Origin of the sequence: Desulfovibrio sp., assembly GCF_009712225.1 — a bacterium.
Lineage (GTDB): Bacteria > Desulfobacterota > Desulfovibrionia > Desulfovibrionales > Desulfovibrionaceae > Desulfovibrio.
Window position 1 is genome coordinate 389,362 of sequence record NZ_WASP01000003.1, and the last position, 44,328, is coordinate 433,689.

Annotated in this window: 39 protein-coding genes; 16 read left to right on the forward strand and 23 right to left on the reverse strand. The window is 59.3% G+C overall.

Annotated features, from left to right (window positions below):
• Nucleotides 1-121: 121 nt before the first annotated feature.
• Both F8N36_RS02940 and F8N36_RS02945 read left to right on the forward strand, forming a co-directional pair.
• On the forward strand, nt 122-670 hold the full coding sequence (locus F8N36_RS02940; RefSeq protein WP_291331242.1) for a cupin domain-containing protein: 549 nt from the start codon (nt 122-124) through the stop codon (nt 668-670).
• The gene (locus F8N36_RS02945; RefSeq protein ID WP_291331243.1) at nt 667-1,305 is read left to right on the forward strand and encodes a YigZ family protein; all 639 of its coding nucleotides are present in this window, start codon (nt 667-669) and stop codon (nt 1,303-1,305) included. Before F8N36_RS02940 ends, F8N36_RS02945 begins: the two co-directional genes overlap by 4 nt.
• A 165-nt stretch (nt 1,306-1,470) precedes the next feature.
• Here F8N36_RS02945 and F8N36_RS02950 read toward each other — a convergent pair whose 3' ends face one another.
• From F8N36_RS02950 to F8N36_RS02970, 5 genes are all read right to left on the reverse strand, one after another.
• Complete coding sequence (locus F8N36_RS02950) at nt 1,471-2,097, reverse strand: tetratricopeptide repeat protein (RefSeq protein ID WP_291331244.1); 627 nt, start codon at nt 2,095-2,097, stop codon at nt 1,471-1,473.
• A complete protein-coding gene (locus F8N36_RS02955) occupies nt 2,094-2,486 on the reverse strand; it encodes a hypothetical protein (RefSeq protein ID WP_291331245.1) in 393 nt (130 codons plus the stop codon). The genes F8N36_RS02950 and F8N36_RS02955 overlap by 4 nt, the downstream gene beginning before the upstream one ends.
• 22 nt (nt 2,487-2,508) lie before the next feature.
• A complete protein-coding gene (locus tag F8N36_RS02960) occupies nt 2,509-3,180 on the reverse strand; it encodes a YkgJ family cysteine cluster protein (protein ID WP_291331246.1) in 672 nt (223 codons plus the stop codon).
• A gap of 154 nt (nt 3,181-3,334) precedes the next feature.
• Nucleotides 3,335-3,523, reverse strand: a complete 189-nt coding sequence (locus tag F8N36_RS02965; protein ID WP_022658065.1) for a ferredoxin — start codon at nt 3,521-3,523, stop codon at nt 3,335-3,337.
• A gap of 218 nt (nt 3,524-3,741) precedes the next feature.
• The gene (locus F8N36_RS02970) at nt 3,742-5,175 is read right to left on the reverse strand and encodes a trypsin-like peptidase domain-containing protein (protein ID WP_291331247.1); all 1,434 of its coding nucleotides are present in this window, start codon (nt 5,173-5,175) and stop codon (nt 3,742-3,744) included.
• Between the two features lie 132 nt (nt 5,176-5,307).
• Here F8N36_RS02970 and cobT point away from each other — a divergent pair, with 132 nt between their 5' ends.
• Together cobT and F8N36_RS02980 are read left to right on the forward strand one after the other, a co-directional pair.
• On the forward strand, nt 5,308-6,414 hold the full coding sequence (gene cobT, locus F8N36_RS02975; protein ID WP_291331248.1) for a nicotinate-nucleotide--dimethylbenzimidazole phosphoribosyltransferase: 1,107 nt from the start codon (nt 5,308-5,310) through the stop codon (nt 6,412-6,414).
• An 8-nt stretch (nt 6,415-6,422) separates the two neighbouring features.
• Complete coding sequence (locus F8N36_RS02980) at nt 6,423-7,385, forward strand: oligopeptide/dipeptide ABC transporter ATP-binding protein (RefSeq protein ID WP_291331392.1); 963 nt, start codon at nt 6,423-6,425, stop codon at nt 7,383-7,385.
• Between the two features lie 760 nt (nt 7,386-8,145).
• Here F8N36_RS02980 and speA read toward each other — a convergent pair.
• Nucleotides 8,146-10,062, reverse strand: coding sequence for a biosynthetic arginine decarboxylase (gene speA, locus F8N36_RS02985; protein WP_291331249.1), 1,917 nt, complete (start codon nt 10,060-10,062; stop codon nt 8,146-8,148).
• 288 nt (nt 10,063-10,350) lie between these two features.
• Between speA and F8N36_RS02990 the strand changes: the two genes are divergently transcribed.
• Together F8N36_RS02990 and F8N36_RS02995 are read left to right on the forward strand one after the other, a co-directional pair.
• Nucleotides 10,351-11,490: an efflux RND transporter periplasmic adaptor subunit gene (locus F8N36_RS02990; protein ID WP_291331250.1), complete on the forward strand. Its 1,140-nt coding sequence runs from the start codon at nt 10,351-10,353 to the stop codon at nt 11,488-11,490.
• A gap of 147 nt (nt 11,491-11,637) precedes the next feature.
• Complete coding sequence (locus F8N36_RS02995; protein WP_291331251.1) at nt 11,638-11,967, forward strand: pseudouridine synthase; 330 nt, start codon at nt 11,638-11,640, stop codon at nt 11,965-11,967.
• Between the two features lie 102 nt (nt 11,968-12,069).
• Here the strand turns inward: F8N36_RS02995 and F8N36_RS03000 are convergent, their stop codons facing one another.
• The 5 genes from F8N36_RS03000 to F8N36_RS03020 all read right to left on the reverse strand — a co-directional run bounded on the left by F8N36_RS03000 (nt 12,070) and on the right by F8N36_RS03020 (nt 18,115).
• On the reverse strand, nt 12,070-12,762 hold the full coding sequence (locus F8N36_RS03000; RefSeq protein WP_291331252.1) for a molecular chaperone TorD family protein: 693 nt from the start codon (nt 12,760-12,762) through the stop codon (nt 12,070-12,072).
• 45 nt (nt 12,763-12,807) lie between these two features.
• Nucleotides 12,808-13,659 (reverse strand): DmsC/YnfH family molybdoenzyme membrane anchor subunit, encoded by an 852-nt coding sequence (locus F8N36_RS03005; RefSeq protein ID WP_291331253.1) that lies wholly within the window; start codon nt 13,657-13,659, stop codon nt 12,808-12,810.
• Nucleotide 13,660: 1 nt separating this feature from the next.
• Entirely contained in the window at nt 13,661-14,278 is a 618-nt protein-coding gene (locus F8N36_RS03010) for a DMSO/selenate family reductase complex B subunit (RefSeq protein WP_291331254.1), read from the reverse strand.
• A gap of 38 nt (nt 14,279-14,316) precedes the next feature.
• Nucleotides 14,317-16,773, reverse strand: a complete 2,457-nt coding sequence (locus F8N36_RS03015; protein ID WP_291331255.1) for a DMSO/selenate family reductase complex A subunit — start codon at nt 16,771-16,773, stop codon at nt 14,317-14,319.
• Nucleotides 16,774-17,308: 535 nt separating this feature from the next.
• Entirely contained in the window at nt 17,309-18,115 is an 807-nt protein-coding gene (locus F8N36_RS03020) for an exodeoxyribonuclease III (RefSeq protein WP_291331256.1), read from the reverse strand.
• Between the two features lie 162 nt (nt 18,116-18,277).
• Here F8N36_RS03020 and F8N36_RS03025 point away from each other — a divergent pair, with 162 nt between their 5' ends.
• The 3 genes from F8N36_RS03025 to F8N36_RS03035 all read left to right on the forward strand — a co-directional run bounded on the left by F8N36_RS03025 (nt 18,278) and on the right by F8N36_RS03035 (nt 21,336).
• Entirely contained in the window at nt 18,278-18,865 is a 588-nt protein-coding gene (locus F8N36_RS03025) for an IMP cyclohydrolase (protein WP_291331257.1), read from the forward strand.
• Nucleotides 18,866-18,994: 129 nt separating this feature from the next.
• Nucleotides 18,995-20,644, forward strand: coding sequence for a GTPase HflX (gene hflX / locus F8N36_RS03030; RefSeq protein ID WP_291331258.1), 1,650 nt, complete (start codon nt 18,995-18,997; stop codon nt 20,642-20,644).
• 290 nt (nt 20,645-20,934) lie between these two features.
• Complete coding sequence (locus F8N36_RS03035) at nt 20,935-21,336, forward strand: cupin domain-containing protein (RefSeq protein WP_291331259.1); 402 nt, start codon at nt 20,935-20,937, stop codon at nt 21,334-21,336.
• 757 nt (nt 21,337-22,093) lie between these two features.
• Here F8N36_RS03035 and F8N36_RS03040 read toward each other — a convergent pair.
• A complete protein-coding gene (locus F8N36_RS03040) occupies nt 22,094-22,768 on the reverse strand; it encodes a hypothetical protein (RefSeq protein WP_291331260.1) in 675 nt (224 codons plus the stop codon).
• A gap of 198 nt (nt 22,769-22,966) precedes the next feature.
• On the opposite strand from F8N36_RS03040, the gene rfbF reads away from it, so the two are divergent.
• The 4 genes from rfbF to F8N36_RS03060 all read left to right on the forward strand — a co-directional run bounded on the left by rfbF (nt 22,967) and on the right by F8N36_RS03060 (nt 26,450).
• Nucleotides 22,967-23,731, forward strand: a complete 765-nt coding sequence (rfbF, locus tag F8N36_RS03045) for a glucose-1-phosphate cytidylyltransferase (RefSeq protein ID WP_291331261.1) — start codon at nt 22,967-22,969, stop codon at nt 23,729-23,731.
• A 129-nt stretch (nt 23,732-23,860) separates the two neighbouring features.
• Nucleotides 23,861-24,976 (forward strand): CDP-glucose 4,6-dehydratase, encoded by a 1,116-nt coding sequence (gene rfbG / locus F8N36_RS03050; protein ID WP_291331262.1) that lies wholly within the window; start codon nt 23,861-23,863, stop codon nt 24,974-24,976.
• On the forward strand, nt 24,976-25,473 hold the full coding sequence (locus F8N36_RS03055) for a dTDP-4-dehydrorhamnose 3,5-epimerase family protein (RefSeq protein WP_291331263.1): 498 nt from the start codon (nt 24,976-24,978) through the stop codon (nt 25,471-25,473). Before rfbG ends, F8N36_RS03055 begins: the two co-directional genes overlap by 1 nt.
• On the forward strand, nt 25,473-26,450 hold the full coding sequence (locus tag F8N36_RS03060) for a prenyltransferase (protein ID WP_291331264.1): 978 nt from the start codon (nt 25,473-25,475) through the stop codon (nt 26,448-26,450). Before F8N36_RS03055 ends, F8N36_RS03060 begins: the two co-directional genes overlap by 1 nt.
• 147 nt (nt 26,451-26,597) lie before the next feature.
• Here the strand turns inward: F8N36_RS03060 and F8N36_RS03065 are convergent, their stop codons facing one another.
• The 11 genes from F8N36_RS03065 to F8N36_RS03115 all read right to left on the reverse strand — a co-directional run bounded on the left by F8N36_RS03065 (nt 26,598) and on the right by F8N36_RS03115 (nt 37,559).
• On the reverse strand, nt 26,598-27,950 hold the full coding sequence (locus F8N36_RS03065; protein ID WP_291331265.1) for a sodium:alanine symporter family protein: 1,353 nt from the start codon (nt 27,948-27,950) through the stop codon (nt 26,598-26,600).
• 378 nt (nt 27,951-28,328) lie between these two features.
• Entirely contained in the window at nt 28,329-29,246 is a 918-nt protein-coding gene (locus F8N36_RS03070; RefSeq protein WP_291331266.1) for a DMT family transporter, read from the reverse strand.
• Nucleotides 29,247-29,388: 142 nt separating this feature from the next.
• Complete coding sequence (locus tag F8N36_RS03075; protein ID WP_291331267.1) at nt 29,389-30,303, reverse strand: D-alanine--D-alanine ligase; 915 nt, start codon at nt 30,301-30,303, stop codon at nt 29,389-29,391.
• The gene (locus tag F8N36_RS03080) at nt 30,266-30,928 is read right to left on the reverse strand and encodes an HDIG domain-containing metalloprotein (protein WP_291331268.1); all 663 of its coding nucleotides are present in this window, start codon (nt 30,926-30,928) and stop codon (nt 30,266-30,268) included. The genes F8N36_RS03075 and F8N36_RS03080 overlap by 38 nt, the downstream gene beginning before the upstream one ends.
• Before the next feature lie 147 nt (nt 30,929-31,075).
• Nucleotides 31,076-32,362, reverse strand: coding sequence for a lytic murein transglycosylase (locus tag F8N36_RS03085; RefSeq protein ID WP_291331269.1), 1,287 nt, complete (start codon nt 32,360-32,362; stop codon nt 31,076-31,078).
• Nucleotides 32,363-32,446: 84 nt separating this feature from the next.
• Nucleotides 32,447-33,139, reverse strand: a complete 693-nt coding sequence (locus tag F8N36_RS03090) for a helix-turn-helix domain-containing protein (RefSeq protein ID WP_291331270.1) — start codon at nt 33,137-33,139, stop codon at nt 32,447-32,449.
• A 36-nt stretch (nt 33,140-33,175) separates the two neighbouring features.
• Nucleotides 33,176-34,024: a protease modulator HflC gene (locus F8N36_RS03095; protein ID WP_291331271.1), complete on the reverse strand. Its 849-nt coding sequence runs from the start codon at nt 34,022-34,024 to the stop codon at nt 33,176-33,178.
• Nucleotides 34,024-35,187, reverse strand: a complete 1,164-nt coding sequence (gene hflK / locus F8N36_RS03100; protein WP_291331272.1) for an FtsH protease activity modulator HflK — start codon at nt 35,185-35,187, stop codon at nt 34,024-34,026. Before hflK ends, F8N36_RS03095 begins: the two co-directional genes overlap by 1 nt.
• A gap of 441 nt (nt 35,188-35,628) precedes the next feature.
• A complete protein-coding gene (locus F8N36_RS03105) occupies nt 35,629-35,886 on the reverse strand; it encodes a hypothetical protein (protein WP_291331273.1) in 258 nt (85 codons plus the stop codon).
• 72 nt (nt 35,887-35,958) lie between these two features.
• Nucleotides 35,959-36,537 (reverse strand): hypothetical protein, encoded by a 579-nt coding sequence (locus F8N36_RS03110; RefSeq protein WP_291331274.1) that lies wholly within the window; start codon nt 36,535-36,537, stop codon nt 35,959-35,961.
• Nucleotides 36,537-37,559, reverse strand: a complete 1,023-nt coding sequence (locus tag F8N36_RS03115; RefSeq protein ID WP_291331275.1) for a glycosyltransferase — start codon at nt 37,557-37,559, stop codon at nt 36,537-36,539. Before F8N36_RS03115 ends, F8N36_RS03110 begins: the two co-directional genes overlap by 1 nt.
• Before the next feature lie 176 nt (nt 37,560-37,735).
• On the opposite strand from F8N36_RS03115, the gene F8N36_RS03120 reads away from it, so the two are divergent.
• The 3 genes from F8N36_RS03120 (at nt 37,736) to F8N36_RS03130 (ending at nt 44,279) form a co-directional block, all read left to right on the forward strand.
• Nucleotides 37,736-38,818 carry a glycosyltransferase family protein gene (locus F8N36_RS03120; protein ID WP_291331276.1) on the forward strand — a complete coding sequence of 361 codons (1,083 nt, stop codon included), beginning with the start codon at nt 37,736-37,738 and terminating at the stop codon, nt 38,816-38,818.
• Nucleotides 38,819-39,018: 200 nt separating this feature from the next.
• Nucleotides 39,019-40,302, forward strand: a complete 1,284-nt coding sequence (locus F8N36_RS03125; protein WP_291331277.1) for a DNA repair exonuclease — start codon at nt 39,019-39,021, stop codon at nt 40,300-40,302.
• Nucleotides 40,302-44,279 (forward strand): AAA family ATPase, encoded by a 3,978-nt coding sequence (locus F8N36_RS03130; protein ID WP_291331278.1) that lies wholly within the window; start codon nt 40,302-40,304, stop codon nt 44,277-44,279. Before F8N36_RS03125 ends, F8N36_RS03130 begins: the two co-directional genes overlap by 1 nt.
• Nucleotides 44,280-44,328 lie beyond the last annotated feature (49 nt).

Consider the following 44,328-nt stretch of genomic DNA (forward strand, 5'->3'; position numbering starts at 1 on the left):
TTACTAATTAAAGAATTCAGCTGGGCTTGTAAAGCTTTTTTTCAAAAAAATAAAATTAATCGGCATGCCCTCCCCCCTTGTCCCCGTTGCGCAGAAGCGTATGACAAGCTAAAAGGAATCTATGAACGCCCAAGAAATCATATCCCATTTCGGCATGCGTCCCCACCCCGAAGGGGGGTTCTTTTATCGCACCTATGAAGCCCCGCAGATTCTTTCAGCAGAAGAGATGCCCTGCGGGTTTGTTGGGCCACGGCCTGTTTCCACCGCCATTCTTTTTCTGCTTGAGCAGGGGCATTACTCGCGCCTGCACCGCATCCGTCAGGATGAACTGTGGCACTTCTATCTGGGCGGCCCCCTGCGTCTGGCCTGCATAGACACGCACGGTCACCCGCGCGAGGTAACGCTGGGGCACGATATTTTTGCTGGCCAGCACTTGCAGTTTACCGTTCCCGGCGGCTGCTGGTTTGGTGCCACGCCCGCCCCCGGTTCGGCCTTTTCCCTGGTGGGCTGTACGGTTTCGCCCGGCTTTGACATGGACGATCTGCGCATCGGCCAGCCGGAGGAACTGACCCTGCGCTACCCCAAGGCCAAGGACTGCATCCGCGAATTTTGCCCGCCGCTGAGCGATGCCCAGCGCGAGGTATGCAGAAGATGTGGTGACGACGAATGACCCGATATGCCGTGCCGGATGTTGCGCCGCAACAACCGCACTGCACAGAGATTGTCATTCGCCGAAGCCGCTTTTTAGCCCAGTGCGCCCATACGCCAGACCCGGCTGCGGCGCGTGCCTTTGTTGAACAGATCCGCCGGCTGCATGCCGACGCAACACACAACTGCTGGGCCTATGCCGCTGGCGCGCCGGGGGATACGGCGCAAATTGGATCATCTGACGACGGTGAACCGCACGGCACAGCTGGCAGACCCATGCTTCAGATCGTGCTGCACGGCGGCGTTGGCGAACTGTGCGTTGTGGTCAGCCGCTGGTTTGGCGGCGTAAAACTGGGCACGGGCGGTCTTGTACGGGCCTATCAGGACAGTGTGCGCGAAAATCTCGCCACCCTGCCCCTGCGCCAGCGCGTGCCGGAATGCAGCCTGCAGCTGACCCTTGGTTATGCACACCTGGACGCCCTGCGTCGCATGCTGCCCACCTTTGAAGCCCGTATTGAATGCGAAGAATATCAGGCTGATGCCCGCATGCAGCTACGCCTGCCGCTGGAACATGTGGATGCCTTTACGGTGGCGCTGGCTGGCATAAGCAACGGAGCCGCCCAGTGCAGCGTGCTGACAGAAGAAAGCACAGACTGACCATATACGTATTTATGTAAAAATGCACCAAGGCCCTGCGGCACAAATAGCAGGGCCTTTTTTAGTTGTGGGGGCTGCCTTTTGAGCCAGACAGACATCTATCAAAAAAACAGGGCCGCCGGAAAATCCCGGCGGCCCTGAACAGTTTCATTCAGCAAGCGCTGACTAGACGCCCTGCGCCTTGAGCTCTTCAATAAAGCCTTCCGGCACTTCAAAGCCAAGCGCCTGGGCCTTTTTGACAGATTCGGCGGCATCGGTGAACTGGCCCATTTCAAACTGGGCCAGGGCAAGGTTGTTCCACGCCGGGGCAAAGCCGGGCTGCTGCTTGAGCACTTCCTTGCAGGCCGTTTCGCAGGCGGTAAAGTCGCCCTTCATGTAATAGGCAGTAGACAGGGCACTTCTTGCCTGCACAAAGTTGGGGTCCCACTTGAGGGCCTTGTTCAGTGCGGTAATGGCCTTGTCGGGTTCGCCTCGCTGCAGGTGCACAAAGCCAATGTTGCTCCACGGCACGGGAAACTTGGCGCGGCAGTTGGCGGCTTCTTCGTTGTAGCGCAGGCAGCCGTCGAGGTCGCCGCGTTCAAGGCAGATGCCGCCCAGCTGCACGTAGGCTTCGGCCAGGTGGGGCGAATTACGCACGGCGTTGAGCAGGGCTTCTTCTGCCGCCACAAAGTCGCGCTTGGTCAGCAGGGCCAGACCAAGATTGTAGTAGTGGGTAGCGCACTGCTCGTTTTGGGCAATTTCTGCCTTGAGGTCGGCAATGTATTCATCCAGGTCATCGTAGCGAGCTTTCATGCTATGTGCCCCTCTTTTTTCAAAAGATCATAGTACCATCGGCAAAAATCAAAGATGCCCATGTACTTTTCGTCCTTGTTGACCACGCCAAGGGCGCATTCGGTAGCGCCCTTGCTGTAGGCCTTGCCATACGGGCCTTTTTTGGCCGCGTTTCTCAAAAATTCATTTACCAGCTGCTGGGTGGTGCGCTTGGACACATCGGTACGCATATCAAGCGGTTCGTTGGGCTTCTGGAACGGATCCCAGTTGTCATAACCGATGCGATCAACAAATTTGCGACGGCGCGGATTCATGCGGTCATAAATTTCGCGCTTGAGAGCTTCCTGCTCATCCGTAAGCTGTTGCGGCGTTCCATCGCGAAAGACGGTGGCGGGAATGCTGCCGTACATCTCAAACTCCTTTCACGCCCGATCAGGCCTCTTCTTTCTTGGCCGGGCCAATGCCCAGATAAGCCTCATCGTAGCGGGTCAGCAATGCCATGGACAAAGGCACATACACATCGTGCAGTTCCTTGAAACGGGTCTGCACGGTGGTGGCCACTTCCCTGCTCAGGTCTTCAAGCCTGTTCTGGATCTTGTCCAGATGGATGGTGGGATAGGGCTGGCCTTTTTCAAAAGCGGAATAGCCGCACACATGCCCCTGCCCGGCAATGGCCGTGGGCACGCCGTAAACACGGCAGGTAAGAGGCCTGGCGTGGTACATCAGGCAATGGTCGTTTTCGTCCAGCAGGGGGCAGCGCAGTTTGACCTGGGCGGCTTTCTCCATGATGGCTTCGGGGCTTTCGCCGTCTTTTTCTGCCCGGTACAGTTCGCGCTTGATGCGCGTGGCGCGGCGGTCCAGTTCTGAGGCGCGCTCAAGAATGGCGGAACGCTGCGGCCCGTGACCAAAGGTGGATTCAAAAGCCCTGTGGATATACATGGCTTCGACAAGCGAAAGATCAAAAAGTGCGTGACAGCAATCGCTGCAGCCTTCCTTGCAGACTACGCACTGGGGAAAAGCCCCGCGCACCCTGCCAAAAAGGTCGTCAACTTCAGCCCGCAATGCTTCATAGCGGGTAAAAATAGAGCTCAGATCAGGGATCATGGTTATCCTGCGATAGTGCGGAAGACATGGGGAGGAATAGCCGGAAGACGGCTTGTGCCTGTGAAAATGCCGCCTGGCGCGTGCGCGCCGGGCGGCACAATGAAAACTTTGGACAGGTCAGCAATGTGATGCCGCGGGGGCATCCATGCGATCCCTAGTTTTCTTCAACGGTGATGGCGCTGACTTCGCAAACTTCCACACAGGATTCGCAGCCCAGGCATTCTTCGGCGTTCACGGCTTCGGACTTGCCGTCCTTGATTTCGTAAACTTCAACGGGGCACACGTCCACGCATTCGCCACAGCCCACGCACTTGTCGACGTCAACATTAACATTATAACCCATGGTGTCCTCCAAATTTGCATTGACTTGCTTGATTTTTCAAGCGGCTAAATTCCGCTTGTGCAATGGATAGCTTTAGGCTTCCACCCTGTCAAGTGCCGGTTCGGAAATTGCCAACCAGACAAACTTTACAGGGTTTCGAACTGCATTTCCCTGACGCACGAAATTCACATTTTAAAAAAAAGTTGCCACTCCAACACCTTACCCGCTCCGCTCCCTTGTTAAGGAATCAATCGCGCGTAATACCCCTTGCCGTTGCGCACAACCTGAAGCAACACCTGCCCAGACATGCGCTCTCGCCTGAAAACCTGTAAAAAATCTTCCATGGTCTGTATTTCGGCAGCGCCCACGGCGGTTATGCGGTCTCCCTGACGCAGAAAATCTGCGGGGCCACCAGCACGGGCCTGACGCACTACCACACCCTGCGCTGTCTGCGCAACGCTGAATCCCCAGCGGCGTTCCAGCAAGGAGCGCGCATCGGCATCGCTGAAGGGTTCTGGCGTGGCCTCAAGCTTCACCGGGCCACCATCGCGCAACACCTGCAGGCGCAGGGCCGTGCCAGCTGTCTGGTTGCGCAGAATATCAAGATAGTCGCGCCTGTCGCGCACCGGCGAGGCATTGATGCTTTCAACTATATCGCCGGGCGCAATGCCTGCCTTGGCCGCTGGCGAACCGGGAAACACCGCGGTAACCAGCACGCCACCCGCATCCCTGAGCCCGAGCGCCATGGCCGTGCGGCCATCCACATCCTGCAGGTCAAGGCCCAGCCACAGCGGAGCCACCTTGCCCGCGCTCATGAGGTCGTGCATGACCCGGCGGGCCTTGTTGATGGGTATGGCAAAACCTATGCCCTCGGCGCGCGTGTCTACCGCTGTATTGATACCGATAAGCACACCCTCGATATTCAGCAGAGGGCCACCGCTGTTGCCGGGGTTAATGGCGGCATCGGTCTGTACAAGGTCGGTAAATGCGCCGTCCTTGTTGCGTATGGTGCGCCCGAGGGCGGAAACAACACCGGTTGTCACCGTATGGTTAAACCCAAAGGGATTGCCAATGGCAATGACCGTTTCGCCAGGCATGATATCGCCCGAATCGCCCAGCTTTACGGCTGGCAGCCTGGATGCGCCCTTGATCTGCAGCACGGCAATGTCAAAATCGGGGTCTGCTCCCTTGACGGCGGCAGGAAATTCCCTGCCGTCCAGCAGGTGCACCATGACCTCGTCGCCGCCAGAGATAACGTGGGCGTTGGTGAGCACAAGGCCTTTTTCACCGTCCACAATCACCCCGGAGCCGAGGCTGACGCGTTTCTGCTTTACACGGCGGCCCCCCGGCACATCAAAACCGGGCAAGCCCGGAAACCCCGGGCCAAAAAACTGCTCAAGGGGCGAAATTCTCTGCCCTTCAACTATATGCGTGCTTGTTATGTTTACAACCGCCGGGGCCACGGCCTGCACGGCCCGCACCACGGGGGTCAGGCGGGGGCTGTCTGGCGCAATGGCACGTGCCCGCGCGGGCAGACACAAAAGCAGCGCAACCGCCAGCAACACAAACAGCCAGCGCGCGTCAAAACCAGTATCAGCCGCCGCTGCAACTACCCGGGCTCTGACCGGCTGGCTGCGCCTGCAGCGTTGTATATGATTGGATGTGGTTTTCATAAAATATCCTTGCTTGCAACCTCGTCGCAAACATAAGCACGCTGACTGAATCGTAAAGTACCCGGTGCGAGATTAGTTTGCCCCCAGCCGCTCTACCTTGCACACAGAAGCCGTTAAGGATAAACAAACGGCATGAATACCACCCAATCCAACCTGCTGGAACTGATCTTGCCCGGTCTGAGCATCGCGCCCCTGCTTGATAAAGATCTGGACGCTGCCCAGGCCCACCTGGACGACCTCACCAAGCCCCAGGGCAGCCTTGGCCGCCTTGAAGACCTTGCCCAAAAGCTCTACGCCATCAGCGGCGGCCAGACTCCCATCAATGTCAGCCCGGCCATCATGCTTACGGTGGCGGGCGACCACGGTGTGGCCGAGCAGGGCGTTTCGCCCTTTCCCAAGGCCGTAACCCGGCAGATGGTGCAAAACTTTTTTAACAACGGCGCTGGCGTAAATGTTTTGTGCCGCACATCGGGCATGGATTTGCGCGTAGTGGACGCGGGATGCGACGGCGGCCCCTACGAGCCCCACTCCATCCTGATCGAACGCCGCCTTGGCGACGGCACTGCCGACATGAGCCAGGGCCCGGCCATGAGCCGCGAGACCTGCCTCAAAGGTCTGCGCATGGGCGTTGAGCTGGCCCACCAGCTGGCCGACGAAGGCTATCGATGCCTTGGTGTGGGCGAAATGGGCATAGCCAACAGCACTGCGGGCACTGCCCTGTACTGCTCGCTGCTCAACTTTACTCCGGAGCAGATGACCGGCCCCGGCGCAGGCGCCAATGCCGACATGGTGCGCCACAAAACCGAGATTGTGCGCAAGGCTCTTGCCGTAAATGAGCCCATGCTGCGCGACGGCGACCCCATCAACACCCTGGCGGCGGTGGGCGGTTTTGAAATTGTTCTTATGGCTGGCCTGATGCTGGGTGCGGCCTCGCGCCGCCTGCCCGTGCTGGTGGACGGCTTTATCTGCAGCGCGGCCTATGTGGCGGCCCTGCACATCTGCCCCCAGCTGGCCGACTACGCCGTGCTGTCGCACGCCTCGGCAGAGCCGGGTCATGTACGCGCACTGTCCAAGCTGACCGGCGGCGAATCGCGCAACAATCCCCTGCTGCACCTGAGCATGCGCCTTGGTGAGGGCACGGGGGGCGCTGTGGCCTACCACCTGCTGCGTTGCGCTGCCGCAATGTATAACGACATGGCAACCTTCAGCTCTGCCGGAGTGGCGGGCAAGACATGCTAAACCAGCACATGCCGGAACAGACTTCGGATTCAGCCCTGCTGCGGCTGGAGGATGTTTCGCGCGTGTTTGATATCAGACGCGGTCTGTTCGGCGACAGGCGCTCGCTTGTCGCCGTCGACCACGTCAGCCTGAGCCTTGCAAAGGGAGCCAGCATTGGCCTTGTGGGCGAATCCGGCTGCGGCAAGTCCACCCTCGGGCGGCTGGCCTGCGGCCTGCTCACCCCCTCGCAGGGAGAGGTACTGCTTGAAGGCCGCCCCCTGCCACCCGCAGGAGCCGACAGCTGGGCTGCCGGGCGCATCCAGATGATTTTTCAGGATCCTTTTTCATCGCTCAACCCGCGTCTTTCAGTAGGCAGCGCCGTGGCAGAACCGCTGGCCGCGCGCGGGGTCAGCCGCGCCGAGCGCCGCGCGCAGGCCGAGGACATGCTGGCGACCGTGGGTCTTGGGGGCATGGGCAACCGCTATCCGCACGAATTTTCTGGCGGTCAGCGACAGCGCATTGCCGTGGCCAGAGCGCTCATCACCCGGCCCGATGTGGTTGTGTGCGACGAACCGGTTTCGGCCCTTGATGCCTCGGTGCAGGCCCAGACGCTCAACTTGCTGCGCGATGTGCAGGAGCAGTTTGGCCCGGCATACCTCTTTATTTCGCACGATCTTGCCGTGGTGGGCTTTTTGTGCCGCCACATCATGGTGATGTATCTCGGCCAGATTGTGGAAGAAGGCCCCGCCGAAGCCCTCTTTGAAGGCGCTGCCCACCCCTACACCAAGGCGCTTATGGCGGCCATGCCCACGGGCAGTCGTCGGGGCGAGCCCATTGCCGCGCTGGAAGGCGAATTGCCGAGCCCGCTTGCGCCGCCAGCCGGTTGCCGTTTTCATCCGCGTTGCCCAACGGCAAAGGATATCTGCCGGCACGAAGCCCCGCAGTGGAAAGAGCTTGGGGCGGGATGGCGTGCGAGGTGCTGGCTGGCGTAATTTCGCCTGCGCGGCGGGCGGTCTTTTTTTGATTTTGCTGCCCTGCGGGCACGAAGTTTCGCCGTCCGGCGATGTTTTGGACGCCTGTGCGGCGCGCAGCAAGGTGGGACCGGTTATGGGGCTCCGCCCCCTTCTCGGCCCCCCTTGCATCCCCCCGAAGCACCCCCTAAGAAAAGTTTTCAATTTCCGCAGCATGGCGAGGGCACGCGGCTAGTGCTGTGGGAGCTTCCCTCTCTCGCTACGCTCGTTCAGGTGATCTCCCTCCGCGCCGCGTAAATGCCATACCCCGCTTCTGCTTTGGGCAAAGGCCCTTTCAGCCAACAATCATGGCAAAATTGCTACTCAAAAAAGCTTCGCGCATCCGTAATCCCTTCCATCAAACTCTCTCTACCATTGTGCATTTCCCCGCCACAGATCACACCATTTTCGCACTGCACATATTGCCTTTCCTACCTTTCGCACCCGCCATCAAAAGCAGGTTGTCGCGTCGCCTTCCTTAAACTCGCCGCAGCGAAGCGCAGGCGATGGCTGGTGTTGAGCGAATGTGCAAAATACGCGTTTTTCGGCCAAAAAAGGAAGCGCCGGGATTTTGAGCGCAGCGTACTCAATTCAGGGTGGATCAAAATCCCGGCGCAGACGCATTCAGGGCGGAAAAGTCGGTTTTGTGTAAATGCGGCTGACAGGCTCTTACCCCCATCAACACAAAAACTCTCCCCTTCCCCTATGCCGTATCTAAACCATGCAGCCTCGCTACACAGCCCTACCGTTCAAAATAGGTATACCCGCGCAGGCCGTCTTCAAACACCTGCATGATGGCAAAGCGGTCACTGGGCGAAATCCGCCCCTGCCTCACGGCCTGCTCTGCCGTGCTGCGCAGATCTTCAAGAATGCGGCGCGGCTCATATTCCACATAGCTCAGAATATCAGCCACAGAGTCACCCCTGATTTCACGCACGTACTCATAATTGCCGTCATCCCGCACACGTATGGAAACCACGTTGGTGTCGCCCATAAGATTGTGCAGATCGCCCAGAGTCTCCTGATACGCACCCACCAGGAACACACCAAGGTAATATTCCTCGCCGTCGCGCAGCGGATGCAGGTCAAGGGTGGGCTTCATGCCCTGCGGATCGATAAAATGGTCAATACGGCCATCAGAATCGCAGGTAATGTCAGAAATAATGCCCTGCCGCGCGGGAAATTCCTTGAGCCGGTGCACGGGCATAACCGGGAACAGCTGGTCGATGGCCCACGAGTCGGGCAGCGACTGGAACACGCTGAAGTTGCCGTAATAAATATCGGCAAGGCTCACGTCGATATCCGCAAGGTCACGGGGTATTGTCTTGAGCCGCGTTTTTTCCTGGGCAATGCGCATGATGATGGCCCAGAAAAACCGCTCGGCCAGGGTGCGCTGCCGCAGGTTCACGCGGCCAGTCGAAAAGAGCTGGCGCATTTCGTCGCGGTAGTAGATGGCGTCGTTGTAACATTCCTGCAGGTTGCGCAGGGTTATGTTGGCAAGGGTTTCGCGCAGGTTCTGCACCGGCTCGGGCGTGCCCTCTGGCAGGGTGTCAGGCAGCTGCACTTCTTCCACCATGCTTACATCAAGCACGTTGAAGAGCAGTACGGAATAGTAGGCCACCGTAGCGCGGCCAGATTCCGTAATGATGTGGGGATGCGCGATCTTCTGCTCATCAAGAATGCTCATGATGGCTTCGACAATGTCGGCGCTGTATTCGTCGAGCGTATAGTTGCGCGACGAAACATAGTTGGTGTGCGAACCGTCATAGTCCACGGCTAGGCCGCCGCCAAGGTCAAGGTAGCCCATGGGCGCGCCTTCCTGCACCAGGCCCACGTAAAGGCGAGCGCCTTCCATAACGCCGGTACGGATGTCGCGAATGTTGGAAACCTGCGAACCAAGGTGGTAGTGCAGCAGCTTGAAGCAGTCGAGCATATCGTTGGCCTTGAGCGTGTCCACCACGTCCACTATCTGGGCGGGTGAAAGACCAAAGGTCGAGCGCTCGCCGCCAGAATCGGTCCAGTGGCCGCTGGCCTTCACGGCCAGCTTGGCGCGCACGCCAATATTGGGCCGCACGCCCAGAGCCTTGCTGCGCTCGAGCACAACTTCCAGTTCGCTGGGCATTTCAAGAACAAACAGCACGTTAAAACCAAGGCGCAAAGCCTGAAGGCCAAGGTCGATGAATTCTTCGTCCTTGTAGCCGTTGCAGACAATGCAGGCCTCGCGGTCGCGCATGAGCGACACGGCGGCGATGAGCTCGGCCTTGGAGCCGACCTCGAGCCCGTGATGGTAGGTAGAGCCGAACTGGGCTATTTTTTCCACCACCTGCTGTTGCTGGTTAACCTTGATGGGAAAAACACCCCGGTACGAACCGGTGTAGTTCAGGCTTTTGATCGCCTTGCGAAACGACTCATGGATATTGGCAATACGGGAATCCAGAATGTTCTCCACGCGCAACAGCACGGGCATATCGTAGCCGCGCTCTTTAAGCCCGGCGATAACCTCTGGTATCGAAACCTGCGGCCCCTTGGGCCCCTGCGGACAAATCACAACCTCGCCCGCATCCGACACGTCAAAATACCCGGCACCCCAATTACGGATGCCGTAAAGCTCGATGGAATCCTCCACCCGCCACTGCTGCAATGCGCGGTTTTTTGCCAATTCATGCTCCCTGTAGCGCCGCTGGCGCATATATATGGTTGGTTCAGCCCAGAATGCGGGCTGCTGAGGCTGCCGCCGTCAAGAAAAACGGCAACGGATGATTGCCTGAAAAATGCGGCGTAATTATGCCGTGACCGTGCCGAATGTCAATCGTTGCAAAAAGGGGGGCAAACGCAGATTGTTAGATGCATAGCTAACTAATTTCTTGACGCAGATTCAAGCTTGCTTCACCGTTCCACTTGCACCCGGTGACTGCCAAGGGTTGTTTCTATATATTGTGGGGAGCCCATGAACGTATTCCAGACCCCTCTGCCCCATCTGCCGCTGCGCCTTGCCCGGCCGCGCTTTGTCCAGCTGATTCTGGCGCCGCTGGTTCTGCTGCTCGCTATGACGGGCTGTTCGCAGGACGACAGCAAAAAAAATACAACGCCCCCCGCTCCAGTGCGGGTTGAAAGCGTGGCGCGCGCCGATGTGCCTCGCCTGCTGCACGCCGTGGGCAACGTGCGCGCTTCATCCTCTGTGGGCGTAAAGCCGCGCGTTACGGGTGAAATACAGCAGGTCCACTTTACCGAAGGGCAGGACGTACGCGAAGGCGACCCCTTGATCACTATTGATCCGCGCCCCTTTGAGGCAGCCCTGCGCGAAAAGAAAGGCCAGCTTGCCAAATCGCAGGCCCAGCTTGCCAAAGCGCTGGATGACATGGCCCGCTACGGCAAACTGGTGGGCAGCGGCTACGTGAGCCGCGACGCCTACGAAAAAACCGCCACCGAGGCCGCCGCCCTGCGCGCAACCGTGCAGTCAGACAAAGCCAGTGTGGAAAGCGCCGCCCTCGACCTCAGCTACTGCACTGTGGTGGCCCCCATTAGCGGGCGCGTTGGCGCGCTCAGCGTAGACAAGGGCAACATGGTCAAAGCGGCCGACGCCACGGTTATTGTCAGCATCGACACACTTTCGCCCATTTACGTGGGCTTTTCTGTGCCAGAAGTTCACCTGCCTGTCATTCTGGAGCAGATGGCCCAGAGCCGCGTGCAGGTTTCGGCTACTCCTGCGGGCGGCAAGCCGGAAACCGGCCTGCTCACGCTGGTGGATAATACTGTGGACACGCGTACGGGCACAATCCGCCTGCGGGCCACCTTTGCCAACGACCAGCGCCGCCTGTGGCCGGGCCAGTTTGTACAGGTTGAGCTGCCCCTTGGCGTTGCAACCCAGGCCCTCACCGTGCCCACCAGAGCAGTGCAGTCTGGACGCGAAGAATCCTACGTATACGTGGTGGACAAGGACAGTCGGGCCAGCTACCGCAAGGTGCGCCCGCTGTTTGAACACGGCGACCGCACTGTGCTGGATGGCGAAATAGCCGAGGGCGACCACATAGTGGTGGACGGTCAGGTGCGCCTTGCGCCGGGTCTGCTGGTTAAAATACTCGAGTAAACGACAGACCGGCACCCACACGCATTAAACGGCCTGATTTTTGCATAATTCCGGGCATTACCGAAAGGCGGTCAATTTTTCCACATGGCCGCCGCGCGCACAGCGCGAGTGCAATGACGCCCTGCGTCAAGCCTGAGGAGATGCCCAATGGAACTGGAATTCCGTTTTCGTAATAATGATCTGGGGCCGGTTTTTCCCACATTTCAGGAAAGGGTCAACTCGATGCTGCCCGTAAACCGGGCCGAAAGCACCCCGGCAGCCCCCGCTGCCCCCGCAGACGACGAGGCTGGCACCTCTGCTGCGCCAGTGCTGGAACAGACTGTTCCCGGCACCCCGCATATGCTCAATTCTGACGAAATGCGTCAGGCCCTTGCCCAGGTGGAGCAGGAAGCAGTGCAGCACAGTCAGGAGCTTATTCAGGTGCATACCGGCCTGAACGAACAGCGCGTGGCGCGCCTGCTCGGCCTGCTGGATTAAGCCGCATTTTACAGGTGGCAGATTGCCAGATCAAAAGCCGTTCCCCACTTTACGGCAAGGAACGGCTTTTGCTGTTGGTCAAAAAGCACTGCGAGAGCGCACCTATGCTGGCAACCCCGCAATATACCTGCGAACACTGCCAAGCAGCAGACAACAAAGGGCAGACATCTCACGATAAAACACCGTGCTGGCGCATTCCGATGCCTTTTTGAGGCACTCCCCGGCCCAGACCATGATATGCCCGTCCATAAAAGCAGCCAGCACCGCCTGCGGGGATTCTCCCCGACAGGAGACGGCACCAGAGCCCAGGTTCTGCACAAGAAAGAGCACGAAGGCCAGCTCCAGCCCCAGGTGGTCTTCCGGTTCGTGTCCGTCACGTTCTGCGGCTATGCCCCACTCCCTGTAGCAGTCGCGCACTTCCTGCGTGCTGTGTCCAAAAAGCAGGCGGTCTTTCTCACGCCAGACAGATTCCCACGGAGCGGCCAAAGGCTGCGGCCCGGAAAACAGGGCCAGATGGTCCATGTGCAGATCCAGGTAGATGGATCGGCATGAATCCTGCGCAGCTTCCGCCGGGTAGGCCGCCGCAAGTTCTGCGGCACTGGTTTCTGGTGCAAGCGCCCCGCCCCAGAGCTTTGCGGCCTGCTCCGATGGCCGGAAGCATTCCCAGCTGCCCAGACCCTGCAAAAGACCGCCGCCAACAACACCGCGCAGCATTTCTTCGTCTGGCGAATTCTGGAAAATACGGCTGCAAAACTGCAAGGCCACAAGATATTGCGTCAACTGTTCCTGATCCATAGTTATGATGCGGGGGCCAGATGGCCCCCGTAAGGTTTGCCGCGCCTACATGCCCAGACGTGAATAGGAAAGATAAAACACAAGTCGCCCAAACACTTCACCCAGAACAATCAGGATAAAGGCGGCAACCGTCAGCGCAGGCTTGAGGCCCTTGCCCTGCATGCCACGGGCAGCGCCCAGCGCCAGCAGCACAACGCCCAGACCAGATACCAGCGCGTGCAGCCCGTGTGACCCGGCAATGCAGGCCGGGGGCAAAAGCCGTGAAACGGGATTAACAAGATAGGACTGCTCCGGCATGGCCAGCGGCAGGCTTACAGCCATGAGCACAAGGCCAAGCACGGCCCAAACAAGGCAGGGGCCCAGAGCGCGCACAGGCGCGCCTTCCTTGCGCATGCTCAGCACAACCGCATGCCAGGAAGCACCCAGCAGACTCATGGATGCCAGAAAGGCGGTAAAGACGCCCCAGTTCTGCCAGCCGGGCATTGTGCCCTGATTGTAAACGCAGCTCATGGTAAACAGCAGCACGATACCGCACAGGCCCGCCAGAACCATGGCCTTTTTCTCGGCTTCTACCGCCTGCTTTTTGCGCCCAACCAGCACCAGCCACAGCAGGGCAAGCCCGACAACACCAACCATGAGGATTTCACGGCTGAGCCACGACTGCGCCACGTGCAGCAGGGTAAAAGGCGCGTGCAGGGGCGTACCCAGATGCACAAAACTGATGCCCCCGGCCACGGCAAACAGAAGCAGCGCGGCCACGTTCTGCCGCCGCACACCTTCGCGCAGGGCGCGGTCGGCCTCATTGCCAAGCACGCACTTGCCAACCAGCACCATGCCCACAGCCATCTGAACCAGCAGGGTAAAGAATACCAGAGGGAATTCCTGAAGATATTCCATGCTACATTTCCTCCGGATTACGGATGCTGCCCATATTGCTGCCCACAGGCTGCGCATTGTGGGGCGGCGTAATCACAAGACAGGGAGAAGTAACGCCCTGCTCCGGCAGCGGAGCCACATGCACTGCGTCACCAAACTGTTTTTTCAGGTCTTCATATTCGCCAAAGTGGATGGCCCGCATGGGGCAGGCTTCCACGCACAGGGGTTTGAGCCCGGCGCCCAGCCTGTCCTTGCAGAAATCGCACTTGGTCATTCTGCCCGCCTGCCTGTTGTACTGGGGGGCGGAGTAAGGGCAGTTCCACTCGCAATAGCGGCAGCCCACGCACTTGTCGGGGTCCACGCTCACAATGCCCTGCTCGTCCTTGTGCATGGCCGTGGTAGGGCACACCTTGACGCACACGGGGTTCTGGCAGTGGTTGCAGCTTACAGACGTGTAGTATGAAAACACGTTCTGGTCATATGTGCCGTTGGCCCGGCGGACCCATTTGCCGCCGGTGTATTCCGCCACACGCCGCCACATGACGCCCTGGGGCAGGTCGTGCCCGTCTATGCAGGCGACCATACATGTCTTGCAGCCCGTACAGGCGGTCATATCTATATAAAAAGCCGGCTGTTTCACAATAAATCTCCTCAATGCAGACAGTTCCGCGCGGCAGGCTAGATTTTAACCACATCCACAAGATTGGTGTGCTGCGGATTGCCCTTGGCCAGGGGGGTCATATGCGTTTTTGTCAGGGTATTGATGCACCCGCCCTGATCGACGCCGTTCTTGTCCGGGGCATACCACGCGCCCTGCGGCAGGCTGAGCACGCCGGGCATGATGCGCGGCGTCACCTTGACCCGCACCACAACGACGCCACGGTCATTGAACACCTTGACCATATCGTTGTGTTTGATTCCGCGCAGCGCGGCATCTGCCTCGTTTATCCAGAGCTGCTGCGGCGCAACCTGCTCAAGCCAGGGAATATTGGCGTAGCTTGAGTGCACGCGCCCCTTGTAGTGGTGGCCGATGAGCTGGAAGGGATGCTTTTTCATTCCCTCGTGGTCGTCCGGGCCTTCCCAGGTTTTTTCGTACACGGGTATGGCGTAGATGGCATCGCCCTTGGGCAGTTCCCATGTCTGGTTCAGATCCCACAGGCGTTTGGAGAATATTTCTATCTTGCCAGAGGGAGTCTTGAGCGGGCTGGCCGCGGGATTTTCATGAAAATCCCTGTAAGCCACCTTTTGCGGCATGGGGAACCACTTGAACAGGCCAACCTTTGAAGCTTCTTCGAATGATTCCGGCAGTTCCGGCTTTTTGGCACGGGCCTGCATGTAAAGATGCTTTACCCACTCAAGCTGGCTGCGGCCTTCGGTGTATTTTTCCGTCAGATCCGGCCGCCCCAGAAGCTTGCCGATTTTTTCGCTCAGCGCAGCGCAGATGTCGTACTGCGAGCGGGCCTCGAACAGAGGCTCGATGGCCTTGCGGGCAATGAGCAGGGAGCTCTGGTCCACCTGATAGCCCTGCTGGATGATGTCGTCCTGTTCCAGCGGGGTTACGGAAGGCAACAGAATATCCGCAAACTTGGCCGAGGCCGTCATGCGGTTTTCCACCACCACAATGCATTCGCACTTGCTTTCATCCTCAAGAATCTTGCGGGTGGCGTTGATGTCCGAATGCTGGTTGATGAGGGCATTGCCCGCGCTGTTCCACAAAAACTTGATGCCGTGATCCAGCTTTTCCTTGTTGCGCAGGCCCATTTTTTTGGCCGTCACCTGGGTGTGGTCATCAATGGCGTTGATCCAGGTGTAGAAAGAAATGCGCGTCTTGACCGGGTTTGTACCCTCGGGCATACGCGGAAAACCAATCTGGCTCACGCTCTCTGCGCTGCCGGAACCACCCCCCGCAATGCCCACGTTGCCCGTAAGAATGGCAAGCATGGCAATGGAACGGGAAATGGTGTCGCCGTTGGCGTGACGTTGCGGCCCCCAGCCCTGGATGACGCAGCACGGCTTGGTAGAACCTATCTCGCGGGCAAGGCGAATAATTTTGTCCGCCGGGTAGCCGGTGATGTTTTCTGCCCACTGCGGGGTCTTGGGCGTCTTGTCCGCCCCTTCGCCCATGATGTACGCGCGGTAGCTGTTGCCAGCGGGCACACCCTCGGGCATGTGCTCCTCGTCAAAACCGAGGCAGTGCGTATCCACAAACTGCTGGTCAACCAGCCCTTCGTTCATGAGCACATAGGCTATGGCCGCGATCAGTGCGCCGTCCGAACCGGGCCGGATGGGCACCCATTCGTCGCCCAGTTTGGCCATGGAGTCGGAATACCGGGGGTCAACCATGATGATGCGGGCGTTGCCCTTTTTTCTGGCTTCAAACAGCTCATACGAAAGGCCGCCGCCGCTCTGGCGGGTTTCAAGAATATTGCAGCCAAACATGACGATGAGCTTTGAGTTCGCCATGTCGTTGACGGTGTTGCCCTCGTTGCTACCGTAAAGATAGGGAATAGCAGCTGCTATCTGGGCGGTGCTGTAGGTTCCGTATTCGTCCAGATGCCCGCCCAGCATGTTTGCCAGACGGAAAAACTCGTTGCGGCGCGTCATGCCGCTCGAAGTGGTACCCGAGCCGTACATGCGGTGCACCGATTCCGGGCCATAGGTATTCAGCACGCGCACCCATTCCTTGGCCACGGTATCCAGGGCTTCGTCCCACGAAATGCGCTCAAACTTGCCCTCGCCGCGTTTTGCGCCGGGCACGCGCCGCATGGGGTATTTGATGCGGTCGGGCGAATAGGTGTACTTACGCATGGAACGCCCGCGCAGGCAGGCGCGGATGGCCCTGTTGTTGGGGCCGTCTTCGGAATTGTCCGTTTCAACGCGCGTGACGCGGCCATCTTTTACAAAGGCGCGAAGCGTGCACTGCGAACCGCAGTTCACCACGCAGCCGGAATAAAAGCACTGCTCGCCCGTGCCATACGGCGGCAGGGAGGCGGCACGGGCCAGACCAAGGGGCAGGCCGCAGCCCATGGGCAAAACGGCTGCTCCGCCAAGCGCAGCACACCATTTGAGAACCTCACGCCGGGTTACTTCCCTGTGCGCGAGCAAAGACGGGGTGGAGTCGGAATCTTTTTTCATCACATTCCTCATTCTGTGCCGCAAAGGCGGCAAGGTAACCTCTCCCTTTTGGAGCAGGGAAGGGAGTACGGAATCGGGGCAAGCCCAGGAACAATGACGCAGAACTGAATCAAAAGGACATACGACGCGTATCGGCAAATCAGGAGTATCGGACAAAACGCGAAAGGCGGGCGATGGTTCCTGGCGGGCGCATTCCGGCAAGCGGAATGACTCAAAATGCTGTGTGGCTAGGGTACGTTAAACCTTGTTCAGCGCTGCCCTGCGGCATAAAAAACGCCGCAGTAGTCACGCTCTTTGCATAATCGATATCATTACCCCCACTTTTAAGGGAAGGCAATGCCATCATTATCTAATTGAAATGCATTGTTAATTCAGAAAAATTTCTGCACAGCCGACAAGTGCTTAAACTGCCGATATAGAAGTTGCGGCATCTCGCAACGGGAAAGAGCGGTTCGCTGGGTCAGGGCAGCTCAGGCTGATGCAGCCGGGCTGGAATCAAACGCTTCCTGCCCGGCTGCATTCACGCCCCAACCAATCAAAATTCCAGACAGAGCCCCACGGGGCAGTGGTCCGAGCCAAATACGTCTTTTTCTATCCAGGCGTCGCGCACTGCTGGCACAAGCTCCTGCGATACAAAAAAGTAGTCTATGCGCCAGCCCACGTTCTTTTCACGTGCGCGGCTCTTGTACGACCACCACGAATAGTTGCCTTCGGCCTCGCCGTGCACGTGGCGAAAGGTGTCCACATAGCCCATGGCCGTAAAGCGGTCGAGAAAAGCGCGCTCTTCGGGCAAAAAGCCAGTATATTTTTCATTCTGCTTGGGCCGCGCAAGATCAATGGGCCGGTGCGCGATATTGAAATCGCCGCACACTACAATGGGCTTGCTTTTGCGGCATTCTTCCGCATAGGCAAGAAAGGCCTCGAAAAATCCCATCTTGTACGGCACGCGCTTGAACCGGCCTGTAGGTTTGCCGTTGTCGTCCAGTTCTTCTGCACCGCCGTTGGGAAAATAGCCGTTGAAAAAGTGAAACTGCGGGTATTCCAAATGCAGCAGACGCCCCTCGCCCTGAAATTCCAGCTGGGGCAGTTCGATACTGGCATTGAGTGAAGGAACCTTGCTGAACACCGCCACACCAGAATAGCCCTTTTTCACCGTGCTCCACGACCAGTGCGATTCCCAGCCTTCCGGCTCGCGCACATCTTCATTCAACTGATCGGGGTGGGCCTTGGTTTCCTGCAGGGCCACAACCTGTGCGTCGGTTTGAGCAAACCACTGCCATTCGGGCTTGCCAGCCACTGCACGCAGGCCATTGACATTCCATGAAACAAGCTTGAGCTGCATAGTTCCTCCTGTCGCAGCATAGCCGCAGCAAGGCTGACGGGCAAGAGCCTGCAACTGTAATCAGACCGCAACGCATTGCCAAAACGGGCTTTTAGCGCTATTAAAAACATGGCGTAAGTATGCCGCCAAACCCTATCCGGGATATTTTTCAAGGAGTCGCTTATGGATATTTTGCCCATTCGTCGCGCCATTTTGAGCGTTACGGACAAGAGCGGCCTTGTGGAGTTTGCCACGTTTCTTACCTCGCGGGGGGTAGAGCTTATCTCTACCGGCGGCACACAGAAGGCCCTTGAGGCGGCCGGTCTGCCCGTCACCGCAGTGAGCACCGTGACTGGATTCCCCGAAATTCTGGGTGGCCGGGTCAAAACCCTGCACCCCAAAATTCACGCGGGTATTCTTGCCAACAAGGACGAACCGCAGCACATGCAGACCCTGGCCGAAAAGGGCATTCGCCCCTTTGACCTTGTCTGCGTCAACCTTTACGACTTTGCGGGCGCGGTGGAACGCCACCTTTCGCTTGAGCAGGCCGTGGAGGAAATCGACATCGGCGGCCCCTGCATGCTGCGTGCAGCTGCCAAAAACTTCCACAGTATTCTGGTGTTGCCCTCGCCGCAGTGGTACACCGCCGCCATGGAAGAGCTGGAAAAAGACACCACCGTGGGTCTTGAGTTCCGGCAGGTTATGGCATCGCGCGCCTTTGAGGCCACCTCGCGCTACGACGCACTGATCACTTCGTATCTGCGCCCCTAGGTCGCGATACCCCGCTGACACAACCGCTAACGCACCCGCAGCCTGCCCCGTCTGGGAAGCACTGGCTGCGGGTGCGGTTCAACATTCAGATTCCCGCAGGAGCATCCTATCCCTAAACCAGAAGGCAACGTGCAAGGGCTCAAACCGAGCCAGATTGCAGCACTTACGCGGTTGTTCAACCGCCGGTTTCCGGCGGCAGAAGTCTACACCGTTGACCAGGCGCGCGAGCTCTCTCTGCTTTCACGCGCTCTGGGCCGGCAGGTGGGTCTGCTCATCGACCGCAAAGGCCGCGTGCAGATGGTTATTGTGGGTGAGGCGGGCAGCATCATGATTCCCGAGCTGCCGCGTGGCCGCAGCGGGCAGGAACGCCTGCGCGGTCTGCGTTTGCTGCACACCCACCTGAATCCTGGCGGTATCAGCCAGGAAGACCTGATGGACATGCTTTTTTTGCGTCTGGATGCCGTGGTTGCCCTTACCGTCAACCCGGTGGGCGAACCCGTGCAGTGGCAGGCGGCGCACCTTTTGCCCTCCCCTTCTGGCGGCCAACCCTACCACCTCGACCCGCCGCAGCCCTGGGACCGCACCGAATCGCAGTTTGTCGCCACCGCTGAAGCGCTGGAAGAAGAACTGGCCCGCAAGGCTGAAGACGCGCACGAGGCGGACGGCACCCCCCGCGCCATGCTGGTTTCCGTAGGCACGCAGCCCCGCATCATTCAGGAGCGCAACCTCGACGAACTGGCCGAACTGGCCCGCACCGCAGGCCTGACCGTGGCCGGACGCATGGTGCAGCGCGTTGCGCAGATCAACCCGCGCCTCATCATGGGCAAAGGCAAGGTTGCCGAACTTGAAGTGCTGGCCCTGCAAGGCCGCGCTGGCATGATGATATTTGACGGAGAGCTTTCGCCCGCACAGCTGCACAACCTTGCCGACATAACCGAACGCAAGGTTATTGACCGCACACAGCTTATTCTTGATATTTTTGCGCAGCATGCGGTGAGCCGCGCTGGCAAGCTGCAGGTTGAGCTGGCCCAACTGCGCTATACACAGCCGCGCCTTGTGGGCAAAAATCGCGCCATGGACCGCCTTATGGGTGGCATTGGGGGCCGTGGCCCCGGCGAAACCAAGCTCGAAACAGACCGCCGCAAAATCCGTGAGCGCATGGCGCGTATCCGCAAGGAACTTGACCAGTTGCGGCGGCAGCGCTCGTTTACCCGTGCGCGCCGGTCACGGCAGGGCATTCCGCTGGCGGCCCTTGTGGGCTACACCAACGCGGGCAAGTCCACCCTGCTCAACACCCTCACCCGCTCCGAAGTGCTGGCCGAAAACAAGCTTTTCGCCACGCTCGACCCCACCACGCGGAGGCTGCGCTTTCCCGCAGAAAAAGAAATTATTCTGGCAGACACCGTGGGCTTTATCCGCAACCTGCCCAAGGAACTCATGGACGCCTTTCGCGCCACCCTTGAGGAACTTGAAGCGGCAGACCTGCTGCTGCACGTTGCCGATGCCTCGCATCCCGACCTGTTGCAACAGATAAGCGCGGTGGAGACCATCCTTGCCGAGATGGAACTGGACCGCATGCCGAGGCTCATGATTCTGAACAAGTGGGATCAGCTGGAAGCCCCGGCCCGCGCGGAACTGGCCGACGCCTTTCCGCATGCGCTGACCATCTCTGCCAAAAAGGGCGACGGCTGCAAGACCCTGCTTGAGGAGCTTGAGTTGTTGCTGCTGCGGCACCCGGCCAGCCTGGTGGCGACAGATACGCCGACCGTATTGAATTAGCGGGGGTTGTGCCTGCGCGGCGCGCGATGTTGCCTCCCCCGCGTGGGTTCACCCTATGACTTTTCTGCCCTTCGGGCATTTTATTTCGCCGTCCGGCTCGGTTTCAGCCAGATAGCGATGCTCTAGTTGGCGTGTAGAAGCAATTCGTTACCATATTCCACCACCAGCTATCCCCGATCTTTTTCCTTCAAGCAACATCAGCAATAACACGCGGTGTTGAATGCTCTTCCCTAACGCGCTAGGCTCAAGACAGAACCATACAACCTCTTGCCAGCGACACGGAGGCACGCATGAAAATCACCAAGGTGGGAACCCAGCCGTCTATCAAAGGCATCGCAGAACGGTACACGGGTCAGGTGCGCGTTGACCCTCTGGTTCCCGAACCCAACACCCCTTCACGAGTAACCTCAACCCTCGTAACCTTCGAACCTTCGGGCCGCACCCGCTGGCACCGCCACCCCCTTGGGCAAGTGCTCATCGTCACCTCTGGCAGCGGCTACGTGCAGTGTCAGGATGGCCCCGTGCAGCGAATCAACCCCGGTGACGTTGTCTGGATTGAACCCAACGAAAGGCACTGGCACGGCGGAACAGCAACAACTGCCATGTCCCATGTTGCCATTCAGGAAGATCTTAACGGAAGCACCGCTGAGTGGTTTGAAGAAGTAAGCGAGAGCGAATACGGGAAGGAATAGGCTGGCTTAGCCTCCTGGAGGAGGGAGGAGCCTTTGATCTTTGCGGCCCTTCGAGCACGATTTTTCGCCGTCCGGCCAATCTTGGGATGCTTGCGCGGCGCGCAGCAAGGGGGGGCCGGTTCTGGGGCTGTGCCCCCCTTGCATCCCCCCGAAGCACCTCCTAAGAACATTTTCAATTTCCGTAGAATGGTGAAGGCACGCGTCTTGTGCTGCGAGCGCTTCCCTCACTCGCTGCTCTCGCTCAGGTGATCTCCCTCCGCGACGCGTAACTGCTACACTCCGCTCCCGCCTTGGATGAAATTCTGCTTCAGCCCAATACCACGCATAATTTTGACGGTTGAAAAATATTCTTTGACCTGCCCTTCGCCACCACGAACGTTCTGCCCTTCAGCGCTTGCCCCTGAACAATTCACCCGTCACTTAACGATTCTCTACTTTTCGCCTTTTCAGCTGCCCGTCACCGACCATTCCCGCCTTTGGCGTTTCTGCCTTTCGCTGCCCACCATCAAAAGCAGGTCGTGGTGTCCCCTTCCTTAAATTCGCCAGAGCGCAGCGAAGGCGATGGCTGGTGTTGGCCGAATTTGCAAAATACGCGTTTTTCTGGCCCGACAAGGAAAAATCCTGCTTTTGAGCCCAGCGTACTCATGTACGTGAGCATCAAAAACAGGATTTTAACGCCGTCAGGCCAAAAAAGACGTTGCGTAAATGCGGCTGACAGGCTCTCCCCGCGCCGCAACGCTCTCATCTCTTGCTTTTCCTAAATCTTGCTTACGCCGTCTTTGTCAGCGCGATTCCCTGGCACAGGCGTCTTCTCGGGCGCTTCATGCGGCGTGGGCGCCACAGGCGCAGGCTTGGCCGGAGCAGCCGGAGCCTTCTGCATCGCATATTCGCGGGCAGTGGTTTCCATCACGGCCTGGCCAACCACCAGCCACTTCTCGCCAACCTTACGCAGGGCAAGCCAGCTGGTCATGCGGGCGGGCGTGGTAACCTGCGCAATGGCCGCATCGTCACCAAGCTCAACAACTTTGGCACTCTTCAGACTTTCAGGAACCCACGGGCAATCAGGGGTATCAGCCTTGGCGCACTGCGCCACCAGCTCGCCCGTGCTCACACCGCGCATGTACTGCTTCTGCAACCGGGCCTGCATGTCCACCACGCTGCCCAGCAGATCTTCCATACCGCCCAGGCCAAGCATGCGCCCCATGGAATCAAGGGCATTGAGAGCCTGGTCTTCGCGAGTCATATTTTTAATCTGGTTGGCTGCAAAAGGCTTCATGTCCAGTTGCGCCAGAAAGGCCCCGCCATCATTTTTGTTCAGGGCATCAGCCACGTCGTTCAGGGCCTTCTGCGGGCCAGAAGTAACGCAGGCCGCAACCAGTGCGCCCAGCAACACAACCAGCGGCAACAGCAAAGCTCGACGAAACAACTTCATAACTACCTCTCTTGCACTCAAAGTTCGGGTTTGAACGCTTTCTGCACAGTCTACTCCGCACGGCGACAAATGCAAAGTGCCCCCCTCGCCGCAACAAGTGCCCTGGCGGGGCTTTTTTTCCTCGCGCCATTCTGCTACACATGGGCCACACGCCGCGAACGGAATATGCCCATGAAACGCGGCGGCAGGAGGCTTATAATGAAAGTCATCATCATGTGCGGGGGCAAGGGTACGCGTCTGCGCGAAGAAACCTCGGTCAAGCCCAAACCCATGGTTGAGATCGGCGGTCGGCCCGTGCTCTGGCACATCATGTCCATCTATGCCCGCTTTGGCTTCAAGGATTTTATCCTGCCCCTTGGCTACAAGGGCGAGGTCATCAAGCAGTATTTCCACGACTACAATATCCGCAACACGGATTTTACCGTTGACCTCAAAAGCGGCAACATCACCACCTACCCCAATCCCATTGAGGACTGGCGCGTGACCCTGTGCGACACCGGGCAGGAAACGCAGAAGGGTGGCCGCCTCAAGCGCGTGGCCAAATACATCGATACCGACCGCTTCATGGTTACCTACGGCGACGGCGTCGCCGATATCGACCTGAACAAGCTCATCGAATTCCACGAGCAGTCTGGCAGCATGGGCACGTTCACGGGCGTGCGCATGCCCTCGCGCTTTGGTACGGTGCGCACTGATGCGGACGGCAAGATTCTTTCGTGGGAAGAAAAGCCCGTGCTGGACGAATTTATCAATTGCGGATTTTTCGTCTTCAAGCGCGAGTTTCTTGACTATCTTACCGAAGACGAAGCCTGCGATCTGGAAAAAGAACCTCTGCAACGCCTGGCGGCGGAGGGGCAGCTTTCCATGTACCCGCACCCCGGCCAGTGGCAGTGCATGGACACCCTGCGCGACTCCATCAAGCTCAACGAGATGTGGGACGCAGGCAAGGCTTTCTGGATATAACCGGCTGTTTGCCAACACGTATTTACACGGCTTCGGCTGCGGGCATGCCCGTGGCCGAAGCCCGCTTCACCGCCTGAAAATTTCCTTTCCGCGTCAGTCTGCGCGCGAAAACCCCAACGAGGAACCTACATGTTTGCCAACGCATATAAAGGACGCCGGGTCTTTGTAACCGGTCACACGGGATTCAAGGGCTCATGGCTTGCGGCATGGCTCACCCAGATGGGCGCAGTGGTCGGCGGTTTTTCAGACTGCGTGCCCACCACGCCCTCGCACTATGACGCCATGAACCTCGGTGCGCACCTCGAAGCCGACGTGCGCGGTGACATTCGCGACCGCGAGGCCATGGTCAAGGCCATGCGCCAGTTCCGGCCCGATGTGGTCTTCCATCTTGCGGCGCAGGCTCTGGTGCGCAAGTCGTACGACGACCCGGCCATGACATTTGAAGCCAACATGATGGGAACCCTCAATGTTCTTGAGGCGGTTCGCGCCTGCCCCGAAGTGCAGGCTGTGATCATGATTACCTCTGACAAGTGCTACCGCAATGACGAGCTGGTCTGGGGTTACCGCGAAACCGACCATCTCGGCGGGCACGATCCCTACTCCGCTTCCAAGGGCTGCGCAGAAATCATCGCCCATTCGTACTTTGAAAGCTTTTTCAAGGAAGGACCCGCCTGCGCCACGGTGCGCGCGGGCAACGTGATTGGCGGCGGCGACTGGGCTCTTGACCGCATTGTGCCCGACTGCGCGCGTTCGTGGGCGGCGGGCCAGCCTGTGCAGATCCGCAGTCCGTGGGCCACGCGCCCCTGGCAGCTGGTTCTCGAGCCGCTTTCCGGTTATCTGTGGCTGGGCGCGCGCCTGCTGCTGGGCCTTAACGAGCCCTTCAACCTGCGCGGTCAGGCCTACAACTTTGGCCCAGCTGCCGACGTAAACAATACCGTGGCAGAAGTGGTGGAAGCCCTGGCCCTGCACTGGCCCGGCTTTACCAGCGAGATGGACAAGAAGGGTCAGGCCGGCATGAAAGAATGCACCCTGCTCAAGCTCTGCTGCGACAAAGCCCTGGCCCACCTCAACTGGAAGGCCACGCTCACCTTTGACGAAACCATCCGCTACACCGCCGAATGGTACCACTGCTTCTACAAGGGGCAGGAAGGCAAGCAGGCCCGCAATATGCTCGACTTCACCCTTGGGCAGATCGCGGCCTACGTCAACGCCGCCGAGCAGCGCAATCAGGTTTGGGTAAAGTAATGAGTACGTCAGAAATGACTTTGCAGGATGTGGGCATTGCTGGTGCACTGCTGCAACCGCTGAAGGTCATTTCCACAGAGGGTGGGCCGGTGCTGCACATGTTGCGCTCCGGCTCGCCCCTGTTGCCAGACTTCAGCAAGGGCTTTGGCGAAATCTACTTTTCAGAGGTGCTGCCCGGCCACGTCAAGGCGTGGAAGCGCCACACCCTGCAGACGCAGCACTTTGCCGTGCCTGTGGGCCAGCTGAAAATTGTTCTGTTTGACGACAGGCCCGGTTCAGAAACGCGCGGCACCGTGCGCGAGCTGGTTCTGGGCCGCCCGGAAAATTACGGCCTGCTGCGTATTCCGGTAAACGTGTGGTACGGCTTTGCGGCCATGGGCGATGCCCCGGCGCTTATCTGCAACTGCGCCGACATTCCCCACGACCCCACCGAGGGGCTGAAACTTCCAGTCAACGACCATTCCATTCCTTACAAGTGGAGCGAAGGAGGCGTGTAATGCGCTGCGGCGATCTGTTGCGCGAGGCATGGGTTCCCCGCCCTGCCGAAGCTGCAAAACTATCCTTACGCCAGCATATCAGGGCGTGGTGGCAGGCCTGCCGCCCGCCCTTTTTCATTACGGCGGCCATTCCCGTAACTCTGGCCCTTGCCCTCGGCTTTCGGCTGCAGGGTAGCATAAACGCCGCCCAGTGGGCAAGCTATGCCCTGCTGCTGGCGGGCTGTTTTATGGGGTTGACCATAGCCAATCTGGCAAACGACCTCTTTGACCACATTCTTGGCGTGGACGGGGGCGACAATATCGGCGGTTCACGCGTCATCCAGTCGGGGCTCATCAGCCCGCGCCAGCTTTCCATTGCCCTGCTGCTGCTCACACCGGCCACCCTGGCCGTGGGCGGTGCGCTGATCATGGGTCTGGCCCCGGCCTTGCGGCCTGCGCTGTGGAGCTTGAGCCTGTTTGCCGTGTCCTCTGCCGTGTTCTATGTGGCACCGCCCCTGCGCTATGGGCACCGGGCGCTGGGCGAAGTTTTTGTATGCCTCAACATGGGTTTTATCATGGTGGGCGCCAGCACCACCCTGCTGCTTGGCCGGTTCGAGCCTTGCAGTCTGGCCCTTGCCCTGCCCGTGGGGCTCATGGTGGCAGGGGTGCTGTACTACCAGAGCCTGCCCGAAATCGAAACAGACCTGGCGGCGGGTAAACATACGCTGGCCAACAGGCTTGGCAAGCGTCAGGCTTTTCTGGTTTTCCGGCTGTGGTGGCCTGCTGTGTGGATACTGCTGCTCAACCTGTGGGCGGCTGGCCTTGCAGGCTGGCCTGTGGCCCTGTGCCTGCTGGGTTTGCCCTTTTATATTATCGCCTGCGGGCGCATCCGCGCGGCTGGGCAGGGCGACTGGCTGCCGCTGGACGCGCACGGACATCTGGTACGCAAATGCTACCTTATCAGCGGGGCGGCCCTCATACTTGGGGTATTGCTGTAAGATCTACATATCCCGCTAACAAAACGGGGCATTCCTGCTTGCGGCCCATGCCACGGTCAGGAATGCCCCTTCTGCAAAACTGCAGCAGCGTCAGGCCGGATTAATCCGGCCTTTTTTTTCGTTTGTTCGATCGCACGTGCGCCTGCATTACTGAAAATATTTCTTTGTTTCCGCTATGACAACGGGGCTCAGCACAAGCAACGCCAGCAGGTTGGGGAATGCCATGAGGGCATTGGTGATATCGGCCATATACCAGATAGGCCTGATCGACAGGTACGGTGCAACAGCAACACACACTATGTAAAGGATTTTGTAGGCCATCACGTACTTCACGCCATCTGTCAGATACACCATGCAGCGCTCGCCGTAGTAGTTCCAGCCAATAATTGTGGTAAATGAGAAGAACACCAGACCAATGGACACCACGTACATGCCCATGTCGCCAGACATGCCCGCATTGAATGCGGCATTGGAAAGAATGCCGCCGTCAAGCGATGAGCTTTCCAGCAGGCCCGAGGTAATGATTACGAGCCCGGTCATGGTGCAGATGACAATAGTGGTAAAAAACACGCCCGTCATGGCAATGAGGCCTTGCCGTACGCCAGAATCAGACTTGGCCGCAGCCACCACAATGGGGGCGCTGCCGAGCCCGGCTTCATTGGTGTACACGCCCCGGGCGATGCCTGTGCGCATTGCGGTCATTATGGAAACAATCACGGCGCCAGTGGCGCCGCCAGCAACCGCGGTCGGCTCAAATGCAGACTTTACAACCAGGGCCAGAGCTCCGGGCAGCGCCGCAGACTGGTTGAACAGCACATATGCCGAAGCGGCAACGTAAAACGCCGCCATCAGGGGCACAACATACTCTGCCACACTAGAAATGGATTTTATGCCGCCAATAACAACAGCGGCCGTGGCAATGGTTACCACCGCGCCAACCAGCGGGATCGGCACGTTAAAGGCATTGCTGACAGATTCTGTAATCGCGTTGACCTGCGGAAACGTGCCGCAGCCCATCAATGCAGTTACTGCGCCAAAAAATGCAAACATCTTGGCAAGCCACTTCCACTTCAGCCCCATGCCCTGCTCTATGTAATACATGGGGCCGCCAGCCACCTCGCCATTTTCGTCGATGGAGCGGTATTTGATGGCCAGCACGCCTTCGGCATATTTTGTGGCCATGCCGAGGATGGCCGAAACCCACATCCAGAATAACGCACCGGGGCCGCCTACACGCAGGGCGGTGGCCACGCCAACAATGCTGCCAGTTCCTATGGTTGCGGCAAGGGCGGTGCAAAGCGAGGCAAATGCGGAAACGTCGCCCACGCCCTGCCCCTCTTCTTTTTCAAAAATATAGCGGATGGCCTTGGGGAGATGCACAAACTGAAGAAACCCCAACCGAAGGGTGTAATACAAACCGGTAATCAGAAGCAGGATCATGGTTGGGGGACCCCAGACAATTTCCTGTATCTGTTGCAGCACGCCAATAAAACTTTCCATGTGACCCTGATCTTGCTTGAATGAATGTTGAGTGTTTTTATGCGCCAGCAAACCAACACTGTTGTCAATGGATGTGCCAGACCTTGCGCCAGACACATCGCCGCAACAGCAATAAGTAATATTGCTCCAAAAATACGTCGGGCAGTCGTGATAAGCGACTTTTTGCCTTTTCGCAACACCCCTGCCCAATTACTGCAGGCATAGTCGGGCTGCCTGCCATAGTATTATGGTGTGCGGAGATATGCCCATTGCCAGAGAGCAAGCCCATGTCGCTCATACACGGCGGGCGCACAAGATAAAAAAAGGGATGCGGCTGACCGCATCCCAAGCAGTGAAACGAGTGTGCTCCTGGACCAAAATACAGCAGGAAGTGTGCCTCTAGCGGCGCAATGGCTCCGCTTTTTTCAGCAGGCTGAAACTGCGCATTTCAGATATTGCCAGTCCCAACAGGGTCAGGGCAGTGCCTGCGGCGGCCATCAGGGTGATGCGCTCGTGCAGCACCAGCACTGCCGTGATGACCGTGACTACGGGAACAAGATAGATATAAACACAGCTCTTCACCGCACCAAGGCGCTGGATGGCGAATGTCCAGGCAACAAAGCACAGGGCCGACGCCCCCAGCCCCAGAAACAGCAGGTTGGCACTGTTGGTGAAATCAGCCAGCCGCTCAAGATTCCACGAAAAATCCATTAAGGGCAGAGCGGGCAGCATGAACAGAAGCCCGTAAAAAAAGCAGCGCCGCGTAACCTGCAGGCTGTTGTAGCCAAAGGCCATGAGCTTGCGTGTGAGAATGGAATAGCCCGCCCACGAAAGCCCGGCCAGTACAGCCAGCACATCGCCCACGGGATTAAGCTGCAACTGGGTGCTGCCGCTGAAGCTTATGAGGCCAATGCCCAGCATGGCCGCCACAAAACCCAGAAAAAAGTTCAGACCGGGCCGTTCGGCCCGCAGCAGCCAAAAAGCCAGCAGGCCCGCAAAAAAAGGCGAGATGGCCACAATCACGCCCACGTTTGAGGCAAAGGTGTAGGTAAGAGCTATATTTTCAAGCAGAAAATAAAGCGTCACACCGCACAGGCCCGCACAGGCAAACAACACTTCCTGCCGCCTGTCTGTGAGCCGCAGAAAGCGCGGGCAGGCAAGCCACAGGGCCGCGTAGCCCAGCAAAAAACGAAAGAACAGTATCTCTACTGGCGAAAATGCCCGCAGCAATACCTTTGTGGAAATAAATGTGGTTCCCCACACAAGAATACAGAACAGGGCAGCCAGATGCCCCGCAAAAGCCTTGCTGTGCGTCATTGATCACCAGAATGTGCGTCTGCCCATGTGTGGGCGCGCCAATGTGCAGGGGCGGCGGTCAGAGAACCGCGGCATGCTGGCAGCGGCCAGCATGCCAGCCTATTGTCCGGGCCGTCCGCCTGAGACGGACGGCCCGTAGGTATCAGTTGCGGCGCTGGCCAGCCAGCCCGAGCTCAATGAGCTTTTCGAGCAGCTGGCCAAAATCCATGCCCACGGTGCGGGCCTCGCGCGGCACCAGGCTTGTGGCCGTCATGCCCGGCAAGGTGTTGACCTCAAGTATGGCAAGGCTGTCGTCGGCCCCCAGAATAAAGTCGGCCCGACTGTAGCCCCGCAGGCCAAGGGCCTTGTGCGCTGCAAGAGCCAGCTCCTGCACCCTCGCGGTGAGGACCTCGCTGATGGGCGCGGGGCAGATTTCACGCGCGCCGTCCTTGGCGTATTTGCTTTCGTAGTCAAAAAAATCACCTGCCACGGGCTCGATCAAAATGGGCGGCAAAGCCGTATCACCCAGAATGCCGCAGGTTACCTCGCGTCCAGCCAGCACGGGCTCGATGATGACCTCATCACCCACATCAAAAATGCCTTTCAGCACGGCGTCAAGTTCGGCGCGATTGGCCGCGCGGCCCATACGCAGCGAAGAGCCGCCAGTATTGCTTTTGACAAACAGTGGGTACGGCAACGAGGGCTGCCAGCCAGCCTCGGGGGTGCGGGGCAAAAATTCCCAATCTGCGGTGGGCAGGCCTGCATGGCGAAAAATCTGCTTGGCCGCGCTTTTGTTGAGCGCCAGGAATGAACCCGCAGGACCGGAACCCTGGTAGGGACAGCCCACGCGCTCCAGCATGGCCTGTACCAGACCGTCTTCGCCGGGCGCGCCGTGCAGGTTGATAAGCGCAAAATCGTGTGCAGCGGCGGTTTCAAGCAGGCGATCAAAGCCCGAGAGCAGGTCAAAAAACGTTACGTTGTGGCCGCGCTCAACCAGCGCCTGCTGCATGGCGTGCGCACCGTTGAGCGAAACTTCGCGCTCAGTCGACCACCCGCCCGCAATCAAAAGAATTTTCATGTAGGGTCCATCCCAGCTGCGCCTCAAGGGCGCTTTCAATATTTTTTCCCTGCTTGTAGGCCACGCCAATGCCCTCACGCGAGGTCGCGCTGCGGCCATAGCGTTCAAGCAGGTCTTCGTACCGCTCTTCAAGCGTAACGCAGCTGTCGTGCCGGATGCGCTTGTCCGCGTAGATGACAAAAAACGGCAGGGAACAGATTTCCGGCCCTTGGGGCAAGGTCCACGGCCACCACACATGCATCATCACCCCCTGGGCGATGGCGTAGTTTCCGGTTTCGGCCACTGTCCAGGCTGCGCCAACCTGCGCATGGCTGCCGCCGTGCTTGACGCAGTAGGTTTTCGCAATGTCGTGCAGCAGGCCGCCAGCACGCACCTCTGGCACGCGCACGTCAAAGCCCATATCTGCTGCCCGCTGGGCAAGAACCGTGGCCACATGCGCAACCAGCAGCGAATGCCGCCGAATGTTGGGAAACATGGCGTACTTGTCCCACAGGGCAAAGCAGGCGGTATCGTTGGGCACGGGCCGCAGGGCACCAGCACGGCAGAGCGATGGCAAAGGGGGCAGGTCGGCCAGCGGTCGATTGCCTTCTGTCAGGGGGGGCTGCGCGGTGGAAGTGGTGTTCATCGTCAAAGTATGCCACTGCAAAACCGCGATGGCAAGATTCACACACCCAACATGTGGAGCAGCCATGCGTACGCCACAAACCAAGGCCATCACGCAGCCTGTGGCAGCGGGATGGCCTTGATCATTTACAACAGGTACGGGCTGGCTTTACTGGCCCTGCACCTTGCCATTGGACGGCTTGGCCGGAGCTGGCTTGGTCTTGGCCGGGGCGGTCTTGCCCGGAACAGCCTTGGCTGCTGCGGGTTTTGCCGGGGCTGGCTTGGCCTGTGCAGCCTTGGCGGCCTCTGGCGAGGGCGCGCCGTTCACCATGTCTGACAACGCCAGAATGGTGTTGGCGTAGATGCTCGCATGGTTATAGGCCATGAGCAGCTGATGCTGCCGAGCCCGGGGCTGGCCTGGCTGCCAGCCATGCTTTGCCAGATAGTTTGAAAGACTGGCCACGGCATCGGGTATGGTGAACAGGTCAACCTTGCCGTCACCGTCGCCATCCGCGCCGTAGGTGGCGATGTTGGAAGGCATGAACTGGCACAGACCCACAGCACCGTAGATGGAGCTGGGCAAATGGTGCGGATCAAGATTGTCGCGCAGCATGTGCTCCACCAGGGCCTTAACTTCCTTGTAGGCCCAGTCGGCCCGTTTGGGCATGATTTCGGCAAACCAGTCCAGATGTTCCTCGTAGCCGGGCATGCGCGACAACCATTCGGGAATATCCGAGGGCTGACGCGTCACCGCCATGCTGGCGAGAGTGTAAAAAGCGTTTTCTGGCACATCGGCCAGTACCTTGCCCAACCGGGTTTCCACAAAAAGCAGCGAAACCGCGATAGACGAAGGCACGCCATAGCGTGCGCTGGCCTGATCAAAGGCACGCTTGTTCTGGGCCACAAAATCGCGGCACAGCTGGGCATTGGCCTCGGTCAGCACGCCCTTGTAATACTGGGCGGCCGGGGCGGTGGACGGAGGCTTGGGGAAAAACTTGCGGTTGTACAGCTCGCGCATTTTTCTGCCCATGGGCGACTGCGTGGGCGTGGCGCTGAGCGTAGCCAGCAGTGCATCCACACGCGGGCCGGAAAGCCCGTCAGCCGCAAGCCGTGCGGCAAGGGGCTGCCACGCTGGCGCTATCCCCCCGGCCATAGCTGCTGGCTGTGGCTGGGCTGGCGCATACGAGGGCGCGTAAGCGGGCGTGGTATTTTGCGCGGGTGCGCCATAACCGTAAGGCTGCGCCTGTGGCTGGCCGTAGGTTGGGGCACTGTTGCCCCCGGCATAACCGGGGGAAACAGTGCCCTGAGAACCTTGCGGCGAAACAGGCTGCGCGGTATACGGCGTTGTATACGACGGCGTCCCCGCAGCGGGAGAAGACGGCAGGTCGTACGACGTTATGCCGTCACCGCCGCGCGCGGGTGAAGAAGCCGTTTGCGCGCCACTGCAGGCGCACAACAGCAAGCACCCGGCGATGCTACAGACCGACCAGACCTTCCTGCACAAAGTATGAGCGGCCAAAGCCGACTGTTGCATCATTGCCTATACTTCCTGTAGCACCCACGCCACGCGGCCAAGCATGCGCTTGGTCAACAGGCTTGCCGGAAGCTGCGTTTCAGGAAAGGCCGCAGCCTCCGAACGCAGCACATAGCCATCCTGTGTGCTGTTCAAAAAGACCCTGCGCAACACCAGCCCCTCATTGGGGGCAAAGATGGCGTACACACGGCCAGAGACCACGTCTGTATCCATGGTATCCACGCCCACATGCGCACCCTCAAAAATAAAGGGAGCCATGTTGGCACCGCGCACACGCAAGACCTGAAGGCCATCACGCGTAAGCGAAAGAGGCAGTGAGATTTTTCCCGCTAGGGCGAGTGCGGGCCGAGGAGCGTCATCGCTGTATACGCACTTGGCATCATAAACCGAATGGATACCACCACGGGCCATGGCATCACCATAGTGGGCAGCAGTTTCGGCGAGGGCGGCAGGCGCGTCTTCGGGCACGTATCCCTGCTCGGTGCGAAGGTACATGGGGCCAACACCCTGCTTGAGCCAGTCGGGGTTGAGGCCGAACTTCTCAAACAATTTCATGAACCAGTCACCAGGCACGGAATTGCGCCTCTTGGCATCAGAGATACTGGACTGACGGATGTCCAGTACTTCGGCCAGCTCAACCTGAGTGCGGCTGTTGGTGGCCAGTTTGATGCGCTCATAAATCTCTGTAAAACCGGGCATAGATCTTCGACTCCTAGCGTGGATGTGACCCACGCATCAACGTTGCTGATTGAGCAATGGCGTTTCGTTAGAAAGCACCATTTTACTGTTCTCTTTTAATGACTTGCGCATGGCATCAAGCCAGCGCTGGTACGCGTAGAACTGGGGGGCCTTGTTATAGGCCTGAGCGTATGCCGCTGCCGCTTTGGCATCGCCCTGCCCTCGTTCAATCTGTGCAGCGCGCGCCGCCTCTGCCAAGATAACTGCGCGCTGACGGTCGGCGTCCGAGCGAATACGCGTGGATTCCTCTTCGCCTTCCGAACGATACTGTTTGGCCTGCCGCTCGCGTTCGGCCCGCATGCGACCAAAGATCGCGCGCTGGTTTTCTGGCGGCAGGTCAGTGCGCTTGATGCGCACGTCCAACACCTCTACCCCGTAGCCATGCATAAGGTCGGAAACCTTGTTGGTCACTTCCTTCATAATGGCCGCCCTGTGCGAAGACACTACCTCTGTAAGGGTGTATGCGCCCACAAGCGCCCGCAACTGTGAGTAGACAACGTCGTCCAGTCGAGCCTGCGCCCCGGGGATAGAACGCATGGTGCGGTAAAACTGCAAGGGATCAATAATCTTCCAGCGCGCGTAGTTGTCGAGCACAATGGCCTTCTTGTCTACTGTAAAGGCCTCACGCGAGCGCGCCTCATAATCCAGCACGCGGGCATCGAAATAGACCACGTTCTGGATAAAAGGAATCTTGAAATGCAGACCGGGGCCATAAACCTGCGAAAGCGGTTCACCCAGCTGCAATACCAGGGCTTTCTGCGTCTGGTGCACGGTAAAAAAGCCCTGCGTGCCTACGACTAGAACTACAAGAGCAATCAGGGTCAGGGCTAAGGGATTTCTGCTCATTATTTTTTCTCCAGCGTCTTGGGCGATGCGGGAGCGCCGAGACCGGGCAGGGTAAGGTAAGGTAAGGTACGCCCGGCGGTCGGGTTGTCCATAACTACCTTTTCACCCGCGTTGGAAAGAATTTCTTCCATGGCTTCATAATAGAGGCGCTGTTCTGTCACCTTGGGAGCCTTGTCGTGCTCGATGCGCAGGGCATCAAAACGGGCGGCGTCACCCTCTGCGGTGCGCAGGCGCGTGGCGCTGTAGGCCTCGGCATCGTTTACCATGGCGGCCGCCTGGCCTCTGGCCTTGGGCAGCAGCTCGTTGCGATAGGCCTCTGCCTCGTTGATGATGCGGCTTTTGTCCTCTCGGGCGCTGGCAACATCCTTGAAGGCGTCAATAACTTCCTGCGGCGGATGCACGTCCTGCAGCTGCACGGCCAGCACCTGAATGCCTGCGCCGTAGCGGTCAAGCACGGTCTGCAGCAGGTGGGTGGCCTCGCTCTGGATTTTCAGCTTGCCGTCGGTAATGGCCGAATCGATCAGGCTGTTGCCGATAACTTCGCGCATGGCGGCCTCGGCGGCGTTGCGCACAAGGGCTGCCGGAGCGGTGACGTTAAAAAGGTACTCCACAGGATCACTGATTTTGTACTGTACGCTGAACTGCACGTTGACGATGTTTTCGTCACCCGTGAGCATGGAGGCTTCTTCGGGAACGGTGCGCACCTGTCCTTGCTGGAAGGTGGCCGTCTGTCCCACAGAGCGGAAGCCAACCTCGCCGCGCAAAACCTGGGTTACCTGCGGTTTGTATACAGATTCGATGGGTGTGGGCCACGCATAGTGGGGGCCAGGCCCCTCTGTGCGGTTATATTTGCCAAAACGCAGTACAACGCCCTGCTCGTCGGGGTTGATGATGTATATGCCAGAGAGAAGCCACAGCCCCACAATAGCAAAAACAACAACAAAGATGGCCCGACCGTTGGGAAAACGCATACGGGCGATCTTGGCAAACGGATTTTCGTCGCCGCCGGGGCCGCGACCGTTGTTGAAGGGAGTGCGCCTGGCGCGTGGTGCTTCTTCTTCCTGCTCGGTGTCGTCAGAATCAAAATCCTGCGGCTGCCGTGGCGGAGGGTTAGAACCTTGCTTCTGCCGTTTTTCCTGTAGTTTGTCCCAGTCCCAATTCATAAGGCAAACGTGTCCTTTAATAAATGGCAACACCGTGACCGATCACTCCTGATCAGTCACCTGGCCACGTAGGAATTATTGAAGAAAATAGAGTTAAGCATGGCACTACTGCGGTGAGAACAACATGACTTTTTACCCTTTCTAAACGGGCATCTTGTATAATATAGACACATTCGTGAACAAAGTCAATACAACATGGTAATTTAGTATGTTTTAAAAGCACCAATACATAAATTACAAGCAATTGTAATTGAAAAATCAGGGCAGACCCGCTACCCGTTTGTGAGGATCAGTTCAAAGGCTGAGAAAAAAGCGTGCTGATCATTTTTCTCCACGCAAAAACAGGATTGCGCAAACTCTGCTTACGCTAGCGCATAAATAGGTAATGAAGAAAAAAGGCTTACCACAGGGGGCTCGCACTGTCAGGGCAAACCCAGATTGTTAGTAAGCTAATGAAACAGCGGCGTTTTTGTCCCTGCTTACACTAGGACTGCGCAGAGCTGTTCCCGCCAGGGGTACAACCCGCATGGCGCTTACAACGTCTGCTCGTACATCAAAACTGGGGGTGTAGGCAAGTTCTCCACTTTCGCCGAGACTCTCACCCCGCCAAAGCGTGACTGCAAAAAACAGCGCGCAACCGAGAAGAGCGGCGCTCAAAGCCATATAGGGAACCGACTTGACGCGATCCTGCCTGCTCATTGACGACTCCTTGCGGCAGCTTTTGCCGCCGTCAATTTTTCGTCAAAAGATGCAAAAACCGCGCCTGTAGGCCTATTGACGCAGGCGGGTGCACTCCTCGATTATACGCGTGAGCTCTTCATCATTGGGCAGTTCCTTAAGGCCGCTGCGCGCATGCCCCATGGCGCGTACATATTCCCCGGCATCCATCATGGCCCTGGCCATCATGCCAAAAATTGCCTTCTCGTCCCTGTAGTGCTTGAGAGCCTCCACAAAGCAGGCGTCAGCCTCTGTGGCCTTGCCCTCGGCCAGAAATTTTTTCCCGTCGCTGAAGCAATGGTCGAGGTTGAGTTTGCGCTGCAGTGCGGCCTGGTATTCCTCTTCTTTTTCCTGCCCTTTAAGTGCTCGGTAAACCTGCGAAAGCTGTTGCAGCACGTCCTTTTCCGTTCCGGGCGAATAGGTCAGCGCCGGTACCCCGGCGGCTTTCAGGTCCGGGTCGGCGGCAAGCTCGGCAAAAGCCGAGCGAAAATCCCCGCGCAGATCCAGCGGGGCGCTCTGCCCGCCCAGATCCTTGAGGGCTGAAATGGTCAAAAAAAGCGCTCTTTCCGTATCGTGACGCGAGCAGCAGGCCTTGGCCCGGCCCAGGTCTTCCCTGATCTTGCGTGCGTTCATTATAGCCCCTGATTGATTTTTGCGGCCTGGGCATGCTTGGCAAGCATCTGCCGCATTGCTTCTGCCGTGTCAGCATCCAGCTGATAAGACATGACATAATCTCTGAAACGATTGTTCAACCCCGCCGCCACTCCAGCAAGGTCGCGCTGAAATTCCTTGTACTCGCGCCTTTCACCCAGCCGCACCCGGCCCTGACTGTCCACATCCTCCACGGCATAGCGACGCATGGGAGCAAGTGAGCGCAGACCAGACTGGTAGAGAATCTTGTTCATGAACAGTTTGCCCATGCACAGGTTATCCCTGATGACCAGCTCCCTGTGCAGCCTGCGCTTGTCTATGCCGCGCGCCACGTAGGTCTGGCGGGCATCGTCGTCTTCCCTGATATTCTCGAAATAGTCAGGCCCAAGATAATAATACTGCGGCAGGCCCGCAGCCTGCATGCGCAGGCCGTAATCGCCGTCTTCGCCGCCGTAAAGGCCGTATTCTTCATTCCAGAAGCCCAGCTTTTCTGAAACAGCCTGCGGCACCAGCACGGCCTGCCCGGGCAGATTGCCCACGCACAGGCCCAGTTCTCCGAGCGGGGTCTGCTGGCAGCCAGGGGTTTTATGCAGCATTTCGCGGTTAAACGCGCCCCCAAGATTCGAGACAGGCTGCCCGTGGCTCCACAGGGCCAGCAGGTCACGCAGCCAGTGCCGCCGCACCATGGCCGTATCGTTATCAAGCTTCATGTACAGCGGCGCTGGCACAAGTTCCCAGCCCACGTTGGCAGCGCAGGCCACGCCCATGTTGCGAGGCAGCAGAAAAAGATTGTCTATGACCCCCTCGTCGCGCAGGCGCAGCAGGGTTTTTACCAGCTCCGGTTCGCTGCCGTTGTCCACAACTGTAATGTGAAACGGAACCTCGCGAGAGGTTTGGGCCAGCGCACGAACTGCGCTTTCAGTGGCTGCGGGCCTGTTAAAAACAGGAATGGTCACGTTACAGAGCGGCCCCGCCGGGCTCGCCCCTGTGCTGGGCTCGTGCATGTGTGCTCCGCTGGCGCAGCAGCGCCCACCGTCTGCCTTGGCAGCCGGCAATGTGGCAAGATGGTAGAGAACAGGCCCGCAGCCGTCAAGACAGGTAATTGACGCTCCCGCCCGGCGTTGGTAGGCTTGCCGCCGCAAAGCCTCCGCCTATTCTGCGGCAGGCGCAAAGGAGCACCATGGCGCGCGTACTATACGGCATTCACGGCACAGGCCACGGGCACGCCATGCGCGGCCTGACCATTGCCCGTCGCCTTTCACGGCACGAATTTCTTTTTGTGGCAGACGACGACGCGCCCAAAATTCTTGAGCCGGAATTTCCCGTGCGCCGCCTGCCCAATCTGGGCACGGTGTTCAAAAACTACAAGGTGGACATGGCAGCAACCATTGGCCGCGCCATTCCCCTGCTGTTGCACAGGCAGCGCTACATTGACCAGGTTTCGCGTCTGATCGACGAATTCAGGCCCGATGTCTGCATGACCGATCTTGAATACTTTGTGCCGCGCGCAGCCGAAAAGGCGGGCATCCCCTGCCTGACCCTCGACCACCAGCACATCATCACCTGCTGCCAGCACAACCTGCCGCCCAACATGTGGTGGGATACATTTGTGCAGGGTCTTACCCCACGCTACCTTTTTCGCCCCACGGCAGAGAACCTCATCATTTCTTTTTACGCGCCGCCGGTGCTGCCCCAGTACAAGGCGCGCGTGGCCCCGCCCATTCTGCGCGACAGCGTGCTTGCCCTCAACCCGCGCGACGACGGCCACGTGCTTGTGTATCAGAGCAATTCAACCCACCGTAAACTTGTGGACTTTTTGCGCGCCGCCACGCGCAAGACCTGCTATGTTTTTGGTTACGACCGCACAGAAGGGCAGGAAGACAACGTGGTCTTCATGCGCAAGAGCGAGGAAGGGTTCCTTCGTCTGCTCGAAGGCTGCTCCTACGTGGTTCAGGGCGGCGGGCACACCCTCATGGGCGAGGCCCTGCACCTTGGCAAGCCCATACTTACCCTGCCCCTCAAGGCCATGGTGGAACAGCGCTTCAACGCCCTGTACATCGAACGCCTGAATTACGGCATGCAGGCCGACATGCATACCCTTGAGCCTGAGCTGCTGCAAAAGTTCGAGGCCAACCTGCCAGCTTACAAGGCCGCCATTGCCGCCGGCAATTTCTGCGGCAACGAAACCGTTTTTGGCCTTGTGGACCACTTTATCCGCAACGGTTCCCTGCCAGTGCACGGCAACCCCGCCGTACAGGAATAGGCACAGCCCCTGCCCAAGGCCGCCTTTACACCACGAGGGGCTGACCGACATTATCGGTTGGCCCCTCGTGGTATTTTGCATGATTCGCTTCTGCATCCCCTTGGCAGGTATCATAATTGGGCGCTGCGCTTGTCATTTATCTTGAAAAAGTCTAGATTTCAGCAATATTTTCCCTCCAATCCATAAACAGAGGCTTTCGCATGGACGGCATCCGCTATATTCACGCCGCCGATCTGCATCTGGACACGCCGTTTCAGGGGCTTTCCCGCTCGGCGTCACAGGGCGCACATCTGGCGCGTCTGCTGCAAGAGGCCACATTCAAGGCCATGGAACGCCTGTTCCGGCTGTGCGAAACAGACAAGCCGGATTTTCTTATTCTTGCGGGCGACGTATATAATGAGGAAAACCACAGCGTAAAAGCCCAGCTCAAACTGTGCGACGGGTGCCGCCGCCTGCGTGATGCCGGTGTGCGGGTTTTTCTGGCGCACGGCAACCATGACCCCCTTTCGTCGCGCCTTGCAGCCGTGCAATGGCCCGACAATGTGACCATTTTCGGACCGGATGCCGAAAGCCATACCATTGAAAAAGACGGCCAGGTGGTGGCCGTGGTGCATGGCATCAGCCATGCAAAAATCAAGGAAGGCCGCAATCTTGCCCGCATGTTCCGCCGCAGCCAGCAGCACCAGTGCTTTCAGCTGGGCGTACTGCATTGCACGGTTGAAGGGCAGAGCAAGGCCGACCGCTATGCCCCCTGCTCGCTGGACGACCTAAAAAATACAGGGCTCGACGCCTGGGCACTGGGCCATGTGCACGAGCGGGCCACATTGAGCACGCAGCCCTTTGTTGCCTATAGCGGTAATTCGCAGGGGCTGCACATCAACGAACCCGGTCCGCGCGGCTGCCTGCGCGTTACGGCCAGCCACCAGGCGGACGGCACGTTTGCCTGCCGCGAAGATTTTGTGCGTCTTGGGCCTGTGCAGTGGGCCAGGGTGCAGGTTGACCTGGACGACGTGGCCGACCTCAACGAGGTGGAACGCCGCACCACCCTTGCGCTGGAACAGGCCGCCGAAGCCACCGACCCCGGCTGCGAAGCCCTGATCGCCCGCGTGGTTCTGCGTGGCCGCACCCCGCTTGATGCGGCACTGCGCGACTCGGTCAATCAGGAAGATCTGGCCGAAAGGCTGGCCCACCTGCAAACCTCCACACCCAGTGTATGGCTCAAGGACATGCTGGCAGAAACCAGCCCAGCCATCGACCGCGAGCAATACCTGCAGCGCGAGGATCTGCTGGGCGAGGCCCTGCGCCTGGCCGACCGCATGGCGCAAGGCGGCGACACCCTGCACGATGTGGCCGCGCCAGCTCTCAAGCAGCTTTATGAACACGGGCAGTTACGCCACATTCTCACTCAACCCGACGATGAGCGCATGCAAGCCCTGCTGGAAGAGGCCGAACGCCTGTGCACCGATCTTCTGGAGGCCCGCTGATGTATATCCAGTCCTTCCACATGGACGGTTTCGGCATTTTTTCGGACGTGAGCGTTGAAAATCTTTCGCCGGGGCTTTCCATCTTTCTGGGCGAAAATGAAGCGGGCAAATCCACCTGCCTTGAATTTTTGCGTACCATGCTCATCGGCTACCCCGACCCGCGCAACAAGGAATACAAGCGTATTCCCGGCCCCCTGCGCGGCGGCCAGCCCGGTGGCAGCATGGATCTGCAGGCTGATGATCGCGGCCTGCTGCGCCTCACCCGTCGCCCCGGCAGCAACGGCGGCGTGCTCACCCTCACCGATGCCCAGGGCAAACCGCTGGAGCCAGACATGCTGCGGCAGATGCTCTCTGGCGTGAGCCGCGACGTGTACCGTAATGTCTTTGGCTTCAGCCTTACCGAGCTTGAGGACCTCAACAGCCTCACCGACGAGGGCGTGCGCAATGCCCTGTACGGCGCAAGCTTTGGGCCGGGGCTGCGCTCGCCCGGCGAGGCGCTCAAGCTGCTCGACAAGCAGGCCGACGAAATTTTTAAAAGCGGCGGCAGCAAGCCCGCCCTCAATGCCGCCCTGCGCCAGCTTTCCGAACTGCGCCAGCGCAAGGCCCTGCTGGAGCAGGAATGCGCGGGCTACGACAGCATGGCCATGGACCTTGCCGAAAAACGCGAGGCCCTTGCCAACCTGCGCCACCGCAAAGTGCAGCTTGAGGAAGAACGCCGCGTGCTCGAGCGCCGCCTTGGCGTGTGGCTGCAATGGAACGAATGGCGCATGGCCGGTGCGCGCCTTGAGCGCATCAACCCTATCAGCGCGTCCTTTCCAGAAAACGGCAGGGAACGGCTGGCCCGCGCGCAGGAAGCCCGCGAGGGTTGCGAACGCCAGTGGGCCGCGCAGATGGAAAAACTCAGCCGCCTGCGCCAGCGCCGCGATGCCATTGAAATCAACCAGCCCCTGCTGGAAGCCCTGCCCGCCCTGCGCCGTATGGCCGAGCGTAAAAGCGGCTTTCGCCAGGCGCTTGGAGCTCTGCCAGCACAGGAAGAAGCCCTGCTGCGCGCGCAGGACGACCTGAACCGTGAACTTTCGCGCCTTGGGCCAGACTGGACATGCGACCGCATCCGCACCACTGACCGTTCGCTCTTTGCCCGCGAAGATCTAGAACGTCAGGGCCGGGAAATGCGCACCGCAGCGTCTGCCCATCAGGCCGCTGTGGACAGCCTGACCCAGAGCAACCGCGAGGTTGAAAGCGCAGAGCGCGAGGTTGCCACCAATACGGCAGCACTCGACCTGCTGCCCGCACCGCCCGCCGCACTGGACGACGACGCCCGCGACAGCCTGCGCCAGGCCCTTGCCCGGCAGGAGGAAGGCCGCCGCCAGCGGCCCTTGCGCCAGCGCGCCGTGCAGGAAGCAAAAACCACATTTTCCCGGGCGTTCAATCCCCTGCGGCTGGTTGTCAACGGCGCAGCAGACAGCACTCAGGCCGAGTCCCTGCTCGATTCCCTGCTTGCCCGGCAGGAGGAAGCCATTGCCCTTGCCGCAGACGTGCAGGAAAAAATGCACCAGTGCGACGATGCCGCACAGGAAGTACGGCAGGCCGAGGAACAGGTGGCTGCCGTCAAGGCCCGCACCGAGGCACTGCGCGAGGAGCAGCGCCACGCCAATGGCCCCAGCCGCGAAGACCTGGACGGCCAGACCCTTGCCCTGCGCAAATTGCGCGCCCTTTCGGCCACCCTTGCCACCGAGCGCGAAAGGCTGGACGAGCTTAACACCCGCATTGGCAACGAACCACCGGTTTCGCGCGTAAAAAACATCCCGCTGCTGGTGCTGGGCATCGCATTTTTTCTGGGCGGGGCCGCCATGCTGCTGGCATACTGGCGCATGGGCCTCACCAGCATTGCCCTGTCACCCGGCCTTGATCTGCCCGTGAGCCTGTGGTCCGGTTACCTCATGCTGCTCTGCGGCGTGGGCTTTCTTGCGGGCGGCGTGCCGCACAACGGGCCAGAGGCCAAACGCCGCAAACAGGAACAGATTCAGCTGCTCGGAAGGCGCGATGCCTGCGCCGCCCATGTGGCGGAACTGGACGAACAGGCCAGCCAGCTTTGCGCCGCTGCAGGCGTGCAGAGCATGGACCTGATAACTCTTGAAGCACGCGAAGTTCTGCTGGAACACGAGCGCGAACAGTGCTTTGAAGAAGAACGCGCCCGCAAGGACATGGACGAACTCAAGCACGCCATGGATATGGCCCGCACCGAGGTGAGCAAACGTCAGGCCGTACGCGCCGAGGTAGAAGGCATCGTGCAGCAGACCCGCCGCCGCTGGCACGAATTCATGCTGGCCCTGCATGTGGCCAATGTTCCCTCGCCAGAGGGCGCATCGGCCTTTTTTGCCCGCGCGGAGGCCGCCCGCCTTGCCTTTGGTGCTGTGGCGGCAGCAGAAGCGGAACTGCGTTCACTCGATGAAGACCTGCATCAGACAGAAGCCCGCATGCGCCTGGTGCCCGCCGTGGCCGAGCGTCTGCCCGCCAATGCCGATTCCGACACGCTGGCCGAGGCCGTGCGTCAGGTGCTTGAATCGTGCCGCGAGGCCGATGCCGCGCGCGAATTGCGCATCAAGGCCGAAGCCGCGCTGCAAAATTCGCAGAGCGAGCTGCAACGTGCCCGCACCCGTCAGGCTGAGGCCAGCGCAGAGCTGCGCGTGGCGCAGGAAAGGCTCAACGAGGCCCGCAGCCAGTGGGCCGCCTGCCTGAAGGACCTTGGCCTCGGCACAGACCTTGACCCCGAAACCGTGCGCGAAGCCCTCAAGTACATGGAAAACTGCCTCGCAGCCGAGGCAGCCGTGCAACGCGCCCAGTCGCAGCTCACCCAGAGCCGCACAGAGCTGACCGCCCTGCGCGACCCCCTGCAGGCGCTGCTGGCCGAGCTTGGCTTTGCCCTGCAGCACGATGCGGACAACCAGCCCGACTGGCTGCTCAGTCTTGATGCCGCGCTGGAGGCGGCTGAGGCCATGGCACAGGCCAACAATCACCGCAGCAGCCTCGCAAATGAAGTCACCGAAATGGAAGACGAAGCCCGCGCCGCAGAAGCCGCCCTTGAAAGCGCCCGCGGTGCGGAACGCTCGCTGCTGGCCATGGCCGGGGCACACGACGCAGAGGAATTTTTGCGTCAGGCGGCCCTGCACGAAGAACTGCGCGCCCTCACCCTGCGTCGGCAGGATCTGGAAGACGCCCTGCGACTGGCGGCAGACAAAACCCCCTTGCAGGAGTTTATCGATTCCTTCGGCCATGAAGATCAGGAAAGCCAGGAGCGCCGTAGCGCCGCCATTGGCGAAGAGCTTACGGCCATACAGGAACAGGAAGAAAACCTTGTCAAAAAGGTGGGCGATCTGGGCAACAAGGTAGACGCACTCTCACGCACCGACGAGCTCTCGCAGCTGCTCCAGCAGGAGGCCGCACTGGTGGAAGACATGGAGCGCATGGCTTTTGCCTGGAGCCGCATATCCCTTGCCAGAAGCATACTGGAAACAGCCAAGCGCACTTTTGAGCAGGAACGCCAGCCAGAGGTCATCCGCATCGCCTCCAGCATTTTTACCCGCATTACGGGCCAGCGCTGGCGCGGCATCAACGCCTCGCTCGAAGACGCCAGCCTTGCCATACTGCCCACCCAGGGCGAGCCCATGCAGCCCGAAAATCTCAGCCGGGGCGCGCGTGAGCAGGCCTATCTGGCCCTGCGCCTCGCCTACATCAAAAATCACGCACTGCACGCTTCGCCCCTGCCCGTCATCATGGACGAAGTGCTGGTCAACTTTGACCCTCAGCGAGCCGAGCGCACGGCGAGGGCCTTTGTGGAACTGACTGGCGGCGGACAAGGCAAGGCCCACCAGCTGCTCTACTTTACCTGCCAGCCGCACATGGCCGAGCTGCTGCGCAGGGCAGAGCCGCAGGCGGCGCTGTTCCACGTAAAAGACGGCAGCATCAAGGCCGCATAGAGCCAAACCATATACCTTCTGCACACTGCGGCGGGCGTTTCACCGAAAC

Excerpts from the sequence above, each read along its gene's own strand:
- F8N36_RS02940 (WP_291331242.1), top strand. The coding sequence starts at position 122 with ATGAACGCCCAAGAAATCATATCCCATTTCGGCATGCGTCCCCACCCC.
- F8N36_RS02945 (WP_291331243.1), top strand. The coding sequence starts at position 667 with ATGACCCGATATGCCGTGCCGGATGTTGCGCCGCAACAACCGCACTGC.
- F8N36_RS02950 (WP_291331244.1), bottom strand. The coding sequence starts at position 2,097 with ATGAAAGCTCGCTACGATGACCTGGATGAATACATTGCCGACCTCAAG.
- F8N36_RS02955 (WP_291331245.1), bottom strand. The coding sequence starts at position 2,486 with ATGTACGGCAGCATTCCCGCCACCGTCTTTCGCGATGGAACGCCGCAA.
- F8N36_RS02960 (WP_291331246.1), bottom strand. The coding sequence starts at position 3,180 with ATGATCCCTGATCTGAGCTCTATTTTTACCCGCTATGAAGCATTGCGG.
- F8N36_RS02965 (WP_022658065.1), bottom strand. The coding sequence starts at position 3,523 with ATGGGTTATAATGTTAATGTTGACGTCGACAAGTGCGTGGGCTGTGGC.
- F8N36_RS02970 (WP_291331247.1), bottom strand. The coding sequence starts at position 5,175 with ATGAAAACCACATCCAATCATATACAACGCTGCAGGCGCAGCCAGCCG.
- cobT (WP_291331248.1), top strand. The coding sequence starts at position 5,308 with ATGAATACCACCCAATCCAACCTGCTGGAACTGATCTTGCCCGGTCTG.
- F8N36_RS02980 (WP_291331392.1), top strand. The coding sequence starts at position 6,423 with ATGCCGGAACAGACTTCGGATTCAGCCCTGCTGCGGCTGGAGGATGTT.
- F8N36_RS02990 (WP_291331250.1), top strand. The coding sequence starts at position 10,351 with ATGAACGTATTCCAGACCCCTCTGCCCCATCTGCCGCTGCGCCTTGCC.
- F8N36_RS02995 (WP_291331251.1), top strand. The coding sequence starts at position 11,638 with ATGGAACTGGAATTCCGTTTTCGTAATAATGATCTGGGGCCGGTTTTT.
- F8N36_RS03000 (WP_291331252.1), bottom strand. The coding sequence starts at position 12,762 with ATGGATCAGGAACAGTTGACGCAATATCTTGTGGCCTTGCAGTTTTGC.
- F8N36_RS03005 (WP_291331253.1), bottom strand. The coding sequence starts at position 13,659 with ATGGAATATCTTCAGGAATTCCCTCTGGTATTCTTTACCCTGCTGGTT.
- F8N36_RS03015 (WP_291331255.1), bottom strand. The coding sequence starts at position 16,773 with ATGAAAAAAGATTCCGACTCCACCCCGTCTTTGCTCGCGCACAGGGAA.
- F8N36_RS03020 (WP_291331256.1), bottom strand. The coding sequence starts at position 18,115 with ATGCAGCTCAAGCTTGTTTCATGGAATGTCAATGGCCTGCGTGCAGTG.
- F8N36_RS03025 (WP_291331257.1), top strand. The coding sequence starts at position 18,278 with ATGGATATTTTGCCCATTCGTCGCGCCATTTTGAGCGTTACGGACAAG.
- F8N36_RS03035 (WP_291331259.1), top strand. The coding sequence starts at position 20,935 with ATGAAAATCACCAAGGTGGGAACCCAGCCGTCTATCAAAGGCATCGCA.
- F8N36_RS03040 (WP_291331260.1), bottom strand. The coding sequence starts at position 22,768 with ATGAAGTTGTTTCGTCGAGCTTTGCTGTTGCCGCTGGTTGTGTTGCTG.
- rfbF (WP_291331261.1), top strand. The coding sequence starts at position 22,967 with ATGAAAGTCATCATCATGTGCGGGGGCAAGGGTACGCGTCTGCGCGAA.
- rfbG (WP_291331262.1), top strand. The coding sequence starts at position 23,861 with ATGTTTGCCAACGCATATAAAGGACGCCGGGTCTTTGTAACCGGTCAC.
- F8N36_RS03055 (WP_291331263.1), top strand. The coding sequence starts at position 24,976 with ATGAGTACGTCAGAAATGACTTTGCAGGATGTGGGCATTGCTGGTGCA.
- F8N36_RS03060 (WP_291331264.1), top strand. The coding sequence starts at position 25,473 with ATGCGCTGCGGCGATCTGTTGCGCGAGGCATGGGTTCCCCGCCCTGCC.
- F8N36_RS03065 (WP_291331265.1), bottom strand. The coding sequence starts at position 27,950 with ATGGAAAGTTTTATTGGCGTGCTGCAACAGATACAGGAAATTGTCTGG.
- F8N36_RS03070 (WP_291331266.1), bottom strand. The coding sequence starts at position 29,246 with ATGACGCACAGCAAGGCTTTTGCGGGGCATCTGGCTGCCCTGTTCTGT.
- F8N36_RS03075 (WP_291331267.1), bottom strand. The coding sequence starts at position 30,303 with ATGAAAATTCTTTTGATTGCGGGCGGGTGGTCGACTGAGCGCGAAGTT.
- F8N36_RS03080 (WP_291331268.1), bottom strand. The coding sequence starts at position 30,928 with ATGAACACCACTTCCACCGCGCAGCCCCCCCTGACAGAAGGCAATCGA.
- F8N36_RS03090 (WP_291331270.1), bottom strand. The coding sequence starts at position 33,139 with ATGCCCGGTTTTACAGAGATTTATGAGCGCATCAAACTGGCCACCAAC.
- F8N36_RS03095 (WP_291331271.1), bottom strand. The coding sequence starts at position 34,024 with ATGAGCAGAAATCCCTTAGCCCTGACCCTGATTGCTCTTGTAGTTCTA.
- hflK (WP_291331272.1), bottom strand. The coding sequence starts at position 35,187 with ATGAATTGGGACTGGGACAAACTACAGGAAAAACGGCAGAAGCAAGGT.
- F8N36_RS03105 (WP_291331273.1), bottom strand. The coding sequence starts at position 35,886 with ATGAGCAGGCAGGATCGCGTCAAGTCGGTTCCCTATATGGCTTTGAGC.
- F8N36_RS03110 (WP_291331274.1), bottom strand. The coding sequence starts at position 36,537 with ATGAACGCACGCAAGATCAGGGAAGACCTGGGCCGGGCCAAGGCCTGC.
- F8N36_RS03115 (WP_291331275.1), bottom strand. The coding sequence starts at position 37,559 with ATGCACGAGCCCAGCACAGGGGCGAGCCCGGCGGGGCCGCTCTGTAAC.
- F8N36_RS03120 (WP_291331276.1), top strand. The coding sequence starts at position 37,736 with ATGGCGCGCGTACTATACGGCATTCACGGCACAGGCCACGGGCACGCC.
- F8N36_RS03125 (WP_291331277.1), top strand. The coding sequence starts at position 39,019 with ATGGACGGCATCCGCTATATTCACGCCGCCGATCTGCATCTGGACACG.
- F8N36_RS03130 (WP_291331278.1), top strand. The coding sequence starts at position 40,302 with ATGTATATCCAGTCCTTCCACATGGACGGTTTCGGCATTTTTTCGGAC.